A 46,620-nucleotide genomic window follows, 5' to 3' on the forward strand; every position below is an offset into this window, starting at 1 on the left:
CCGGCTTGCCGAAAAGATGGGCCTCGTCGTCGCCAAGAAGGCCGACAGCCAGGACATCTGCTTTGTGCCGCAGGGCAAATATTCCGATATCATCACCAAGCTGAAGCCGAATGCGGCGCTTGCCGGCGAGATCGTCCATCTCGACGGCCGCGTTTTGGGAACGCACGAAGGCATACTGCACTTCACCATCGGCCAGCGCCGCGGCATCGGCATCGCCACCGGCGAGCCGCTCTACGTCGTCTATCTCGATGCCCGCTCGCGCCGCGTCATCGTTGGGCCGAAGGAGGCGCTGGAAACACACCGCGTCTATCTGCGCGACGTCAACTGGCTGGGCGACGAGACGCTTGCGGAAGCAGCGTCCGGCGAAGGCTTCGCCTGTTACGCCAAGGTCCGCTCGACCAGGGCGCCGGCACCGTCCGTGCTGCATGTCGATTCCACCGGCACCTATGTCGATCTAACGGTCGGCGAGGCTGGTATCGCACCCGGCCAGGCCTGCGCGCTCTATTCCGCGCCCGGCGACGACGCCCGCGTCTTCGGCGGCGGCTTCATCGAGCGCTCCGAGCGCGAACCCTCGGCCGAGGCCTCGCTCAAGGCGCTGCTTGCCAGCCCCGTCGCGGCTTGAAACCCTCAGGAAACGACCGCCAACAAAGCCGGGCGTTTTTCTCCATCATGCGCTTGACACAAAGCCGAAGCGCACCTTATAAGCCGCTCATCCCACGAGCCCGCAGCGCTTCGCGAGCAGGTATCGGTTGACCAGTGGCGGAGTAGCTCAGTAGGTCAGAGCAGAGGAATCATAATCCTTGTGTCGGGGGTTCAAATCCCTCCTCCGCTACCATCTCTTCCTTGCAGAATTTGCGATTCTGGCGGCTCGATTTGAGCCGGTTCCGACGGCCGCGGTAGTGCGTCCCTCCGCGGAAAGACGCGGCGACAGGACCATAATCGCTGACGCCGAGGCCAGCACTATCTGTAGAGCATAAAATGCAATATCGGCATTTTCATCGCCCAAAGATAGGATGCCGCAGCGATAATAATTGCCCATAAGGCCAGCGAGAACATGACCGCGACTAACCTGATTCCCATTGACTGCATTATTTCCTCCATCCCAGAATAACCGTCCCTCCTCGGACGATCTATTGCTAGCAGGGCGCAGGTCGGTCAGCTATCGCAAGAAATTGCTACTGGATCGTCGCTGCTGCGCACGCTCGGAAAGAGGCAATGTTTGGCGATGCGCGCCCTTTTCCACTTCTCTCAAACGACAAAGTGGAAGTTGTCGTACTGCGCGCCATAATAGTCGGGGCCGCTCGTTTCGGTGATGACGGGCTCGGTGTCGAGCACGAGGTAGTCGATCTGGCCATAGGCGCTGAGATCAATCACTTGCGGGTCATGAATGCTGTCGGCGGTCACGTCGACCGTAACCAGGAACACGGTATCGCCGTTCAGCCTACCTTCGATCGTCAGAACGTTGTCATAGTCTGATGTGCCATTTGCCACGCTGAATTGCTCGATCTGAAAGCGGCCCCCATCGGCGGCCTGGATGGGTGTCCAGAAGGCGCCGCCTGACAGAAAATGGTTGCCGTCGGCTTCCTTTTGTATCGCTGCATCGTCACCATCGTACCAGGCGCCCCAATCGAAGCCCTTGTAGCCTGTAGGGAAATCATATTTGCCGACATCCTCGAAATTGACGAAGATGTCGCCACGCTCCGGCAGATCGACAGCGATATTGAGCAAGCCGAAGTCGGTAGCGCCTTTGCCGTCCGAGATCTTGAAATTGAACTGATCGAGGAGTTGATCTCCCGGGCCGAGCGCCAATACCACCGGATTGGAGTGATCGAGTTCATAGGTGTAGTAGCCGTCGGAATAGACGGTCAGCGTGCCGTATTTTCCCTCGATCGTCGTCGTCGTGGCCGGTCCGTCCGGATTGGCCGGTTGCGGAATTCGCTGCCCGTTCACGAAGTTGAGACGCAGAAGATCTCCGTCGGCATCCGTGGAACCGTCCAGGATGTTGCCGTCAACCGGCTTGTCGATGTCGAAAATGGGCTGGTATACGTCCGCTGCGACCGGCTTGTGGTTTGCCATTTCTACCTCCCGTCTGAAATTCTGTTTAAACATGCAACCCTATCGGGTGCTTGGCAACGAAATTTTGCCGAGCGTCAGATCAATTCAGCCTGTCATATCCGGCCGGCACAATTTGTCTGTAGCTCAAGGATCCAAGTAAAGGGACTGACGCCGGCGTCTATTCCCTTAGAAATGAATATTTATGACCTGTCTTACGCTGATGTCGCTTTGGAGAATGCGGCATTTTCTGCCAGCAGAAGTATTTCCGGCCAGTATTAATGCCAGTCAAATGATGATGTCATCATGACGATATACGGCATTGATTGCTTCAATGCAGGCCGCCCACTCCGAGCAGGCTCTCGACGGCTTCGTGGTCCTTGGATAGGTCTGCCGGCGTTCCCATCCAGGCCAGCCGCCCTCGTTCGAGAATGACGACCTGGTCGGCGAAATCGAGCGCGCTCTGAATCCGTTGCTCGACAAGAAGGATGGTCATGTCGCCTGACTGTGCGAGATCGGCGAAGGCTGCCATCAGTTCCTCGCAGATAACGGGGGCGAGCCCCTCCAGCGGTTCGTCGAGCAGCAGCACGGACGGGCGGCCGAGAATGGTTCGGGCGGTCGAAAGCATTTGCTGCTCGCCGCCGGAGAGCTGGTTGCCGAGGTTGCGGCGGCGCTCCTTCATGCGCGGGAACAGTGCATAGGCTTCCTCCAGCGCCGTTTTCGGCCGCGCCTTCAAGCCGACGAAAAGGTTCTCTTCGACGGTCAACGTCGGAAACACGCAACGTGTCTGCGGCACATAGCCGAGACCCTTATGCGCGCGTGTTGCGCTTGGTGCTGTTGTGACGTCCGTATCGCCAAGTTTGATGCGGCCCTCGTAGCGTCGGGTCTGGCCGGCGAGCGTCGCCAGCAGCGTCGTCTTGCCCATGCCGTTGCGGCCGAGCACGGCAAGCCTTGCGCCTGCCGGCACGGACAAGGAAATGCCTTCCAACACCCGCGTCGGCCCGTATCCGGCCGACAGATTTTCGACCTCAAGCGACAGGGCTGGCATTAGCATAACTCCCGAGATAGGCCTCGCGCACACGCGCATCCCTGGTGACATCTTCAGGCCGGCCGTCAAAGATGATCGCGCCGGCGGCCAGCACGATGACGCGTTTGGCAAAACGAAAAACAAGATCCATGTCGTGTTCGATCATCAGCACGGCGAGATCGGCGGGCAGATCGGCCAGCGCTTGTTCGATGCGGCCGGTATCGCTCTGCGGCACGCCGGCTGCCGGTTCGTCGAGCAGCAGCACTTTCGGCTTCAGCGCCAGTGCGACGGCGAGCTCGAGAAGCCGCTGTTGCCCATAGGCAATCTCGCTGACCTTGCGATGCATCAGCGGCGTCAGTCCGAGTTTTCCCAGGAGGTCGTCGATCTCGGCCATGACATCGGGCATCGAGAGGAAGTTTCCGAACATGTTCCAAGTCTTTCCGTCCCGCTGAAGGACAGCGAGCCCGACATGTTCGGCGGGCGTCATGTCCTGGAAAAGCCGTGTCACCTGAAAGGAGCGGACGAGGCCGCGTTTGACCCTGCCGATCGCATTGACCGCCGTCACCGTTTCGCCGCCAAGGCGGACCTCGCCGGAATCGGGAGGGAGATTGCCGGTGACGAGGTTGACGAAGGTGGTCTTGCCGGCGCCGTTCGGACCGATCAGCGCGACGCGGTCGCCGGCGGCCATCGCCAGCGAAACGTCGTTGGTGACGGCAAGGCCACCGAAGGCTTTCCGGAGATTGGCGACTTCGAAGACATGGCTCATGAGCGCTGCTCCCTGCGGCGGTCAATGAAATTTGCGGCCGTTCCGTAAAGCCCTTTCGGCGCGAAGAGCACGACGGCGATCAAGAGCGCCCCGACCATGGTGAGCCAATGGAAGGGATTGGCGGCCGAGACATAGTCCTCGAAGAGCATGAAGATGATCGTGCCGGAGAGCGCCCCGAAGAGAGAGCCGGTGCCGCCGAGCACGAGCATGACGAGCGCCTCCGCCGACTGCGTGAAGGACAGGCTGTCCAGACCGACGACCTGCGTCGAGATCGCGTTCAAGGCGCCGCCAACCCCGGCAACCGCGCCCGAGATGGCGTACATCCTGATGAGCGCGCCCTTCGGCGAACCGCCCATGGCGCGGATACGCAACGGGTCCTGCTTGATGGCGCGGCAGAGCATGCCGAAGGGGGAGCGCACCAGCAATCTCAGCAGCACGAAGACAACAAGCAGCAGCGCCATTCCGAAAAAGAAGGCGGTGCGGCCATAAAGATCGAATTCAAAAAAGCCGAGGACCGGGTCGGGCGCGATGCCGGAAAGTCCATCACTGCCTCCTGTCCATGAGGAGGCCTTGTTGGCGAATTCGTGGAAGAGGTGGATGAGGGCAATCGACAGCACGAGCTGCGGCAGGCCATGCGCGCGCAGAATGATCGCGCCACTGAGCAGCCCGGAAGCTACGCCGCCGGCAATGCCGGCAAGCAGCATCAGCAGCGGATCATTGATGCCGTAATGCGCCGACAGGATGCCGGCGGCATAGGCGCCGGAGCCGAACAGGGCAGCATGGCCGAGCGTCGCAACGCCGCAATAACCGGTCACAAGATCGAGCGAGAGCACGAGCAGCGCGATGGTGATCATCCGCGTCAGAAGCGCGAGATTATCAGGGAAAGCGAAATAGCCGATGGCGGCAACGGCGACGATCACCATGATGCCGGCGAGATCGCGGCTGATAAAACCGCGCCGCTGCTGGAGACGTCCGTTTTCGTTGTTCATCACCAGCGCCATCTCACTTCGCCCTCCCGGCAAGGCCGCGCGGGAAAATGCAGATGATCGCGATCACGGCGAGATAGAAGAAGAATTCCCCGAACTCCGGCATCAGATAGCGGCCCGTCGTATCGATCGCGCCGAGCAGCAGGCAGGCGATCAGCGCGCCGGGAATGGAGCCGGCGCCGCCGACGGAGACGACGACCAGGAAGGTCACCATGTAGCGCAGCGCATAATAGGGCTCGACCGGCAAGAGTTCGGCGCCGACCACGCCGCCGAAGGCGGTAAGCCCGACGGCGATGGCAAAGCTCACCGCATAGATGATCTCGGTGCGCACGCCGAGGGCTGCCGCCATCGCTGCATCGTCCACGGAGGCGCGCAGCTTGACGCCAAAGCTGGTCCTTTCGATCGCGAACCAGAGCGCCAGCGCCACGGCGAGGCCGCACAGGATGGCGAAAAGCCGGTGAACGGGGATGGTGCGAAAGCCGAGATCGGCCGAACCCTGCAGCGCCGCGGCAAGCGGTATGGTCTTCAGCGTTGGTCCCATCAGGTAATTGGCGATGCCGATGATGCAGAAAGTGATGCCGATCGTCATCAGCACCTGGGTCAGTTCCGGCGCGCCGTAGATCCGGCGATAGAGGAAGCGCTCGAGAGGGATTGCAATGATGATCGTAGCGACCACGGCAGCGATGACTGCCATGGCATAACCGAGGCCGAGGTCACGTGCGGCATAGGAGGCGATGTAGCCTCCGATCATGGCGAAGGCGCCGTGCGCGAGGTTGACGACGCGCATCAGCCCCATGGTGACGGAAAGGCCGATCGAGATCACGAAGAGCACCATGCCATAGGCTAGCGCGTCGACGGCTATGCTGAAGACTGTCTGCATGGAACTACCTGTTTCGATCCGACGGACCTGGGATTCCAAGTCCGCCGCATGTTCTGACGCCGGATGTTACTTGGCCGCTGCCAAGCCCGGATCGCCCTGCTTCTCGAAGGTCTGGACCTCCTTGTTGATGTAGGTCCCGTCGTCGGCCTTGGCGACTTCGCGCAGATAGATGTTCTGCGTGATGTGGCGGCTTTCTGGATCGATCGAAACCGGGCCACGCGGGCTCACCCAGGCAAGGCCCTTCACCGCATCGACAGCCTTTTCAGCATCCTGTTTCCCGCCCGTCGCCTCGATCATCTTATAGATGACATACATGCCGTCATAGGCGCTGACTGCGGGGAAGGAGAGTTCGGCCTTGTTGCCGATCGCCTTGGTGGCCGCCTCGACGAAAGCCTTGTTCTCGGGAGAATCGTGCGACACGGCATAGTGGAAGGTGGTCTGGATGCCGAGTGCGGCGTCACCCAGCGCCGGCAGGTCGGATTCCTGCGTCAGGTCGCCCGGTGCGAAGAACTTGATGCCGGCGGCCTTCAAACCGTTTTCGTTGTAAGCCTTGACGAAGCCGAGCGTCGTCGGTCCCGACGGCAGGAAGGCGAAGACGCCCTCAGCGCCGGAATCCTTGATACGCTGCATGATCGGGCTGAAGTCGTTGGTCGCAAGCGGCATGCGGATCGCCTCGACCACCTGGCCGCCGGCCTTTTCAAAGCCGGTCTTGAAGGCATTTTCGGCATCGACGCCCGGGCCGTAATCGCTGACGACCGAGATCACCTTCTTGACGCCGGCGTCGAAGGCGACTTTTGCGATCGGCGTCGAGGTCTGCCAGGTGGTAAACGAGGTGCGCACGACGAGCGGGCTCTTGGTGACGATCGCCGAGGTCGCGGCATTCATGACGACCATCGGCACATTGCCCTGCTTGAGGATCGGCGTCACCGCCATGGCATCTGGCGTGAAATAAAAGCCGGCAAGATACTGGACCTTTTCCTTGACGATCAGTTCCTGGGCAAGCGCCTTGGATTGGGCAGGATCGGCCTGCGGCACGTCGCGATAAACGATCTCGACGGTGTCGTTGCCGACCTTGCTGCCATTGGCCGCCATATAGGCGTCGATGCCGGCCTTGAAGTTTTTGCCCTGAAGCGCGAACGGACCGGAGAACGGGCCGATGACTCCGACCTTGATCGTGTCGGCATAGGCGCTCGTGCCTATGACGATGGCCGCAGCGGCGGCCAGAAACAGCTTCCTCATTTTTCTCTCTCCCTTTTCGGCGTACTCCGGCGCCGTATTGAATTTCAGGTTAGCTTGTCATGCGAAATGGTGATGTAAAATGAAATAAATCCCCAAACACTTGATCTGCTGGTTATGGTTCTGCTTCTCGAACACCCGGTTCACTGCGAGTGAGCGCGGCCTTCATCCGCAATCCTTCAGTATGGCAAACCCACATAATTTTCGGCAAGGACCGTCGAGGCGGCGCGGGAATGCGTGAGATAGTCGAGCTCGGCCTCCTGAATTCTCTGATCGAAATCACCGGTATCGGGGAAACGATGCATCATCGTCGTCATCCACCACGAAAACCGCACCGCCTTCCACACACGGGCAAGTGCAATCCGCGAATAGGCGTCGATGCCATGATCCGAGCCTTCGCGGTAATGCTCGATCAGCCCGGAGAAGAGGTAATGGACGTCGCTGGCGGCAAGGTTCAGCCCCTTGGCACCGGTCGGCGGCACGATATGGGCGGCGTCGCCGACCAAGAAAAGCCGGCCGAAACGCATCGGCTCGGCGACGAAGGAGCGTAAAGGCGCGATCGATTTCTCGAAGGACGGCGCGGTTTTCAGCGCCTCGGCGTGGTGCGCCGGCAGACGCCGTCTCAGCTCGTCCCAGAAGCGGTCGTCGCTCCAGTCCTCGACCTTCTCGTCGACCCCGCATTGGAGATAATAGCGGCTGCGTGTCGCCGAACGCATCGAACAGAGCGCAAAGCCCCTCGGATGGTTGGCGTAGATCAGTTCGTGGCTGACCGGCGCCACCTCGGCAAGCAGGCCCAGCCAACCGAACGGATAGACCTTCTCGAAATTTTTGATCGCCCCTTCGGGGACGGCCCTGCGGCTTGCGCCATGAAAGCCGTCGCAGCCGGCGATGAAATCGCAATCGATGCGCCTGGCAGCGCCGTCCTTTGTATAGGTAACGAAAGGAGAGCGGCCGTCGAAATCATGCGGTGCGACATCGGCGGCATCGTAAATTGACAGGGCGCCGCTTGCTTCGCGCCGCTCCATCAGGTCGCGCGTCACCTCGGTCTGGCCGTAGACGGTGACGCGCCTGCCGCCGGTGAGTTCATGCAGATCGATGCGATGGTCGCGTCCGTCGAAGGCGAGCGAGAAACCGTCATGCGGCAGGCCTTCGGCATGTAACCTGGCGCCTGCTTTGGCCTGATCCAGCAGACCGACGGTGCCTTCCTCCAGAACGCCGGCGCGCACCCGGCCGAGGATGTAATCCTTGTTGACGCGATCGAGAATGACATTGTCGATGCCGGCTTCGGTCAGAAGCTGACCGAGCAGCAAGCCGGATGGTCCCGAACCGATGATGGCGACCTGGGTTCGCAAATGCTTCCTCCCTCGCATTTCTTGCGTTTTGTCAGATTCTGCCGCGCCGACCGGATCGCCACAATGGACATTCCAGCCTAAAAATTGCACTAATCGAACATTGGCACGGGAGGAAGCCGATGAGCAGACATATACCAACCTACGAGCTCTACGGCGAAAACGTCGGACGATCGCCGGAGTTTTGGTTGCATTGCGAAACAATTCGCTCCCGGAGCAGCCTGCATCAATGGGAAATCCGACTGCACCGCCACGAAAGCTTCTTTCAGATATTGTACATCGAAGCCGGTTCGGGCGATTCGATCTTCGGCGACAGGAGCCATGCTATCCGGCCGCCGGCGGTCATTACGGTTCCCCCGGGGTTCAATCATGGCTTTCGCTTCTCACGCGATATCGACGGTCTTGTCATCACCATATTGCGGTCCCATCTCAGCCATCCGCCCGGCGAGCGGAGCCATCTCGGCGAATGGCTAGCGACCCCGCATCTGACGCCGCTCGATCCGCGTGATGCCAACGGCGTTCATGTCATGCAGACCTTGCGGCGACTCGGCGACGAATTTGAAAACCGCCGCAGCGGCCGCAACGAGGTCTTGGCCGCCTACGTCGCCTTGGCGCTGCGGCTGACGGCGCGGATCTCTGACGGGAATTCGCAGGAGCTTGCGTCAAACGAAAACGAGCGACGGATGGAGATGCTGGGCGAGCTCATTCAGCAGCATTTTCGATCTCACAAGCCGGCATCCTTCTATGCCAGGGAACTCGGGGTCTCGCCGACGCACCTCACCCGGATCGTCCGGTCGATGACTGGCAGCACGCCGCACGAGTTGATCGCAGCCAAACTCGTCGAGGAGGCGAAGCGTCAGCTTGTCTTCACGCTCGGCAGCGTTCAGGAGATCGGATTCCGCCTCGGTTTTGCCGACCCCGCCTATTTCTCGCGCTTCTTCCTGAAATATGCCGGCCAAACGCCGCGAGTCTGGCGAATGACGGAAAAGGCCCGACTCGACCGCGCATAGCGTTATGCATCCGGTGACGGCGCATTCGCAGGCGTCAGTCACCGATGTTTCATGTCGCAGGCCATGTCCAGTTCCGCACCTCCGGCAGGTCCTCGCCATGTTCGCGCACATAGTCGTGGTGTTCCGAAAGCTTGCTGCGGAAGGCGGCGAGTGCTTCACCCGCTTTTTCCTTGAGACCCGGGACCCGCTCGATCGCTTCGATGGCGAGGTGGTAGCGGTCGAGTTCATTGAGGACGGTCATGTCGAAGGGCGTCGTAGTCGTGCCCTCTTCGATAAAGCCGCGGACGTGAATGTTTTCGTGGTTGGTGCGCTTATAGGTCAGGCGGTGAATAAGATAGGGATAGCCATGATAAGCGAAAATTACCGGCTTGTCTGACGTGAAGATCGCGTCAAAGGCCTCGTCGGTCAGGCCGTGCGGGTGCTGGCCTCTGGATTGCAGCGCCAGCAGATCGACGACGTTGACGGTACGGATTTTCAGCGCCGGCACCGCCTTGCGCAACAGGTCGACGGCGGCAAGCGTCTCCATCGTCGGCACGTCGCCGGCGCAGGCCATGACGAGGTCGGGGGCGAGGGCATCTTCCTCGTTGCTTGCCCAGTGCCAGACGCCGATGCCGGCCTCGCAATGTTTCACCGCTTCGTCCATCGAAAGCCATTGTGGCTCCGGCTGCTTGCCGGCGACGATGACGTTGACGCGATCATAGGTGCGCAGGCAATGATCGCCGACCCAGAGAAGAGTATTGGCATCCGGCGGCAGGTAGATGCGGACGATATCGGCCTTCTTGTTGGCGACGAGATCGACGAAGCCCGGGTCCTGGTGGCTGAAGCCGTTGTGATCCTGGCGCCAGACATGTGAGGTCAGCAGATAGTTCAGCGACGAGATCGGCTTTCGCCACTCCAGTTCGCGCGTCACCTTCAACCATTTGGCGTGCTGGTTGAACATCGAATCGACGATGTGGATGAAGGCCTCATAGCAGGAGAATAGGCCGTGGCGGCCGGTCAGGAGGTAACCTTCCAGCCAGCCCTGGCAGAGATGTTCGGAGAGCACCTCCATGACGCGTCCATCGCGGGAGAGGTGGATATCATAGGGCTCGATATCCTCCATCCAGACTCGGTCGGTGGCCTCGAAGACGCGGCCGAGGCGGTTCGATTCCGTTTCGTCGGGGCCGAAGATACGGAAATTCGCCGCCGCCTCGTTGCGCTTCATCGTGTCGCGCAGGTAACGGCCGAGGATCTCCGTCGACTGGGCCGCGACGCTGCCGCGCTTGCCGATCTCGACTGCATAGCCGATTATATCGGGGGTATCGAGTTCCCGGCGCAGCAAACCGCCATTGGCATGCGGATTGGCACCCATGCGGCGTTTGCCGGTAGGCGCCAGCGCCCGCAGCTCGGGTTTCAGCCGGCCATCGGCGCCGAACAGGTCCTCCGGACCGTAGCTGCGCATCCAGTCCTCGAGAATTTTGCGATGGCCGTCATTCTCACGGCAGTTGGAGACCGGCACTTGGTGGGCTCGCCAGAAGCCCTCGACCTTCTTGCCGTCAACTTCTTTGGGACCGGTCCAGCCCTTCGGGCTGCGCAGCACGATCATCGGCCAGCGCGGGCAGCCGTCCGGAGCCTTGCCGTCACGGGCCTGGCTCTGGATCTCACGAATGCGGTCGAAGATCCGGTCCAGCGTCGCGGCCATCTGCTGATGCATGTCGCGCGGCTCATGGCCGTCGACGAAGAAAGGTTCGTAACCGTAGCCTTCGAAGAGGTGACGGAGATCATCGTCTCCGGCCCGGCCGAGAACGGTCGGGTTGGCGATTTTGTAGCCGTTCAGGTGCAGGATCGGCAGCACAGCGCCGTCGCGGGCGGGATTGAGGAACTTGTTGGAATGCCAGCTCGCGGCCAGCGGCCCAGTCTCGGCCTCGCCGTCGCCGACGACGCAGGCGACGATCAGGTCGGGATTGTCGAAGGCGGCGCCATAGGCATGGACGAGAGCGTAACCGAGTTCGCCGCCCTCATGGATGGAGCCCGGCGTATCCGGTGCAGCGTGGCTCGGGATGCCGCCGGGGAAGGAGAATTGCCGGAAGAGCTTGCGCATACCTTCGGCATCCTCGGAAATATTGGGATAGATCTCGCTGTAGGTGCCTTCGAGATAGGTGTTGGCAACCATGCCCGGCCCGCCGTGGCCGGGGCCGCATATATAGATGATGTCGAGATCGCGGGCGCGGATCAGGCGGTTGAGATGGGCATAGATGAAGTTGAGGCCGGGTGTCGTGCCCCAGTGGCCGAGCAGGCGGGGTTTGATGTGTTCCGGTTTCAGCGGCTCGAGCAGCAGCGGATTTTCAAGCAGGTAGATCTGGCCGACCGAGAGATAGTTGGCGGCCCGCCAATAGCGGTCGATCTGGATGAGTTCGGCGTCGGTCAAGGCGGCGGCGGTCGAGACATGCTTTTCCATTGGCTTCTCCCGTTCGAAAACGCGTTCAACGTCAATTCTAGCCGCTGGCGCCGGCGCGCCATTGATCTGGATCAGCGGGCGACAAGCAGGGACAGCGCCTCGTCGGCGATCACCTGTTCCTCGTCCGTGGCAATGACATGGGCGGTCATGCGGCTTTGCCCGGTGCTGATCGTGAAGTCATTGGCGGCATTGGCCTTTGCGTCGATGGAAAGGCCGAGCCAAGCGAGGCGTTTCGCCACGCCGGCGCGGATCTCCGGCTGATTTTCGCCGATGCCGGCAGTGAAGACAACGGCATCGAGGCCGCCGAGCGTTGCCGCCATGCGGCCGATCTCGCCGGCAATGCGCAGCGTCAAGAGTTCGATCGCCTGGCGCGCCTCCGGCCGGCCGTCCTTCAACAGATCGCGGGTATCGGCGCTGATGCCGGAAACGCCCAGCAGGCCCGAGCGGCGATAAAGCAGATCCTCGATTTCTCCCAGGGATTGCTTTCGCTCTCCGGCCAGATACAGGATGATGCCGGGATCGAGCCAGCCTGGGCGCGTCGCCATCGGGATGCCGTCGAGGGTCGAAAAGCCCATGCTGCAATCGCGGCTGATGCCCCCTTCCAGCGCACAGAGGCTGGCGCCGCTGCCGAGATGGGCGACCACAGCCTTGGCGGCCTGCGGCGCCTTGCGGGTAAGTTCACCGGCGATGAATTTATAGGAAAGCCCGTGGAAGCCGTAACGCTTGATGCCCTCGTCATGCAGCGAGCGCGGTATGGCGAGACGGCGAACGAGATCGTCCTGCGTGACATGGAAGGCGGTGTCGAAGGAGGCCGTCTGGATAAGATGCGGCTTCAGATGCGCCAGCGCGCGGATGAAACGCAGCGCCTGCGGCTGATGCAGGGGCGCAAGCGGCGTCAGTGCATCAATGGCGCCGATCGCCGCGGCGTCGAGGGCGATCGCTTTCGTGAAGCGGTCGCCGCCATGGACGACGCGGTGGCCGGCAGCGCGGCTGGCGGCCATGTCGAAATGATCGGCGAGACGCGCGAAGGTTTCATCGATGACATCGTGGAGGTCTTCCGTCACCTCAGCCTTCAACGGCATGTCGAATGTCTGCGGCCCTCGGCTCAGTCCGAGTGAAACCTGTTCGGCGCGGAAATCGATCACGCCCTTGCCGATGCGCCGCGCCTTGGTGCCTTCCATGGCAAAGATGCCGATCTTGACCGTCGAGGAGCCGGCATTGAAGGTCAGAAGCAGATCGTTCGAGGGCATGTCTTTGTAGACTCCGTGCGGTCGTGATGTGGGTCGAACTTAGCGCCGGCGCAGCCGGCGGAAAGGCATCCATTCGTCCGTCGGTTATTTTGCCCCGGTGCAGCCTATTCGGGCTTCTTCAAAGTCCGCGGCGTGCTGACCTCGGGCGGCGTGGTCGCTTTCGGCATTCTGGCGCGGCTGTCGGTGGAACTGATTTTGCAGGTCGGTTTGATCCGCGCCAAATCTTTTAAGGCATAGTGTCAGGCCGTTGAGGCCAGGCTGGCATTGCGATCGCTGATGAAGATGCCCGCCTCGGCGGCGGGCATCGCCTTGCCGAAAAGATAGCCCTGGCCGATGTCGCAGCCGAGCTGCAGCAGGAAGGCGAGCTGGCCATGCTCCTCGACGCCTTCCGCAGTCGTCTTGATATTGAGGCTTCTGCCGAGGCCAAGCATGGCGCGGACGATCTTTTCCTGGCGTTCGTCGTCGCGATAGGTGGCGATGAAGCTTTTGTCGATCTTGATCTTGTCGAAGCGATAGCGGGCGAGCTGGGCGAGGCTCGAATAGCCTGTGCCGAAATCATCGAGGGCGATCTGGATGCCGGCAGCATGCAGTTCTTCGAGAATGACGGCGGCGATAGCGGGATCCTGAATCAGCGCGTTCTCGGTGATCTCCACTTCCAGGCGTTGCGGCGGCAGCCGGGTTGCCGACAGCACCTTGAGGATGCGGGATGTCAAGAGCTTGTCTTCCATCTGCACCGGCGAGACGTTGAAGGACAACATGACATGCGCCGGCCAGGTGAGCGCGTCGCTGCAGGCCTGGGCGAGGAGATCCTCGAACAAGGCGGTGATCATGCCGGTTTCCTCGGCAATGTCGATAAAGACCGGTGGCGGAATGCGGATACCATCCTCACCCGTCCAGCGCGCGAGCGCTTCGAAACCGCAGAGCTGGCCGGTCTTCAGGTCGATCAGCGGCTGATAGAAGGGCTTGATGTCCTTATTGGCGATGGCGGCGCGCAGCCTGGTTTCCAAGGCGGCGCGCTCTGTTACCTTGTCCTGCATCGAGGTTTCGAAGACGAGAAAATGGTTGGGGCCGCGTGATTTGGCCTCGTACATGGCGAGGTCGGCACGATGGGCGGCGTCTTCCAGCAGTTCGGCTCCGTCAGCCCAGCGATCGTAACCGACGCTGGCGCCGACTTCGACGGCAAAGCCATCGATATGGATCGGCCGGGTCACGGCCTGGATCAGCAGCCTGGCGAAACGCTCCTCCCGCTGCGTCGTCAGGGCAAAGGCGACGATGATGAATTCGTCGCCGCCGAAGCGGTAGACGCAATCGGCATTGCCGAGCGCGCAGATGCGTCTGGCGACTTCGATCAACAACACGTCACCCCCCTTGTGGCCGACGAGATCGTTGACTTTCTTGAAGCCGTCGAGATCGACGGAAAAGATGGTGACGTTGTCGTCCCATTCCTCGATTTCGGCCTCGTCGTTCTTGATCGGCCGTGCGAGAGCCTTGCGCTCGAAGGCGTAGCGGTTCGGCAGCTTGGTCAGATGATCATGAGTTGCCGTCCAATCGGCCTTCGCCTGAGCGGCGACGCGCAATTCCATTTCCTTGCGCAGATCGGCAATGCGCAGCACCGAATAGACGAAGCTCATGGCGCCGGCGATGCCGAGGCCGAGAACGAGCTTGTCGGCACCGTAAGCGCCGAAATCGGTCATGAATGAAGCGAGGCTGTCATCGAACCGGAGCAGCGTCCCGAGGAGCCAGAGGGTTATCCCCAAACCGACGATCGACATGCATTGCCTTCCGGCTCTGCTCTGGAAAAACACAGGCATTATGCCTTCTCCATCTCCACCCGCGTCGCGATATCACAAAAGTCTGAAAGGTTCGTTGAAACCAGAAGGCGAATTATCAGCAGGCTGCTGCGCTGTCGGGAGCCTGGATACGCTTGCGATGCAACCAGGATTGGCATTCGGCTGTTTTACTGATTTCGACCAGAAGGAGAATATTTGCTGCAGGTGGTCGGCACTGCAACGATCAGGAAGAAGAACGAAGACGAGCGTGCTGTCGCATGCTCGCCCTTTCTCGTGCTTCAGGCGGTGACGATCAGCAGCGGAACGCTGACGATGAGACCGGCCAGAACCGCGAACGTGGCGACGCGCATGAAACGCAGGCGCCGCGTCCGTTCTCCACTCCAATCATAAGTCATTCTTCCATCTCCTTGGGACAAGGAAGTAGTCCCCGCAAACTCGGGTTCAACAGGGATGACGCGATTTGCTTGTGTAAGGCTGGATAAAATGAGGAATCTCTAATGCTGGAAGCGCAGAGACCAGCGGCTGCCGTTGCTGGTCATGCGAAGGATGGCGAGCGGCTCGACGTCGCTCAGCCAGAAGGAGGAGGGCGGCGCCTGAAGCACATGCGCGACCGCCGCCCGGATGACAGCCGCATGGCTGACGGCGATGACGTGACCGCCGAGGGCCGATTGGATCTCCATCCAGCCGGCGACGCGCTTTCGCAGATCAACAAGGCTCTCGCCGCCGTGCGGTGCTGCCGCCGGCTCGGTCATCCAGGCCATGAGGCTTTCCGGTTCGTCCGCCTCGACCGCCGCGACCGGCCTGCCGGCCCAGCGGCCGTGGTCGCAATCACGAAGCGCCGGATCTGCCAGGGCTTCGAGGCGTAGCGCCTCGGCGGTCTGGCGGGCGCGCAAGGCGGGGCTCGTGACGATACGATCCGCGCGGGGCAGGGCGGCGATCTTGCCGGCTTCCACTTCCGCTTTGGCCTCAAGCGGTTCGTCGAGCGGGAAAAGGGCCCTGCGGCTCGCCGCCGTCGCGCCGTGGCAGATCCAGGTGAGGCGCGTATTCACGATCGTGCTGACCTTTCGATACGACTGCAGCGCCGCGCGTCTGTTCCGGCGCCGAAGGACGCTTTGCCGGCTTGCGAAGTTTCGTTGACAGTCTCTTCAGCGTGCAGCTATAACCGGGCTGTTGCGGGTTTGGAAGCCGGTGGAAATCCGGCGCGGTCGCGCCACTGTGACCAGCGTGTCGAAAGCTCTTCGCGCTGGAAGTCAGACCCTGCCGCACAAGCACTCTTTCGACTGAACGCGTCATTCCGGAGGAATACATGTCTGACACCACTTTCACGCCCGTCGCGGCACCGGCGCCGATCCCCGTCGGCGAAATTCTTCCCTGGGCGATCTTCGGCGGCTTGCTGATGCTCATCGCCATCTATTTCGTCGGCACCGAGGAAGGCGCGACGGCGCTGTTCAACGGCATGTACGTGCATGAATTCGTGCATGACGGCCGTCATCTCCTCGGCTTTCCCTGCCACTAAGGGAGTTCCCGACATGGTTGGAAATCTTTTGCTTCGCGGCATGTTCGCGGGCGTGATTGCTGGCATTCTCGTTTTCGCTTTCGCCCATATCTTCGGCGAACCGCTGGTCGATGCGGCGATCGCTTTCGAAGAGGCGAGCGCGCAGGCGGCCGGGCAAGCGGCCGAACCTGAAGTCGTCAGCCGCGCCACGCAGGCCGGTCTCGGCCTCTTCACAGGCGTTATGGCCTACAGCGTTGCCGTCGGCGGGCTTTTTGCCCTCGCTTTTGCTTTCGTGCATGGCCGCTTCAGCGCTCTTTCGGCGCGTGGCAGCTCGGCCGCCATCGCCATTGCCGCCTTCGTCGCCATCGTTCTCGTCCCCGGCATCAAATATCCGGCCAACCCGCCGGCGGTCGGCAATCCCGATACGATCGGCGTCAGGACCGAGCTGTTCTTCCTGATGATCGTAGTTTCGGTCGGGGCGCTGATTGCTGCCGTGGCGCTGTCGCGCCGCCTTTCCGAGCGTTTCGGCCTTTGGAACGGCGCGATCGTCGCCGCTCTCGCCTATCTCGTCTTTATCGGCGTGGTGCTTTATCTGCTGCCGCCGATCAACGAAGTGCCGGAGAATTTCTCGGCGATGGTGCTCTGGCGGTTCCGCACGACCTCACTCGGCATGCACGCGATTCTCTGGGCAACGCTCGGCCTTGCTTTCGGAGCGCTGGCGGAAAGACGGCTTGCCCTCAAGGGTGGGCTGCGGCCCGCCTTCCGGTGATCCGGCGCATCGGCAGGCTTGCGGCTCTCGCTCTGATCGCAAGCCTGTTCCCATTGCTTGCGGGAAAAACGTTAGCCCATGAGCGCAGCGCCGGCGGCAGCCATGCCGGCCTCGAGATCCCCGCCATTTCCCACGGCGAGATGGCGGTCATTGCCGATTACCGCAGCGGGATTCTCGCGCTGGCGTCGCGGGCGGTCGATACGAACGAACCGTTCCGCCGCGTCCTGAACTACGCCGAGATCCAGTATTCCTATTGCGCCTGGGGCCGAATGCCGGGCAGCGTCACGGATGAGGAAAGCCCTTTCAACGAATGCGCTCATGCCTATCTCGCGGCGACGAAAACCGTATTGATGGCGATGCGGGAGATGCCGCGGGAGGCGATTGCGGCGGGCGAATTCATCTCAGCCATTGACATCGACATGGCGCGGCGCGGGCTTGCGCTCATCACCTGCAAGTTCAGCGGCGCGGCCTTCAACACCGCCGACATCGTCAAGCCGAATTGGAGCAGGGTGCCGCTTCATCCTGCCAGCATGGCCTCGTTGGCGGGATTGGCTGCCCTGTTCGTTCTTGCTGTCATTGCACTTGGACGCGTCTTGCGGCCGAGGGCTCAGTCGTCGGAATAGCGTTGCTCGCGCCACGGATCGCCATAAATGTGGTAGCCGTTTTTTTCCCAGAACCCGGCCTCGTCGGCGGGCATCAGCTCGATCCGGCGCAGCCATTTGGCGCTTTTCCAGAAGTAGAGATGCGGCACGACGAGGCGCATCGGGCCGCCATGATCCGGCGTCAGCGGCAGGCCCTCCCATGCGGTCGCCAGGATCGCGTCCTCGGCGGCGAAATCGGCAAACGGCAGGTTGGTGGTGTAGCCGTCATAACTCGTCAGCAGGACGTAGGCCGCTTCCGGCTTCGGCATGGCGAGATCAAGCAGATCCCGCGTCGAGACGCCCTTCCAGTTGTTGTCGTAGCGCGACCAAGTGGTGACGCAGTGGATATCGCTGACCCTGGTGCTCTGCTCGATCGCCTGGAAGGCGGCCCAGTTGAGGGTGAGCGGCGTTTCGACCAGGCCGCGGACCTCGAGCCGCCAGCTGTCGGTGGAGACGACCGGCTGCTGGCCGAGATCGAGCACCGGCCAGTTCTTGACGAGGTGCTGGCCGGGCGGCAGGCGTTCGGCTTCCGGACGGCTGACGCGGCCGGTCAAGAATTTGCCCTCCGCCGCCCAGCGGCGCTTGGAACTGGTCAGCTTGCTGTCGGCGGGTGTCTGGTCGTCGCTCATGAGCGGGTCTCCTTGCGTTGCCGCAATAGGACATTCGGCCGACGGGGTGTCAAGTTTCGGCAGACCCTTGGAAATCCCCGTCCGTATCATTAGACTTGAAGCCCGTCGGGCATGCCTTGCTGGGGAGTGGAGGCAGAAAGGGAGGAGCCGGATCTGTCTTCGAGATATCGTGCGATAGCGGCGCTGCTAGTGGTGCCGATCGTCATTTTCGCCTTCTTCACCTATGGAAGCGCGATTGCGACTCGCGCCTATATGGAGGAGGCCTCGGCGCAGGCGGGAACGGCGCTGCGTCTCGCGGTTTCGGCGCTCAGCGGCCATCTCAACCGCTACGAGGCGCTGCCGGCACTGATTGCCGATCATGACGACATCAAGGAACTGGTCAGCGCGCCTGACGACATGGCGCTGCGTGATGCTGCCAACCTCTACCTCAAAGAGATCAACGGGCTTTTGAAATCCTCCGACATCTATGTGGTGAAGCCGGACGGGGAGACGATCGCAGCGAGCAATTATGATGGACCGGGAAGCTTCGTCGGGCAGAATTTCAACTATCGGCCCTATTTCCAGGAGGCGATCGAAGGCCGGCAGGCGCGGTTTTATGCGCTCGGCACGACCTCGCTGAAACGCGGCTATTATTTCTCGGCGCCGATCAGGGTCGAGGCGGACATTCGCGGCGTCATCGTCTTCAAGGTCGATATCGATATGATCGAATCCTCCTGGAGCGGCGGGGAGTACAAGATTTTCGTCTCCGATCCGGAGGGCATCATCTTCATGTCGGGCAGCCCGGAATGGCTCTACGGGGCGATCCTGCCGCTGACGGCCGACCGCATCGCTCGCACGGAAGCCTCGCGGCGTTATGCCAATGCCAGGCTGACTGCGCTGCCGGTGACGCGTCACCGCTTCGAACAGCACGAGCTGATGACGCTGGCAAGCGACCGGGGTGCGAGCGAATATCTGGTGCTGTCGCATTACATGCCGGCCGAGGACTGGACGGTAAACGTGCTGATGGAGACGAGCTCCATCCGGGCTCAGGCGCGCACCGCACTGGTCGCCGTCTTCCTCATTCTCTGCATCGCCGCGCTTGCTGTCGCCGTGCTTCGCCAGCGGCGGGCGCGGCTTGCCGAGCGCATGCAGATGCAGGCCGAGGCGCGCGGCGAGCTGGAGCGGCGGGTAGAGGAGCGCACCGCTGATCTTGCCCGGGTCAACAGCCGCATCGAGGAGGAGATTTCGGAGCGGCGGCTGACCGAACAGCAGCTACGTCAGACCCAGGCCGATCTGATCCAGGCCGGCAAGCTTGCCGGGCTCGGACAAATGTCGGCGGCTCTTTCGCATGAGTTCAATCAGCCGCTGGCCGCCGCCAAGACCTATACGGACAGCGCCACGGTGCTGATCGACCGCGGCCGAATGGAGGAGGCGCGCGACAATATAAGGCGCATCGGCGGGCTGATCGACCGGATGGCCTCGATCAGCCGGCACCTGCGCAATTTCGCCCGCAAGCCGAACGAGAAGCTCGGCCCGGTCCCTCTTGACGAAGCGATGCGTGATACGCTGGAAATCGTCGCATGGCGGCTGAAAGCGGCGGACGCCGAGCTTCGACTCGACCTCGGGACACGGCCGCCTGTCGTGCGTGCCGGTTCGGTGCGTCTGCAGCAGGTGCTGGTGAATGTGATCTCCAATGCCGCCGACGCGGTGGAAGGGCTGAATGACAGGCGCATCGAGGTTTCGGCTTTCGAGGAGGCCGGCAAGGTGGTGCTGACGGTGCGCGACCACGGGCCGGGCGTGCCGGCGGCGATCGCCGAACGCATCTTCGATCCGTTCTTCACGACGAAGGGCGTCGGCAAGGGGCTCGGGCTGGGACTTTCGATCTCCTACAACATCGTCAAGGATTTCGGTGGCAGCCTGGCCGCCGCCAATCATCCCGAAGGGGGCGCGGTGTTCCGCATCGAGCTGCAGTCGGCGGCAGGATTGATGCCGGAGGCGGCGGAATGAATGAAGCGAAGATTCTGCTTGTTGACGACGAGGAGGAGCTGCGCCGCTCGACGGCGCAGGCGCTGGAGCTCTCCGGCTTCAGCGTCGAGACCTTTTCGAACGGCGATCATGTATTGGAACTGATCGGCTACAGCTTTCCCGGCGTCGTCGTCAGCGATATCCGCATGCCCGGTATCGACGGTATGACGCTGATGCAGAAGATCCGCGAGGTCGATCCGGAGGTGCCGGTCATTCTCGTCACCGGCCATGGCGATGTGCAGCTCGCTGTGAAGGCGATGCGGGAGGGCGCCTATGATTTCATCGAGAAGCCGTTCACGGCGGAGATGCTTGCCGGCGTCATTCGCCGGGCGATGGAGCGACGCGGCCTCGTACTCGAAAACCGGCTGCTGAAGGCGGTCGCCGGCAAACGCGACGATATCGAGGCGCGGTTGCCGGGACGCACGCAGGTGATGGTGGATCTGCGCTACCGCATCCGTGCGATTGGGGCGAGCGATGCCGATACGCTCATTGTCGGCGAAACCGGGGCCGGCAAGGAAGTGGTGGCCCGCGCGCTTCACGACATCAGTGCCCGGGCAAGTCGGCCGTTCATTGCGATCAATTGCGCCGCGCTGCCGGCAAACCTTATCGAGAGCGAGCTTTTCGGTCACGAGCCCGGCGCCTTTCCGGGAGCGGTCAGGCCACGTTACGGAAAATTCGAGCACGGGCGCGGCGGCACCATCCTGCTCGACGAGATCGGCTCCATGCCCTTCGACCTGCAGGCGAAGTTCCTGCGGGTGCTGCAGGAACGGGTGATTTCCAGGCTCGGATCGAACGAGATCGTGCCGCTCGACGTCCGCTTCATCGCGACGAGCAAGGTCGATCTCGAGGCGGAGGTGGCAGCCGGCCGCTTTCGCGCCGATCTGCTCTATCGACTGAACGTCGCGACGCTGCACGTGCCGTCGCTGTCGCAGCGGCGGGCGGACGTTCCGCTGCTTTTCCTGCAGCTGGTGCGGGAGGCCGCCGCCCGCTACGGCCGCGACGAGCTCACCGTGCCGCCGGAGGTGATCTCCGACATTGCCCAGCGCGACTGGCCCGGCAATGTCCGCGAATTGAGGAACGCCGCCGACCGTCTGGTCCTCGGTCTCGACAATGGCGGGAGGCAGGCCGAGGAGGCGACCGGTCTTGCAGAACGCGTCGCCGAATTCGAGCGGGGCGTCATCGCCAGCGCACTGGTCGCGCATGGCGGCAGCCTCCGGCCCGTCTATGAATCGCTCGGCATTTCCCGCAAGACCCTCTACGAAAAGATGCAAAAATACGGCCTCGACAAGCGGATGCTGTTTACCGACGGCTGATCCTGCAGCATGCGATGGGTGGATTTCCACCCATCGCAACAGCCGTTTGTTTCCGAATCGACCCATGCTGCACCGCACAGTCTCAGAATCATCTTGTTGAGGCGGTGGCGGTGATTGCGGCTCGATTTTTCCGGGCGGCAAATAGGACATCGCCGGCGCGGAGGATGTGCCGGCGGCTTTGCTTGTTTCATCAGGGAGGAAACGATGAAAATCCTGAAGGCCATGCTCGGCCTGACCGCGGCTGCCGCTGTCTCTCTTCTCGCCGGCGCCGCTTCGGCGCAGACCTATCCCGAGCGCACCATCACCATGGTCGTCCCCTTCGCGGCCGGTGGCCCGACCGATACCGTCGCACGCCTCGTCGCCGAATCCATGTCGAAGGATCTCGGCCAGCAGATCGTCGTGGAGAACGTCGGCGGCGCCGGCGGCACGCTCGGCGCCGGCCGGGTGGCGAACGCAGATCCCGATGGATACACCATCCTCCTGCACCATATCGGCATGGCGACCAGCGCCACGCTCTACCGCAAGCTCGCCTATGACACGCTCGGCGCCTTCGAGTATGTCGGCCTCGTCACCGAGGTGCCGATGACGATCGTCGCCCGCAAGGACTTCGAGCCGGCCGACCTCAAGGGCTTGATCGACTACGTCAAGGCCAACAAGGACAAGGTGACGGTCGCCAATGCCGGCATCGGCGCCGCTTCGCATCTCTGCGGCATGATGTTCATGAGCGCCATCCAGACCCAGCTGACGACTGTTCCCTATAAGGGCACCGGTCCTGCGATGACCGATCTTCTCGGCGGCCAGGTGGATATCATGTGCGACCAGACGACCAACACGACGAAGCAAATAACGGGCGGCACAATCAAAGCCTATGCCGTGACCTCGCCGAAGCGCCTCGACGTGATGAAGGACATTCCGACGGCGGTCGAAGCCGGCCTGTCGGGCTTCGAAGTCGGTATCTGGCACGGCATTTACACCCCGAAGGGCACACCGGCCGAGATCAACGAACGGCTGTCGAAGTCGCTGCAGGTCGCGCTGAAGGATCCGAATGTCGGCGCCCGCTTCGCCGAACTGGGCACGACGCCGTCCTCCGATGCCGATGCGACGCCGGCAGCGTTGAAGGCCAAGCTCGAAGGCGAGATCGCCCGCTGGAAGCCGGTGATCGAAGCTGCTGGCGAATATGCCGACTGAGGATTATCCTCGTCCGGACATGCGCGCGAGCCCCTCATCCTAACCCTCTCCCCGCTTGCGGGGAGAGGGGGCATGCCATGCGAAACGTGGCGGGAACGGAGAGGTTGCGGTGTGTTCCCTTCTCCCCGTTTACGGGGAGAAGCTGCCGGCAGGCGGAGGAGGGTCTAACTCCTTTGTGGCGCATCACGTGAACCATCTCCAACACCAGGAGACACCATGAAATCCATCAGTTTCGACACCACCAATGCGATCTGCGGCGCGCTTTTCGTCGCCACCGGCGCCTTCTTCGCCTTCCAGTCGCTTTCGCTCGACATCGGCACGGCATTGCGCATGGGGCCGGGTTATTTTCCGCTGGTGCTGGCCACCGTGCTCGTGCTGCTCGGCGCGATCATCTTCATTCAGGCGCTGCGTGTCGAAGGTGAGCCGGTCGACGTCTTCGCCTGGCGCGGCATGCTGTTCATCCTGCCCGCTCCCGTCTTCTTCGGGCTGACCGTGCGCGGGCTCGGATTTGCGCCGGCGCTGTTCTTCACCGCCTTCATCGCCTGCTTCGCGTCGCGCAAGATGAACGTGGTGTCTGCGATCATTCTGTCGCTGCTGCTGACGATCTTTTCGGTCGCCGTCTTCAGCTATGGGCTCGGGCTGCCGTTCGAGCGTTTCGGCCCCTGGGTCCGGTTCTAGGAGGCGACGGTGGATCTCTTCAGCAATCTCGCACTTGGCTTTGCCACCGCGGCAACCCTCGACAATCTTCTCTTCTGCCTGATCGGCGTGCTGCTCGGCACGCTGATCGGCGTACTGCCCGGCATCGGCGCCACGGCGACGATCGCCATGCTTCTGCCGATCACCTTTCAGCTCGAGCCGGTCTCTTCGCTCATCATGCTCGCCGGCATCTATTACGGCGCGCAATATGGCGGCTCGACGACGGCGATCCTCATCAATATGCCGGGCGAATCCTCTTCTGCCGTCACCGCAATCGACGGCTACCAGATGGCTCGCAAGGGCAGGGCGGGGGCGGCATTGGCGATCGCCGCGCTCGGCTCGTTCTTCGCGGGCACGGTCTCGACCTTTCTCGTTGCGATCTTCGCACCGCCGCTGACCGACATCGCACTGCAATTCGGTGCGGCGGAATATTTCTCGCTGATGATCGTCGGCCTCGTCTCCTCGATCGCGCTGGCGCACGGCTCGGTCGTCAAGGCGCTGGCGATGGTCGCGCTCGGGCTGCTGCTCGGCCTCGTCGGAACCGATATCTATACCGGCACGCCGCGCTTCACGCTCGGCATCCGCGAATATGCCGACGGGCTGAACTTCGTGGCGCTTGCGGTCGGCGTCTTCGGCGTGGCGGAAATCCTGCGCAACCTCGAAGGCGAGTCGACCCGCACGGTGCTGGTGGCCAAGGTTTCGGGTCTCTTACCCTCGCGCCAGGAATTCAAGGAAATGATCGCGCCGGTCATTCGCGGCACGGCGATCGGCTCGGCGCTCGGCATCCTGCCGGGTGGCGGCGCGATCCTTGCCTCCTTCGCCTCCTATACGGTGGAAAAACGCCTATCGAAGACGCCGCAGGAATTCGGCAAGGGCGCGGTCGCCGGCGTGGCGGGTCCGGAATCGGCCAACAATGCCGGGGCGCAGACGTCGTTCATTCCGCTGCTGACGCTCGGCATTCCGGCCAATCCCGTCATGGCGCTGATGATCGGCGCGATGATCATCCAGGGCATCGTGCCGGGACCGAATGTCGCCACTGAGCAGCCGGCGCTATTCTGGGGTATCATCGCCTCGATGTGGATCGGCAATCTGATGCTCGTTATCCTCAACCTGCCGCTGATCGGGCTCTGGGTGAAGCTATTGACCGTGCCCTATTATGTGCTCTTCCCCGTCATCATGGCCTTCTGCTCGATCGGGGTCTACAGCGTCAATACGAACGTCTACGACCTCTATGCCGTCGCCTTCTTCGGCTTCATCGGCTATGTGCTGGCAAAGCTTCGCTGCGAACCGGCGCCGCTCCTGCTCGGCTTCGTGCTTGGGCCGCTTCTGGAAGAGAACCTCAGGCGCGCCATGATCCTGTCGCGCGGCGATCCGACCACCTTCGTCACCCGGCCGATCAGCGCCACGCTTCTGGCGATCGCGGTCGCCGTTCTGATCGTCGTCTTCCTGCCGAGCGTCAAGAAGAAGCGCGAGGAGGTGTTCGTCGAGGAGGCCTGAGGGATTGAACTTGCGATCCGTTTGATAGACAAGAAATGATCTGACGCGGGCGCCGGCTGGGCGCCCGTTCGCTTGACAGGATATCCAGGCCATGAGCATCCCCGCCCGGATCAAGGACGATCTGCCGTTCCTCACAGCCCTGCGACGTGACCTGCATGCCCATCCCGAGCTCGGCTTCGAGGAGGAGCGCACCGCCGGCATCGTCGCGAGGTTGCTGGAGGAAGCCGGTATTGCCGTGCATCGCGGCCTTGGCGGCACCGGCGTGGTCGGCACGCTGCAGGTCGGCAACGGCACCCGCCGCATCGGGCTCAGGGCTGACATGGATGCGCTCGCCATGCCCGAGGCGGCGGAGCGGCCTTATAAATCGACGGTGCCCGGCAGGATGCATGCCTGCGGTCATGACGGCCATACGGCGATGCTTCTCGGCGCCGCACGGCATCTTGCGGCGACCCGGGGTTTTTGCGGGACGGTGCATTTCATCTTCCAGCCGGCCGAAGAAGGGCGCGGCGGCGCCAAGCGCATGGTGGACGAAGGGCTCTTCAGGCTTTTCCCTTGCGACGCTGTTTATGGGCTGCACAATATGCCTGGGCTTGCGGTCGATGAGATCGCCGTGGTCGAGGGGCCGCAGCTTGCCTCTTCCGACAGCTGGCGCGTCACCTTTCGCGGAGTCGGCACGCATGGCGCCAAGCCGCATCTCGGCCGCGATCCGATCACGGCGGCCGGCACCTTCCTGTCATCGCTGCAGACGATTGTCGGACGCGTCGTCGATCCGCTGCAGCCGGCCGTCGTCAGCGCCTGCTTCCTGCAGGCGGGTGACCCCAAGGCGCTGAACGTCATTCCCGACGTGGTCGAGATCGGCGGCACGGCACGCGCCTATTCGCCTGAGGTGCGTGACCAGCTGGCGACAGAGATCGGCCGGCTGGCCAGCGGAACGGCTGCCATGTATGGCATTTCAGCCGACTACCGTTTCGAGCGGCGCATTCCGCCTGTCGTCAATGACCGGGACGCGACCGCCCGGGCGCTTGCTGCTGCCAGCACGGTATTTGGTGAAAAAGTGCGAACAAGCTTTCCGCCGTCGACGGCGGGCGATGACTTCGCCTTTTTCGCGCAGAAGGCGCCGGGCTGTTACGCCTGGCTCGGAAACGGGCCGGCGGTGGACGGAGCGCTGCATCACAATACGGCCTATGATTTCAATGATGAGGCGCTTGGCTATGGCGCGGCTTATTGGGTGGCGTTGGTGGAGCGGGAGCTGAAGGGTTAGCTGGCGTTTGCGGCCCCTCATCCGCCCTATGGGCACCTTCTCCCCGAGGGGAGAAGAGACTTGCGGCAACGTCTCGCTTCCCTCTTTTCCCCAGCCGGGAGAAGGTGCCCGTTAGGGCGGATGAGGGGGCTATCGGGCACGCCGATCATTGTCTGGTTTATGCTCCGAGTCCCACAAAACCTCCAGCACCGGGCCTTCCATCACTCTCCCCGTCACCACATCCGCAATCCCCCTGTCCGTCTGGTGCGGGCCGGCATTGCAGGCCAGCGTTGCGCCGAAGCAGGCCTTGAAGACGCGGTAGGGCGGTTTCCAGTCGACGATCTTGTCCATTGCCTTGCGGATGCCGGCGAAGGCCGAAGCGGTATCCTGCAGCGAGGCGTCGGTCACCAGGCCGGAGAGCGGCAGTGACAGGATCGCTTCGATCTTGCCGCCTCCGGCGACCGCCATGCCGCCGCCGGCTGATATGACGGCGTTGGCGGCGAGCGCCATGTCGCGGGCGTTGCCGCCGAAGACGGTGAGGTTGTGGCTGTCATGCGAGACGGTGGTGCAGAAGGCGCCGCGCCATTCGCCCCAGCCGGTGAGGAAGCCGACGCGCGTGATACCGTCGGCCTTGCCGTGGCGGTGGGCGACGGCGATCATGGCGCTGCCGGCAGGCGGCACGACGAAGCCGTCCCGGACCTCCGTTTCGGCCTCGCCCCATTCAGTGAAGCGCGGGCGGTCGATGGTGGCGACGCGGACGCGATTACCCTTTGCCGGGATGCGGAAATCGTTCTCGGTCAGCGTCGGCAGCTTGACGGAATTGGTGAGAGGCGCCGTATCGAGCGGCTCAACGACCGCTTCCATGCTGCCGTTGCGGGCGACGATGCGGCCACCTGAGATGACCAGCCGCGCCCGGAATTCCGCGAGATCCTCGAAAAACACGAGATCGGCGCGGCGGCCGGCGGCAACAAGACCGAGGTCGGAGCGCTTCAGCCGCTGTGCGGCGTTGAAGGTTGCGGCTTGGATCGCCCATTCCGGCTTCATGCCGTAGCGCACCAGCCGGCGGGCGACGTCGTCGAGGCCGCCGCTCTCATAGAGTTCATCGGGGAAAACGTCGTCGGTGCAAAGGGTGACGGTGGGCGGCAGGTGGCCGAGACCGTTCAGCACCTCGACGAACTCCTGCAGCAGATGATCGTGCGAGCCGCGCAGTTCGATCGTCAGACCGGCGGCAAGCTTGGTGGCGAGATCGGCGCCGGAGGTGAGTTCGTGGTCGGAGGTGACACCAGCCGCCATGAAGGCGTTAAGATCGGCGCCCTCAAGACCGCGGGCATGGCCGCAGACGAGCTTGCCGGAGGCGAGGCCGGCATTCACGATCGCGCTCATCCGGGGATCGCCATCGATGACGCCGCGCATGTTCATGACCTCTGCAACGCCGCCGACGGCCGAAGAGCGCAGCATCTCGGCAATGACAGCGGCATCGAAATCAGCGCCGGCAATTTCCAGGCCCGGTGCAGACGGCACGCAGGAGGGGGCAAGCAGGATCATACGCAGCGGCAGCGCGCGTGCGGCCTCGATCGCCCAGCGCACACCGTCGAGGCCATGGACGTTGCCGAATTCGTGCGGATCCCAGACGACCGTGGTGACGCCGCGCGGCAGCACGGCGCTCGCATATTCGGCCGGTGTGACCATCGAGCTTTCCACATGCATGTGCGTGTCGATCAGGCCGGGCGTCAGGATGCTGCCCGCCGCATCGATGACCTCGGCCGCATCCGCGCGGCTTGCCGAGGCATGAACGCTTGCGATCAGCGCGCCGACGAGACCGATATCGGCGTCCCGGATCAGGCCGGTCACCGCATCGAGCAACCGGCCGCCGGTGATCAGCATATCGAAGGGAGCATCGCCGCGCGCAGCCGCAACGGCGCGGGCGCGCAAAGCGGGATCGTTAAGATCGGCGGGCTCCGGGCGAGGGATGGTGTTCATTTGCGGGCCTCGTTGACCAGGGCGGCGAGAATGATGGCGCGCGCCTTATCGGCATCGATGTCGGTGGCGAATTGGGCGTTGTAGGTCGCATGCGTGGCACGAGTCTCGACGACAGTGCGGCCACGGGTGAGAGCGCCCTGAAGTTCGACGTCGATGCGCGCGGGGCGGAATGTAACGATGTCAGGGGCGATGAAGGCGACGGCGGCGGATGGATCGTAGATAGCCATTCCAGGGCGGCCGCGGCTGGTGCCGATGCCGATATAACCGGAAAACATATCTGCGATCAGTTCGGCATTGGCGCCACCGGCATGGCGCACCAGTTCGGCATCCTCCGGCCTTGCCAATACCTTGCGGCAGAGGTCGAGATCGACCATGCGCAGCGGCAGGCCATGGGCAATGACGATCGCAAGCGCCTCGGGATCGGCAAGCGCGTTGAATTCGGCAGACGCCGTGTGATTACCTGATGTGACGCCGCCGCCCATCCAGACGAGGTCGTCGATGCGGGTGGCGAGATCGGGACGGGCGAGCGCCACCGCAGCGATATTGGTGAGCGGCCCGAGCGCCAGGATGCGGTGCCGGCCCTGACCTTCCAGCCAGCGGCAGAGCGCGGCGAAGGCATCGCGTTCGGCGAGGGTAGGCGCCTGCGGCAGGCCTTTGCCTGATGTCGGGATGCCGAATTTTCCGAGAATCGCCTGAGCGGTTTCGAGCGTGCCGAGAACCGGCATGGCGCGGCCGGTATGAATGGGGAATGGCCAGCCGAAGGCACTGGCGGCGCCGGCGGCATTCATTCTGACTTGCGGCAGTGGCGCATTGCCGAAGACCAGCGAGACGCCGTCGATCTCATATTCCGACTGTCTCACCACCAGAATCGCGGCGATGTCGTCGAAGCCCATGTCCGTGTCGATCCAGACGCCCATGATTTCACCCGAACCGTTTGAGGTTGGCCGCGCCGGCGACCGGCAGGTCGAAGGCGAGTGCACTGCCGATCTCGTGCGGCGGCAGGCCCGCATCGATTTCGGCCTTGATGGACCCGAGCGGCGTATCGAGCAGATATTCGCGGGTATTGCCGGCGAAAGATGTGCCGCGCACGGTGCCGTGAAATTGACCGGAGCCGAGGATCACCGCGCGTGGACGCCAGGCGAGGCCTGCCGCAGAATCCGGCGTCGCGCCGGAAAGTGCGACCGGCCCGTTCGGCGTCGCAAGCTTTCCGTCCTTCAGCGCGAAGACATTTTCGAAGCCGACGAAATCGGCGACGAAGGCGGAGGCTGGGTTGTTGTAGATCTCCTCCGGCGTGCCGATCTGCTCGATGCCGCCGTTCAGCATGACGACGATGCGGTCGGCGAGCGCCAGGGCCTCCACCTGGTCATGGGTGACGAAGATCATGGTGACGCCGGTCTCCTTCTGCACGCGCTGCAATTCGGCGCGCATTTCGAGGCGAAGGCGGGCGTCGAGATTGGAAAGCGGCTCGTCGAGCAACAACACTTTCGGCTCCATGACCATCGAGCGGGCGAGCGCCACGCGCTGCTGCTGGCCCCCCGAGAGTTCGGCGGGCTTGCGGCCGGCGAAGGCGGTCAGACCGACGGATTTCAGGCCGGCGCCGACGCGGGCATCGAGATCGGTGCCCGAGATTCCCTTGAGCCGCAGGCCGAAAGCGACGTTCTCATAGACGGTCAGATGCGGAAACAGCGCGTAGGATTGGAAGACGAGGCCGACGGCGCGCTTGTTGGCGGAGACGCGGGTAATATCGGCGCCGTCGAGACCGATGCGGCCGGAGGCGGGCATCAGCAGGCCGGCAATCGCGCGCATCGTCGTCGTCTTGCCACAGCCGGAGGGGCCAAGGAGTGCGACGAGTTCGCCTTTGCCGATCGCGAGATCGAGATCCCTCACCGCGACCGTATCGCCATAGGCGAGCGTCAGCTTGTCGAGTTGAAGATAGGCATCAGACATAACGCGAAAATCCCAGGAAGCGTTCGGCGAGGAAGACGATGCCGATCGAGAGGAAGGCGAGAAGGGCGGAGAGTGCCGCGATGGACGGGTCATAAGTGGTTTCCATGTAACCCAGCATGTCGATCGGCAGTGTGCGCACACCGGGGCCGGAGAGGAAGAGCGACACCGGCACCTGATTGAAGCTGGTGACGAAGCCGAGGATGAAGGCGGCCAGAATGCCGCCGCGGATATTCGGCATCACCACGCGGAAGAAGGCGCCGAGCCTGGAGGAACCAAGCAGGACGGCCGCTTCCTCGATATCCGAACGCAGATTGTCGAGGCTCGCGGAGACGACACGCACGGCATAGGGCAGCACCAGCGCCGCGTGGGCGAAGAAGAGGGCGAGCGTGATGTTGAAGCCAAAGGGCACGACGAGATAACGCAGCAATGCCAGGCCGACGATAATGCCGGGAACGATGATCGGCAGCGAAACGACGGTGCGGACTGTTTCTGCCGCCGGCAGCCGGTAACGCGACAGGGCGTAGGCGGCCGGGATGCCGAGGACGAGGGCCGCAAGCGTTCCGAAGACGGCGAGGAACATCGACATGGCGAAGCTGTCGCGGAAGCTTTCAACGGTGAAGACCTTCGTGACCCAGCGCAGCGACAGGCCCTGTGGCGGGAAGGCCAGCGTATCGCCTGCCGAGAGGGAGGCGGCGATGATGATCAGGAACGGGCCGATCAGGAAGACCAGCAGCAGGAAAAGCACGATAGGCGAAAACAGGCGGAGGGTCATCGGCGGTTCCTCGCCGTCGCGAGGCGTTTCAGCAGGATATTGGCGGCAAAGCTCATGACGATCAGGATGAAGGCGATGACGCTTGCCGAGACGAAATCATTGGCGACGGAAACCTGCTGGTACATCAGCGTTTCGAGCATCAGCACCTTGGAACCGCCAAGCACGGCGGGGGTGATATAGGCGGTCAATGAGCCTGTGAAGACAAGTGTGCCGCCGATGACGAGCCCTTCGCGGGTTAACGGCAGGACGACCTTCCAGAAGACCTGGAACCAGTTGGCGCCAAGCACACGGGCGGCGGGAATCGCATCCCTCGGCATGTTTTCGAGGGCGCTGATCAGCGACAGGATCATCAGCGGCAGGAAGAGCTGCAGCAGACCGATGAAGACGGCGGTTTCGGTGAACAGCAGGCGCAGCGGTTCGGCACTGAAACCGAGGCCTGTGATCGCCTGGTTGACAATGCCGGTGCGCCCGAGAATGACAATCCAGGCATAGGTGCGCGCCACCGGCGAGATCATCAGCGGCAGGGTGACGAGGCCGATCAGCCGCCCTTTGCCCTTCGCCGGCAGGTTGACGATGGCGAAGGCCGCGGCATAACCGATGACGGCCGAGACGGCGGTGACTTCGAGGCCAAGCCGGAAGGAGCGCAGGAAAACAGTGCGGTTCAGCGTCCCGGAAAAGAAATCGGTATAGGCTGACAGCGTCCAGCCGCCACCGGTGCGGAAGCCCTCCGACAGCAGGATTGCGACGGGCAGCAGAAAGACCAGTGTTGCAAAGACGGCTGCCGGCAGGGCAAGCGCCAGGGCTTCTGCGCGGTTTTGGAACATAAGGCGCCTTTCGATCGATGGGATCGCGGTCCCGGCAGGTGCGCCGGGACTTGTCTTCACCCGGGGAGCTTACTGGCCGACCTTTTCGTTCCAGCTCTTCAGCCAGCCGGCGCGGTTGTCGAGGGCGATGGCGGACGGAATGAGCTTGAGGCTCTTGGCCGTTTGTTCGCCATAGGTGAGGTTATTGACCGCCGCTTCGGAAAGCTTGACCTCGCTGTTGGCGGGGCTGTCGATCAGCTTCTCGGCGAGTTTGGTCTGGATTTCGGTCGAGAGCCAGAAATCCATGAACTGCAGGGCGAGATCCTGATTCTTCGAACCCTTGGTCAGCACCAGCACGTTCATGCCGCCGGTCTGACCCTCTTTTGGGGTTGCCCAGTCAACGGGTACGTCGAGCTTGGTGAAACCAGCCCAGGAGAACCGGCCGATGGGAGCCGCCCAGATCTCCTCCTGCTGCATCAGCTGCACGAGCTGGGAGGATTTTTCGTAGAAGGTGACAATGTCGTCCTTCTTCTCGCCCAGTGCCTCAATCGGCCCCTTCAGATCCGGCGTGTCCTTGCCGAGCGCCAGGCCCAGCATATAGAGCGCCGGCGGGCCTTGGTTGGTGGTGACATTGGGGAAGGCGACATGGCCGACATATTCCGGCTTCAGGAGATCGGCCCAGGAGTCGATCTTCATCTTGTCGGAGCGGAAGGCGATCGAGGTGGCGTAGAAGGTGTAGCCGACACTCATGCCGTCGCCGTTCGGGTCCTTGGCGATGTCGTACAGCTTGGCGAAATTGGAAAGTTTTGCAGAATCGACCTTGTCAATCAGGCCGGCGCGCGCGGCGGCCAGCGCATCGGCCATCGAAACCGCGGCGAGATCGACGACGGGACTGGCCTTGTTGGCTTCCATCTTTGCCAGACGCTCGACGCTGTTACCGGTCTCGACCACCAGCTTGCAGCCGCATTGGGCTTCGAACGGTTCGTAGACCAGCGCCTTGTAATCATCCTGGGCGAAGGCATAGACGGAAATGGTCAGCGTCCGTTCGGCGGCAGCCGCACTCAACGGCGATAGCGCCGCAAGTGCTACTGAAGCAATGAGAGCTTTTTTCATCTTACGTGTTCTCCATCTCTGGGGTTTTTAATGCCGGGTTCACAAGGCCCGGATGATTGGCGGACGATCAACTGCATGGCGACACGTTCGATCTCCGCGGTAACGAGCATGCCCTCCCGGGCGCGACTTTTGCTTATCGTATCGGCCAGGGCGGACACGGCAATCCCGGCAATCCTGTCCATGTCCATCCTGACCGTCGTCAGGGACGGCCTGACAACAGGCGACCAGATAAGGTCGTCGAAGCCGGTCACGCTGACATCGGCGGGAACGCTAATGCCGGCCTGCTGCAGTTCCGTCAGCGCGCGCAGCGCCTGCAGATCGGAGAGGGCCGCGAAAGCGGTGAAACCCTGTCTCACCCTTTCGGCGAGGCCGAGCGGACAGCCGCTGCCACCATCCCGCTCCAGCTTGTCGACCCACAGGGTTTCCGCCTGCATGCCCGGGCGCAGACCGGCGCGGATACCGCCGGCGCGGTCGTTCTGGACGCTGGATTCCTGGTTGTTGCCGATAATGAGGATGCGCTGGTGACCGAGATCGGCGAGATGGACGGCGATTTCACGCCCGCCCTGCCAATGATCGGCGGAAACCGTGTTGTCCGGCGTCGAAGGGGTGTCGATGACGGCGACCGGACAGGCGAAAGACGAAATGCGGGTGGCGCGGCGGGGAATGACGACCATGCCATCGACGCCGCGTTCGACCAAGCGGTTGATCGCCTCGTCCTGCGTGGCGGCATCGCCGCGGGAATCCGCGATCAGCACGCCATAACCCGCGGCGGAGGCAGCGAATTCGATCGCCTGCGCGATCTTCGGAAACAGAGGATTGGCGATGTCGGGCAGCACGAGGCCGATAACACCGCTGCGGCCGGTCCGCAGCGCCCGGCCGGCCTGGCTCGGGACATAACCGAGCTCGGCGGCATGCTCGCGAATTCTTTCGACCAACTGGTCGGAGACCCGGCCTTTGCCGGAAAGCGCATTGGAGACCGTGGCAATGGAGACGCCGAGCGAGGTCGCTATCCTGCTGAGGTTCGGTCCCGGGCGCGATGAAGCCATGATTCAGGCTGCCTGATTAATCGTTTAATCAGTCCTATATCAGCGGCCGCCGCTTGTCGAATCCAAATTCCCTTGTCGCGCAATTATCCAATGCAGAGCCGGCATGAAAAAAGCCCCGCGAGACGATCGCGGGGCTCCGTATTTCCAGAAAGGCGGCGAGCCGATCAGCTCTTGGCCTTCGCCAGCTCAGGCTTCACCGGCACGGTGGTCTTACCGCCGGGCGCGTAGCCGCCGCCGACGGCGATGTTCAGCGAAACATAGTCCTTGGCCATCTGCTGGACGGCCTGGGCAAGGCTTGCCTGGGCGAGCGAAACCTGGCGCTGCGCGTCGAGAACGTCGAGGAGCGAGGAGGCGCCGTCCTTATAGGATGCTGTGGAAAGTTCGAGCGTTTCCTGCGTCGTCTTTACCTGGGCCTGAAGCGCGGCGACCGTGCGGGCGTCGCGGCGAACGGCGGCCAGCGCATTCTCGACCTGCTCGACGGCGGTCAGCACCGTCGATTTCCAGTTAAGGTAAGCGGTCGCAGCCTCGGATTGGGCCGACTTGACGTTGGCGCGGAGGCGGCCGCCATCGAGGATCGGCAGGTTCAGCGTCGGGCCAAAAGACCAAGGCGTCAAAGCGCCATGCACACCCCTCTGGTTGATGTAGGAGGGCGAGATCGAACCGCTGAGCGAGATGCTCGGATAAAGCTGCGCCTCGGCAACGCCGATATTGGCCGTTGCGGCAGCGAGATCACGCTCCGCGACGCGAATGTCGGGACGGTTGCGGATCAGGTCTGCCGGGATGCCGGAGTTGATGCCGCCGCGGTATACCGGCTGACCACCGCCCCTCAGCAATTCGTTGACAAGAGCCGAGGCCGGCAGGCCAAGCAGCGTGGCGATGTGATGGGCCGATACGCGGATGTTGGTCTCAAGGCCGGGAATTTCGGCGAGCGTCGACTGTACCAGACCCTCGGCCTGGACGACGTCGAGCCGCGAGGCGGCGCCGGCTTCAAGCTGGAATTTGGTCAGTTCGTAGGTTTCCTGACGAGATTTCAGGTTGGCCTTCGAAAGCGCCAGGCGCTGTTGATAAAAGCGAACATCGATGTAGCTCGAGACGAGATCCTGCACGAGGGTCAGCTTGGCGACATCGGCGGATGCGTAGGCCGAATCGAGCGAAGCGACCGCGCTCTCGGTGCTTCGCTTATAGAGGCCGAAGAGATCGAGCAGCCAGCTCAGCTGGACTTCGCCGGCACTGGTGTTGCGCGTGTCGAACTGCGTGCGCAGTTCGCCCTTCTGGCCGCTGATCGTGTGCGAGGCGCCGACGTTGAGGTTCGGCAGAGCGCCCGCGCCGGCGACGGTGACGTTGGCGGAAGCTGCATTGATGCGCTCGATCGCCTGCTGGACGGTCAGGTTCTGCTCAAGGCCGGCCTGGACATAGCCGTTCAGCTTGGGGTCCTTGAAAGCTGTCCACCAGGCTGCGGTGGCAACATCGCCGACACTCTTCGTTCCGCCTTCTCCGAATTTGGCGGGCAGCGGCATTTCAGGAGGAGCATGATCCGGGCCTACGACGCAGCCCGACAATAATAATAACAATGCCGGTGTGGCAAAACGAAGAGATACCATTCATTTCTTCCTGTACTCGAGCAAGTCAATTCTTGTCCGAAGCTTCATGCTTCACTCTCGGCGCGCCGCGCCTTTTGTCCCACTTGAAAACACACACCGAAGCAGTCGGGCGCAATGTAGCAATCGGAACAGCATTATCACAGTGCATTTATATCACACAGCTGCCGCATTTTTGCCGCGTGTGGCAAAGATGCGTCGGATGACGACGAAAAAGGACGGCACGAAGAAAATTCCGAGCATCGTCGCCGCCAGCATGCCGCCGAGGACGCCGATGCCGATGGCATTCTGGGCCGCCGAGCCCGCGCCTGTGGCAATTGCCAGCGGCACGACGCCGAGAATGAAGGCGAGCGAGGTCATGATGATCGGCCGCAGCCGCAATCTCGCTGCTTCCAGCGTCGCCTCGTAGAGGCCCATGCCGCTCTCCATCCGATCCTTGGCGAATTCGACGATCAGGATCGCATTCTTCGCCGCAAGCCCGATGGTTGTGAGCAAACCGACCTTGAAATAGACGTCGTTCGCCTGGCCGAAAAGCGTGGCCGCCGTTAGCGCGCCGAGAATGCCGACGGGCACGGCCATGATCACCGAGAAGGGGATCGACCAGCTTTCGTAAAGCGCTGCCAGGCAGAGGAAGACGACGAGAACGGAAATCGCATAGAGCATCGGCGCTTGCGAGCCGGAAAGGCGTTCCTGATAGGAGATGCCCTGCCACGCGACGGTGTAGCCGCCGCCGAGCTGTTCGGTCAGCGCCTCCATTTGGTTCATCGCATCGCCGGAGGACACGCCGGGAGCCGAGGCGCCATCGAGCGGGATGGCGCTGACGGCGTTGAAACGGGCAAGCGAAGGTGCACCCTTCACCCATTCGGTTTTGGTGAAGGCGGAAAAGGGCACCATTTCACCGGAATTGTTGCGCGCATACCAGTGGTTGAGATCGTCCGGCTGCATGCGGAAGGGCGCGTCGCCCTGGACATAGACCGGCTTTATTTCGCCGTTCAGCGTGAAGTCGTTGACGTCGCGGCCGGTGAAGATGATCGACAGCATCGAATTGACCGAGGCGATGTCGACGCCCATGGCGCCGATCTTTTCCTGATCGAGCACAATGCGCATCTGCGGCTCGACCTCCTTGTTACTGCTGCGCAGCGCCACGACCTTGCCTGATGAGTTGCCCGCCTGGATCAGCCGTTTGGAGGCCGCTGTCAGAGCTTCATTGCCATGGCCGCCAGTATCGACGAGATACATGGAAAAGCCGCTCGACACGCCGAGGCCCTGGATTGCCGGCGGCAGAAGCGCGAAGACCTGCGCTTCGCGCATCGCAAAGAAGCTGCGCAAGGCACGGCTGACGACCGATTGGGCGCTCAGATTGGGATCGGTGCGCTGCGAGAAATCCTTGAGCTTGGTGAAGACGATGGCGCTGTTCTGGCCGGAGCCGCTGAAGCCGAAGCCCAGCGCGCCGAAGACGGACTCGACGGCATCCTTCTCGTTTTCGCGATAGTAGTTTTCGACCTTCTCGACGACCGCCTGGGTCTGCTGAGTGGTCGAGCCCGGGGGCGTGGTGACGATGGTCAGCAGCACGCCCTGGTCTTCCTGCGGCAGGAACGAGCTCGGCAGGCGGCTGAAGAGATAGGCACAGCCGGCGCCGATGAGAAGGAAGACCAGCATGACGCGGATCGGCCGCTTCAGGAGATAGCCGATGGTCCTGACATAGCCCTTGGTCGAGCGCGTGAAGTTGCGGTTGAACCAGTCGCCGACGCGGTGCTTTCTGTGCTCGCTGACCGGCTTCAGCATCGTGGCGCAGAGCGCCGGCGTCAGAACGATGGCGACGAGCGCCGACAGCAGCATGGCCGAGACGATGGTGATCGAAAACTGGCGATAGATGATGCCGGTCGAACCGCCGAAGAAGGCCATCGGAATGAAGACCGCGGTCAGCACGAGCGCGATGCCGACGATCGCGCCGGTGATCTCGCCCATCGATTTTTCCGTCGCCTCGAGCGGCGAAAGCTTCTCTTCGGACATGATGCGCTCGACGTTTTCGACGACGACGATCGCGTCGTCGACGAGAAGGCCGATCGCCAGAACCATGGCGAACATCGTCAGGGTATTGATGGAATAACCGGTCGCCGCCAGCACTCCGAAAGTGCCGAGCAGCACCACGGGAACGGCAATCGTCGGGATCAGCGTCGCCCGCAGATTCTGTAGGAAGACGAGCAGCACCACGAAGACGAGGACGATCGCCTCGATCAGCGTATGCACGACCTTTTCGATCGACAGTTCCACGAAGGGCGTCGTATCGTAGGGATAGGTGATCTTCACCCCTTCCGGCAGGGTGCGACCGATGACATCGAGGGCGGAGCGCACGCGGGCGGCGGTATCGATGGCGTTGGCGCCGATCGCGAGATTGACCGCAAAACCGCTCGAGGGCAGGCCGTTGTAGCGTGAGCTGCCGCCGTAGCTTTCCTGACCGATCTCGATGCGCGAGACATCGCTGAGGCGCACCGTCGCGCCGTCCTTTTCGACCTTCAGAATGATGTGTTCGAAATCGGCGACGGTGGTCAGCTGGCTTTGCGCGGTGATGGTGACGTTGAGCTGCTGGCCGGGGATCGTCGGCTGGGCGCCGAGCGAGCCGACCGAGACCTGGGTGTTCTGCGCCTGGATCGCTGCTGTGACGTCGCTTGGCGTCAGCTGATATTTCAACAGCTTGAAGGGATCGAGCCAGATGCGCATGGCGTATCCCGAACCGAAGACGTTGATGCTTCCGACGCCTTCCAGGCGCTGGATCTGATCCTCGATGGAGGTCGACATGATGTTGCCGAGATCGACCGAATTGCGCTTGCCATCGGTCGAAACGAGGGAGCCGACGAGAAGGATGCTTGAGGTCGAGCGCGTAACGCTTATGCCGGCATCGATGACATCACCAGGAAGCTGCGATTGAACGAGCTGCAGCTTGTTCTGCACCTGTACCTGGGCGATATCGGGATCGATGCTGGTCCCGAAGGTGAGCTGGACGCTGGCCGAGCCGGTCGACGAGGTCGAGGTCATGTAAGTGAGGTCGTCGAGGCCGGTCATGCCGTCCTCGATGATCGTCGTCACCGATTTCTCCACGGTCTCGGCGCTGGCGCCGCGATAGGTGGCGTTGATGCGGACCGTCGTCGGGGCGATATCGGGGTATTGTGAAATCGACAGGGTGAAGATCGCCAGCAGACCGGCGAGCATGATGGTGATCGCGATGACCCAGGCGAAAATCGGACGTCGGATGAAAAACTTGGCCATCGGTTGTTCCTGTGCGGCTGTGACGGTGACGCTGCGGGCTCGAAGCGATTATTTCGCTGCGGGCTTCTCAGCATCACCGGCCGCGGGCTGCTCGGCAGGCACCACCACGCCGTTGTCATTGATCTTCATCGGGACCGGCGTTACCGGCATGCCTGCCGTGACCGACTGCAGGCCGGTGACGATCAACTGATCGCCGTCCTTAATGCCTTCGGTCACCAGCCAGGAATTGTTGGACGGCGAGCGGTTCTCGAAGGCCCGGGTTTCGACCTTGCCGTCGGCGGAAACGAATTGCGCCGTCAGCCGGCCGTTGGCGTCACGGCTTGTCGCCAGCTGCGGCAGCGCATAACCGGTCTCGGCGCCGAGCTCGACGGTTGCGCGGACATACATGCCGGGCAGGACGACACGATCGGGATTGGGGAAGAGCACGCGGATGATGAAGGTGCCGGTCGTCTCGCTGACGACCTGCTTCGACATGTCGAGCTTGCCCTGCTGGTTGTATTCCTTGCCGTTTTCGAGAATCAGATGGAAGGCGACGTTCTCCGCGCCCTTGATATTGCCGGCCGCCATGGCATCGCGCAGCCGCAGGAGGTTGGTGCTCGATTCCGTTAGCGAGATATAGATCGGGTCGAGCTGGCGGATCGTCGTCAGCGCCGTCGTCTGGTTGGCAGAGACGACGTTGCCGACATTGTAGGCCGTCTGGTCAATGATGCCGTCGAAGGGCGCGACGATCTTGGTGTGATCGAGGTCGATCTGCGCGGCTGAAAGGGCTGCCTTTGCGGACTCGACTTCGGCCTTTGCCTGGAGAAGCGTCGTCCTGGCTGTCTCGTATTCGATCTGCGTGGCGCCGCTGCCGACGAGGCGCTGGTAGCGTTCGAGATTGCTTTCGGCACTCGGCACGCTCGCCTCGGCCTTGGAGATTGCCGCCTTGGCCTGCTCGACGGCGGCGATATAGGGCGCATCCTCGATCTGATAGAGAAGGTCGCCCTTCTTGATCTCGCCGCCTTCCCTGAAGGCGATCTCGCGGATAATGCCGCTCACCTGCGGCCGGATATCGGCCGTCTGGAAGGCTTCGGCCCGGCCGGGAAGGATCGTGGTAACAGGAAAACCAGCCTTCTTCAGCGCGACCACGCCGACGGGCGTTGCCTGCTGCGCCGCGCCTGCGCCGGCATTGCCGGCAGGCTTGCCGGCGTTGTCGCTGCAGGCGCCAAGCAATGCGCCGGCTACCAGGGCCGAGGAGATAAGCAGGGCACGCCGTATCATTCTGAATTTCCTCATGCGGTCGCAATTGCCATCTATCCATGCACTCGGCCGAGCCAGCTCAGGCTTATACAAGCGACAGGATCGGTCTGGATTGTGGTGCCACTATCCCCGAGTCTAAGAAAAGCTTTACGAAGTGACGTAAGTCAGCAATCGTCACTTAGCAAGCGCTATTTTGCAGTGCGGCATCGACGAAGCTGACGATTTCGCCCGCACGCTGCACCAGTGTTTCCTTGTCGTCGCGGACGATGAGGACGGGATGCAGCACGCAGGCAAGCATATCGGCGACAACATGCGCCGCCCGTTCGGGGTTGCCGCAACGATAACGGCCTTCTGCGACACCTTTGCGGATGATCTCGCCGAGATTTTCCTCGATGCGGGCGCGATAGCGAATGCCGGCTTCGAGTTTGGCCTCGATGGTCGAAAGCACCATTTCAAATATGTAGGGGCTTTTCTGTATATCCTGCAGATGGCCATCCAGCAGGCGCAGGACGAAGCGGTGGAGTTGCTCTTTCGCGGGCATATCCTGGTCGAGGGGAGCGAAGCGCTCGGCAGCATGGTCGAGATGTCGTCCGGCAATGGCATCCACCAGCGCGACCTTGGAGTGAAAATGCTTGAAGATGTTGGCGGGCGACATGTTGAGCGCGCCGGCGATATCGGCGATCGACACCGCGACGTAGCCGCGCTCGCGAAACAACATCTCCGCCATGCAGAGAATGTCCTGTCGCGTTTCCTCGGCCTTGCGTCTCGGCCTCCTCGCCATTTGTCCCCCGCCGGGCCGTGCCCGGGTTTCTTTTTGCTGATGCTAGCGCGATTGCGCGAAAGCTGCCAAGTCGATGCTCGGCCCGGCGGCTTCGTGTGCCGCCTTTTTAAGGGAAATAGCGGGAGAGGTTGTTTCGGACACGGGCAAGCGGCGTCTCACCACTGTCGTCGGGAACAAAGCGTTCGCCGGTGATCGACTCGTAGGCCTTGATGTAGACGGCCGAGGTCTGCTCGATCAGCTCGACCGGAATTTCGGGGATTTCGTCCTTATAGGGATCGCAACGTTCCGCCACCCAGGCGCGGACGAAATCCTTGTCGAAACTTTCCGGCCGTTTTCCGGCCGCGAAGCTCGCCGGATAGCTTTCTGCGAGCCAGTAACGGCTGCTGTCAGGTGTGTGAATCTCATCGGCGAGGATGATGTTGCCGTCGCCGTCGGTGCCGAATTCATATTTGGTGTCGACGAGGATCAGGCCGCGTTCGGCGGCCATTGCCTGGCCGCGGGCAAAGAGTGCAAGCGCATATCCGGAGAGCGTCTCCCACTGCTCCTTGGTCAGAAGGCCGCGGCTGACGATTTCGGCAGGCGTCAGCGGCTCGTCATGACCGCCGTCGAATTCCTTGCTGGTCGGGGTGATGACGGGTTCGGGCAGAATCTGGTTATCGCGCATGCCGTCCGGCAGGCGCATGCCGTACATTTCCCGCTCACCCTTCTTGTAAAGCGTCAGGATCGAGGTGCCAGTGGTGCCGGCAAGGTATCCGCGCACGACGATCTCGACCGGCAGGATGTCGAGCCGTTTGCCGATGACGACATTCGGATCGGGATAGTCGATGACGTGGTTCGGGCAGATGTCCTTCGTCGCTTCGAACCAATAGCGCGCGGTCTCAGTCAGCACCTGGCCCTTATAGGGGATGCAGGTGAGGATTCGATCGAAAGCGCTCAGCCGGTCGGTGCTGATGATGATGCGGCGTCCGTCCGGTAGATCGTAATTCTCGCGCACCTTGCCGCGATAGTAATTCGGCAATTCCGGGAAATGGGCTTCGGAGAGGATTCGCACGGCGCTCGACTGTCCTTGTGTTTCGGTGAAGGCTTCCTGCTCTACTGCATAATTCCTCAAATCGGAATCGGTTTAAGGACAAAATATCGCATCACAGCCAGAACAGAGCCAGGAGAAGCAGAGCAAGGCCGTAACTTGCGACGGCGAGCGGCCAGCCGGCGCGCAGGAAATCGCTGAAACGGTAGCCACCGATTCCCATTGCAAGCGTATTGTTGTGATGGCCGAAGGGCGTCAGGAAATCGAGAGAGGCGCCGACGGCTACCGCGATCAGATAGGCGTCGGGCGCATGTCGCCCGGTCCTTGCAAATTCGAGCGCGATCGGCGTCAGCACGATTGCGACCGTCGCATTGTTGACGAAGGGCGTCAGCGCCATGGCCAGGAAGAGGATGAGGGCGATGCCGGAGAGTGGATGGCTGATCGGTACGACGAGGCTCAGCCAGCCGGTGATCGCTTCGGCTGTCCCTGTGCTTGCCACCGCCTGACCGATTGGGATCATCGCCGCGAGCATAATGATGATCGGCCAGTTGAGGTCGGCCATCGCCTGGCGGATGTTGAGATGGTTGAGCAGGGCGAGGCTGAGCACCACGCCGGCAAAAGCGACCTCGGGATGCAAGCCGATCGCCGACGCAGCGACGCCGCAGGCAAACAGCGCGAAGGGCCGCCAGGAGAGCAGGGCCGGTTCGGCTGCAGTCGTCGGGGCGAGCGGCAGGCACTCGCTTTCCTCCAATGCTTCGGCAATGGCCATGCGCGGCCCTTCCAGCGTCAAAATATCGCCGATCGACAGCTGCAAGTCGAGGAAGCGGCCTTCGATGCGCGGGGTACGCATGGAAAGGGCAGCGACTGCGATGCCGCGATGGTGAAAGACCTCGAGCGAGCGGATGCGCGAACCGACCAGCGTGCTTTCCGGCATCACGACGGTTTCGACTCGGGTAAAATCCGGCGGCAGACCATCCGGGTGGATATCGGCGATTAGCGCTTGTGCGGCTGCAAGCTCGGCGAAGACGCCATCGGCGCCTTCGGCCAGCAGGACGTCGCCGGCGTTTATGACCGACTGGTCGAGCGGGCCAAAAACGAAATTGTCGCCACGGATCAGCGCATGCGGCTTGATGGCGTAGCGGGTTGAACACTCGGAAAGCCGGGTGCCGATCAGCGGAGAAGCTTCCGGGACGCGACGTTCGACGATGATGCGGCGCGTACCCGGGGAGATCGTTGCCGGCACTGCGTCGGGTTCCGGAAACAGGCGCCGGACGCGAAAGGTTATGAGTAGAATGCCGGCAATTGCGACCGGCAGGCCGACATAGGCGAAATCGAAGAAGCGAAAGCCTGCTCCGGTTGCCTTGGCGAGCGCGTCGCTGACGAGCAGGTTGGCCGGCGTGCCGATCAGCGAGACCAGACCGCCGAGCAGGGCGGCAAACGAGACCGGCATGACGAGCTGACGGCGAGGGATCGACAGCACCACGCCGAGCCGCAGCGCCACTGGCAGCGTGATCGCAAAGGCGCCGATATTGTTCATGAAGATGGAAACGAAGCCGGCGAGCGAGGACGTACCTGATATGACCTTGAAGGGCGACGGTCTTGCGGCCGCCCAACGCGCGGCGAAATCGTCGAAGAGCTTGGCGCGCGCCAGCACCTGAACAATCAGCAGGATTTCGATGACGGTGATGACGACAGGGGTGGCGAAGCCCGCGAAAATCTGGTCGGCCGGATAAAGGCCGAGAGCATAACCGGCGAGCAGGCCGGCAATCGCAACCACCTCGATGCGGATGCGCTCGAAGGAGAACAGAACGAGCATCGCCAGCAGAAGGATCAGCAGGGATGCTTGCTCGAACGACATGGGCAGATCCGGTGTTTCATCGGTTGAAATATGTCGCTATCCGGAAACCGCTGCACGCTTCCGGGTGACACGCGTCGAGCGGACTGTAATCGTTCCTCACCCGCTGTACAGAGGCGCCGGGTGGCAAAGATCGAACAATCCTCACGTCTACGGTCGTACAGGTGCCCGCCACTGGCCGGCGGCGTTGCGCTTCAGAATGGGCGTTGCGAAAACGCTGACGATGCGCGTGATCCATTGCGACCCGGCGGCTGCGAGGCTTTCGCGCCAGCGCTCGGATTGCAGCATGGCCGCACCGATGACGACGGGTTCGATGCCGCAGGCTGTCAGCAGATTAATACCCGAGACGATCGATGCGCCGCTGGAAATGACGTCATCAATCAGGCCGACACGCCGTCCGCTCAGCAGCGGCAGCATGCGCGGATCGATATAAAGACGCTTTCCCTGTGTCGGCGTCGTGATCGAGGACAGGGCTACGGAGAGTTCGTCGCGGTACCAGAATTTGCGCGAAGTGCCGAGCGGGACGTAGCGGGCGTGGCCGAGCTTCTGCGCGACGGCCGCGGCAAGTGTCAGGCCGAGCGTCGGCAGGCCGGCGACGATATCGATGCGCATGGGCCTGATCTTTTCGGCGAGGTCTTCGGCCAACGCATCGAGCACGGCGAAGCTTGCCTGGTTGACGATCAGCGAGGCGAGGGCATGTTCGCCATCAGCCAGCACGCGGATCGGCAGGCAAAGCTGGCGCCCGTCTTCCAGTGCGGCGACATAAAAGGAGGTGAACTCCCGATCGTCGGGAAAGGTGCCGGGCGGATGGATTACCTGCCAGAAGTCGTGCGGCGCCATCTCCGTCATATAGGTCAACGTCTTGCCCTTTCCATGCCGGCGCTCCGGCGCAGCGCCTGCAATTCCGCCTCGGTCAGCGCGCGCACGGCACCTTTCGGCAGTTCGCCGAGTTCGAGCCCGCCGATTGCGACCCGCACGAGGCGCAGACATTCGGCCCCGAGCGCCTCCAACATGCGGCGGATCTGGCGGTTGCGGCCTTCATCCAGCTCGACCTCGATCCATGAGTTCCTGTCACCCTGGCGAAGGCGTCGCGTCGCGGTCGCCGTCAGCAACTCACCATCGTGGCGGATGCCCGACGTCATCGCGGCGATTTCCTCGTCGTCCAAAAGCCGACCGATCTGGACATGATAGGTCTTGGTCAAATGGGTGGCCGGATCGAGCAGGATCTGGGCGAATTCCGTGTCGTTGGTGAAAAGCAACAGGCCTTCGCTCGCCTTGTCGAGCCGGCCGACCGGCGAGAGGTGCCGAATGTCGAAATCTGTCAAGCAATCATAGACCGTCGGCCTGCCTTCGGGATCGTGGCGGGTGGTGACGAGCCCGCGCGGCTTGTTGAGCATCAGATAGATTTTTGCCTCGGCGGCGATGGGGAGGCCGTCAACGCTGATCCTGGCCGTCGCAAGATCGACCCATGCAGCGGCATCGCTGATCGTGCGGCCGTCGACGGCGACGCGACTTTCGGCAATCAGCCGTTCGGCTTGGGTGCGGGAGCAGTAGCCGAGTTTGGAAAGGGCGCGGGGAAGGGTGACCCGCTTGCCTGCGCCGGCGGCAGGCTTTGGCCGCTCGCGCGTTTTATGCGATGGGCGCCGGTCCCTCATCTGCTCTCCCTGTGCTGCTTCGATGCCGTTTCTTGGCATGAACGGCACAAGGTTTCCAGCTTGGCGAACTATATCTAGGGAACGATGGGGCTGCAGACTGCCGTCAGCGCTTCTGACGAAGCACCGTCAGGGCATGAAGGGTTACGCTGTCTCAGCGGCAGGCCATGAAACCAGCCAGCTCCTTGCGGCTGACGACGATGCCGGCAGCGGCTTTCACGGGGTCGGGATGCGTATAAGATAGGCTTGGCATTTCCGGCAGTTCGAGTGCCTGACGCATATTCATGATGCCGACCGCGTAACGGCCGTTGACGCCATCGACGCTGACTTCAATGATGCAATTGGCCCTCTTGTTTTCCATGCTATCCTCCCTTTCGCTTTTTTATGGTCCCTTGCTTGCATTAAAAATTGGTTTTTCTAAGACATAAGCATTTACGCACCCTGCCGAAAAACGGATCGGCGGGTGCGTAAAAATATGATTTTTAAGCGGATTGCGGCAGGCCCTAGCGCCACCAATGGCGATGCTGCGGCTGTGGGCTGCCGGAAAGCAGATATCCGGCGAGGAAACCAAGTGCGCCGGCAAGCACCAGCGCCGTCGTCGTGGCTGCTGGATGCTCGCGGGCAGCACCAGCAGCAGCGGCTCCTTCGGCCCTGATCTGGGCGACGGCATTCTTGGCGCGCGGCAGGGCCTCATCATAGACCTTGCCGGCGCGGCCGCGCACTTCGTAATAGGCCTCGGCGCCCTGAGCGGAAATCATCTTCTGCAGGCGGGATACTTCCTGCTGGAGCGCAGCAATGTCCTTGCTGACAGATGCTCTGATATCGTCGGTGTTGGCAGGCATGTCGGTCTCCTTTCCTCGATGGGAAAGACAACACTCCAGACGGCGTTAGGTTCCGAAATGCCGGTCGTTGATTTGTGACGGAAATTTAAATCCTGGGACCGGAAGCGTTTTAATTCTCCGTTAACCATAAATTCGCTCAAGCAGCTGTTTTCCTGCCATCTTTCGCTGGTTGAAAGCGGGTTTCCGAGGATTTTTTATCGACTGGTAAAAGAATTCTCGGAAATCTGCTCCGAAAACGCCGGCTGTGGATAAAGGACCCCGGAAAAATACATGCCAAATCAGCCTGTTACAAAAATGTCAAAAAACTTTTGGTATGGCTGTTGACTTGGAAAAGGGGTTGGTTCTATAAGCCCACTCACTGAACGAGGGCGGCGGCGCTGCTGGCGACGAAGTCTCTCGCTCTAAAGAAACTCAAGCGGATTGGCTGATGCTGGTTTGTGTTC

At 62.3% G+C, this 46,620-nt stretch carries 40 protein-coding genes, 1 tRNA gene and 1 pseudogene (1 of these 42 only partly in view); 12 read left to right on the forward strand and 30 right to left on the reverse strand.

Annotation, left to right across the window (positions count from 1 at the left end):
* Together mnmA and A7X77_RS13295 are read left to right on the forward strand one after the other, a co-directional pair.
* Positions 1–622, forward strand: partial view of a tRNA 2-thiouridine(34) synthase MnmA gene (gene mnmA, locus A7X77_RS13290; protein ID WP_064683362.1) — the 3' portion only. It extends 578 nt beyond the left edge of the window; only the last 622 of its 1,200 coding nucleotides appear in the window; its start codon lies off the left edge, out of view; it ends in the stop codon at positions 620–622.
* Between the two features lie 136 nt (positions 623–758).
* A tRNA-Met gene (locus A7X77_RS13295) sits at positions 759–835 on the forward strand.
* 413 nt (positions 836–1,248) lie between these two features.
* On the opposite strand, the gene A7X77_RS13300 is transcribed toward A7X77_RS13295, so the two are convergent.
* The 7 genes from A7X77_RS13300 to pobA form a co-directional block, all read right to left on the reverse strand.
* A complete protein-coding gene (locus A7X77_RS13300) occupies positions 1,249–2,076 on the reverse strand; it encodes a VCBS domain-containing protein (protein ID WP_064683363.1) in 828 nt (275 codons plus the stop codon).
* Between the two features lie 307 nt (positions 2,077–2,383).
* Positions 2,384–3,100 carry an ABC transporter ATP-binding protein gene (locus A7X77_RS13305; RefSeq protein ID WP_064683364.1) on the reverse strand — a complete coding sequence of 239 codons (717 nt, stop codon included), beginning with the start codon at positions 3,098–3,100 and terminating at the stop codon, positions 2,384–2,386.
* Entirely contained in the window at positions 3,081–3,845 is a 765-nt protein-coding gene (locus A7X77_RS13310; protein WP_064683365.1) for an ABC transporter ATP-binding protein, read from the reverse strand. Before A7X77_RS13310 ends, A7X77_RS13305 begins: the two co-directional genes overlap by 20 nt.
* Positions 3,842–4,846, reverse strand: a complete 1,005-nt coding sequence (locus A7X77_RS13315) for a branched-chain amino acid ABC transporter permease (RefSeq protein WP_064683366.1) — start codon at positions 4,844–4,846, stop codon at positions 3,842–3,844. The genes A7X77_RS13310 and A7X77_RS13315 overlap by 4 nt, the downstream gene beginning before the upstream one ends.
* A gap of 1 nt (position 4,847) precedes the next feature.
* Positions 4,848–5,711 carry a branched-chain amino acid ABC transporter permease gene (locus A7X77_RS13320; protein ID WP_064683367.1) on the reverse strand — a complete coding sequence of 288 codons (864 nt, stop codon included), beginning with the start codon at positions 5,709–5,711 and terminating at the stop codon, positions 4,848–4,850.
* Between the two features lie 66 nt (positions 5,712–5,777).
* Complete coding sequence (locus A7X77_RS13325) at positions 5,778–6,950, reverse strand: ABC transporter substrate-binding protein (protein WP_064683368.1); 1,173 nt, start codon at positions 6,948–6,950, stop codon at positions 5,778–5,780.
* A 176-nt stretch (positions 6,951–7,126) separates the two neighbouring features.
* The gene (gene pobA, locus A7X77_RS13330; RefSeq protein WP_064683369.1) at positions 7,127–8,299 is read right to left on the reverse strand and encodes a 4-hydroxybenzoate 3-monooxygenase; all 1,173 of its coding nucleotides are present in this window, start codon (positions 8,297–8,299) and stop codon (positions 7,127–7,129) included.
* Between the two features lie 119 nt (positions 8,300–8,418).
* Between pobA and A7X77_RS13335 the strand changes: the two genes are divergently transcribed.
* Entirely contained in the window at positions 8,419–9,306 is an 888-nt protein-coding gene (locus A7X77_RS13335) for a helix-turn-helix domain-containing protein (protein ID WP_064683370.1), read from the forward strand.
* 49 nt (positions 9,307–9,355) lie between these two features.
* On the opposite strand, the gene A7X77_RS13340 is transcribed toward A7X77_RS13335, so the two are convergent.
* From A7X77_RS13340 to A7X77_RS13355, 4 genes are all read right to left on the reverse strand, one after another.
* Positions 9,356–11,743 (reverse strand): phosphoketolase family protein, encoded by a 2,388-nt coding sequence (locus A7X77_RS13340; RefSeq protein ID WP_064683371.1) that lies wholly within the window; start codon positions 11,741–11,743, stop codon positions 9,356–9,358.
* Positions 11,744–11,814: 71 nt separating this feature from the next.
* Complete coding sequence (locus tag A7X77_RS13345; protein WP_064683372.1) at positions 11,815–12,993, reverse strand: acetate/propionate family kinase; 1,179 nt, start codon at positions 12,991–12,993, stop codon at positions 11,815–11,817.
* Between the two features lie 239 nt (positions 12,994–13,232).
* The gene (locus A7X77_RS13350; protein WP_064683373.1) at positions 13,233–14,804 is read right to left on the reverse strand and encodes a putative bifunctional diguanylate cyclase/phosphodiesterase; all 1,572 of its coding nucleotides are present in this window, start codon (positions 14,802–14,804) and stop codon (positions 13,233–13,235) included.
* Between the two features lie 473 nt (positions 14,805–15,277).
* Positions 15,278–15,832: a histidine phosphatase family protein gene (locus tag A7X77_RS13355; RefSeq protein ID WP_064683374.1), complete on the reverse strand. Its 555-nt coding sequence runs from the start codon at positions 15,830–15,832 to the stop codon at positions 15,278–15,280.
* A 257-nt stretch (positions 15,833–16,089) separates the two neighbouring features.
* On the opposite strand from A7X77_RS13355, the gene A7X77_RS13360 reads away from it, so the two are divergent.
* From A7X77_RS13360 to A7X77_RS13370, 3 genes are read left to right on the forward strand one after another with little or no spacing between them, the layout of a single operon-like run.
* Positions 16,090–16,299 carry a CbtB domain-containing protein gene (locus A7X77_RS13360; RefSeq protein ID WP_064683375.1) on the forward strand — a complete coding sequence of 70 codons (210 nt, stop codon included), beginning with the start codon at positions 16,090–16,092 and terminating at the stop codon, positions 16,297–16,299.
* A gap of 13 nt (positions 16,300–16,312) precedes the next feature.
* Positions 16,313–17,047, forward strand: a complete 735-nt coding sequence (locus A7X77_RS13365; protein ID WP_064683376.1) for a CbtA family protein — start codon at positions 16,313–16,315, stop codon at positions 17,045–17,047.
* Entirely contained in the window at positions 17,047–17,670 is a 624-nt protein-coding gene (locus A7X77_RS13370; RefSeq protein WP_432431339.1) for a hypothetical protein, read from the forward strand. Before A7X77_RS13365 ends, A7X77_RS13370 begins: the two co-directional genes overlap by 1 nt.
* On the opposite strand, the gene A7X77_RS13375 is transcribed toward A7X77_RS13370, so the two are convergent.
* Positions 17,655–18,317, reverse strand: a complete 663-nt coding sequence (locus A7X77_RS13375; protein WP_064683378.1) for a sulfite oxidase-like oxidoreductase — start codon at positions 18,315–18,317, stop codon at positions 17,655–17,657. The genes A7X77_RS13370 and A7X77_RS13375 overlap by 16 nt on opposite strands.
* A gap of 111 nt (positions 18,318–18,428) precedes the next feature.
* Here A7X77_RS13375 and A7X77_RS13380 point away from each other — a divergent pair, with 111 nt between their 5' ends.
* The 6 genes from A7X77_RS13380 to A7X77_RS13405 all read left to right on the forward strand — a co-directional run bounded on the left by A7X77_RS13380 (position 18,429) and on the right by A7X77_RS13405 (position 26,276).
* Complete coding sequence (locus A7X77_RS13380) at positions 18,429–20,303, forward strand: sensor histidine kinase (protein ID WP_280950333.1); 1,875 nt, start codon at positions 18,429–18,431, stop codon at positions 20,301–20,303.
* A complete protein-coding gene (locus tag A7X77_RS13385; protein WP_064683379.1) occupies positions 20,300–21,634 on the forward strand; it encodes a sigma-54-dependent transcriptional regulator in 1,335 nt (444 codons plus the stop codon). The genes A7X77_RS13380 and A7X77_RS13385 overlap by 4 nt, the downstream gene beginning before the upstream one ends.
* 204 nt (positions 21,635–21,838) lie before the next feature.
* Positions 21,839–22,822 carry a tripartite tricarboxylate transporter substrate-binding protein gene (locus A7X77_RS13390; protein WP_064683380.1) on the forward strand — a complete coding sequence of 328 codons (984 nt, stop codon included), beginning with the start codon at positions 21,839–21,841 and terminating at the stop codon, positions 22,820–22,822.
* A 216-nt stretch (positions 22,823–23,038) separates the two neighbouring features.
* On the forward strand, positions 23,039–23,500 hold the full coding sequence (locus A7X77_RS13395; protein WP_064683381.1) for a tripartite tricarboxylate transporter TctB family protein: 462 nt from the start codon (positions 23,039–23,041) through the stop codon (positions 23,498–23,500).
* A gap of 9 nt (positions 23,501–23,509) precedes the next feature.
* Positions 23,510–25,015: a tripartite tricarboxylate transporter permease gene (locus tag A7X77_RS13400; RefSeq protein ID WP_064683382.1), complete on the forward strand. Its 1,506-nt coding sequence runs from the start codon at positions 23,510–23,512 to the stop codon at positions 25,013–25,015.
* Positions 25,016–25,106: 91 nt separating this feature from the next.
* Complete coding sequence (locus A7X77_RS13405) at positions 25,107–26,276, forward strand: M20 aminoacylase family protein (protein WP_064683383.1); 1,170 nt, start codon at positions 25,107–25,109, stop codon at positions 26,274–26,276.
* Positions 26,277–26,289: 13 nt separating this feature from the next.
* On the opposite strand, the pseudogene A7X77_RS34405 reads toward A7X77_RS13405, so the two are convergent.
* The 18 genes and pseudogenes from A7X77_RS34405 to A7X77_RS13490 all read right to left on the reverse strand — a co-directional run.
* Positions 26,290–26,425 (reverse strand): annotated as a pseudogene (locus tag A7X77_RS34405) (endonuclease domain-containing protein); the annotation flags it as partial.
* A complete protein-coding gene (locus A7X77_RS13410) occupies positions 26,406–28,235 on the reverse strand; it encodes an adenine deaminase (RefSeq protein WP_064683384.1) in 1,830 nt (609 codons plus the stop codon). The gene A7X77_RS13410 and the pseudogene A7X77_RS34405, both read right to left, overlap by 20 nt.
* Positions 28,232–29,152, reverse strand: a complete 921-nt coding sequence (locus A7X77_RS13415) for a nucleoside hydrolase (protein WP_064683385.1) — start codon at positions 29,150–29,152, stop codon at positions 28,232–28,234. The genes A7X77_RS13410 and A7X77_RS13415 overlap by 4 nt, the downstream gene beginning before the upstream one ends.
* 4 nt (positions 29,153–29,156) lie before the next feature.
* Positions 29,157–30,182, reverse strand: coding sequence for an ABC transporter ATP-binding protein (locus tag A7X77_RS13420; protein ID WP_064683386.1), 1,026 nt, complete (start codon positions 30,180–30,182; stop codon positions 29,157–29,159).
* The gene (locus tag A7X77_RS13425) at positions 30,175–30,954 is read right to left on the reverse strand and encodes an ABC transporter permease (protein ID WP_064683387.1); all 780 of its coding nucleotides are present in this window, start codon (positions 30,952–30,954) and stop codon (positions 30,175–30,177) included. The genes A7X77_RS13420 and A7X77_RS13425 overlap by 8 nt, the downstream gene beginning before the upstream one ends.
* Positions 30,951–31,778 (reverse strand): ABC transporter permease, encoded by an 828-nt coding sequence (locus A7X77_RS13430; RefSeq protein WP_064683388.1) that lies wholly within the window; start codon positions 31,776–31,778, stop codon positions 30,951–30,953. The genes A7X77_RS13425 and A7X77_RS13430 overlap by 4 nt, the downstream gene beginning before the upstream one ends.
* A gap of 69 nt (positions 31,779–31,847) precedes the next feature.
* Entirely contained in the window at positions 31,848–32,870 is a 1,023-nt protein-coding gene (locus A7X77_RS13435; RefSeq protein ID WP_064683389.1) for an ABC transporter substrate-binding protein, read from the reverse strand.
* Complete coding sequence (locus A7X77_RS13440) at positions 32,867–33,916, reverse strand: LacI family DNA-binding transcriptional regulator (protein WP_064683390.1); 1,050 nt, start codon at positions 33,914–33,916, stop codon at positions 32,867–32,869. Before A7X77_RS13440 ends, A7X77_RS13435 begins: the two co-directional genes overlap by 4 nt.
* 164 nt (positions 33,917–34,080) lie before the next feature.
* On the reverse strand, positions 34,081–35,517 hold the full coding sequence (locus tag A7X77_RS13445; RefSeq protein WP_064683391.1) for an efflux transporter outer membrane subunit: 1,437 nt from the start codon (positions 35,515–35,517) through the stop codon (positions 34,081–34,083).
* Positions 35,518–35,670: 153 nt separating this feature from the next.
* Positions 35,671–38,781: an efflux RND transporter permease subunit gene (locus tag A7X77_RS13450; protein ID WP_064683392.1), complete on the reverse strand. Its 3,111-nt coding sequence runs from the start codon at positions 38,779–38,781 to the stop codon at positions 35,671–35,673.
* A 48-nt stretch (positions 38,782–38,829) separates the two neighbouring features.
* The gene (locus A7X77_RS13455; RefSeq protein WP_064683393.1) at positions 38,830–40,041 is read right to left on the reverse strand and encodes an efflux RND transporter periplasmic adaptor subunit; all 1,212 of its coding nucleotides are present in this window, start codon (positions 40,039–40,041) and stop codon (positions 38,830–38,832) included.
* Positions 40,042–40,198: 157 nt separating this feature from the next.
* Complete coding sequence (locus tag A7X77_RS13460) at positions 40,199–40,801, reverse strand: TetR family transcriptional regulator (RefSeq protein ID WP_064683394.1); 603 nt, start codon at positions 40,799–40,801, stop codon at positions 40,199–40,201.
* 106 nt (positions 40,802–40,907) lie between these two features.
* Complete coding sequence (locus tag A7X77_RS13465) at positions 40,908–41,852, reverse strand: phosphoribosylaminoimidazolesuccinocarboxamide synthase (protein ID WP_064683395.1); 945 nt, start codon at positions 41,850–41,852, stop codon at positions 40,908–40,910.
* 91 nt (positions 41,853–41,943) lie between these two features.
* Complete coding sequence (locus tag A7X77_RS13470) at positions 41,944–43,686, reverse strand: SLC13 family permease (protein ID WP_064683396.1); 1,743 nt, start codon at positions 43,684–43,686, stop codon at positions 41,944–41,946.
* 147 nt (positions 43,687–43,833) lie between these two features.
* Positions 43,834–44,523, reverse strand: coding sequence for a phosphoribosyltransferase (locus tag A7X77_RS13475; RefSeq protein ID WP_064683419.1), 690 nt, complete (start codon positions 44,521–44,523; stop codon positions 43,834–43,836).
* Positions 44,524–44,537: 14 nt separating this feature from the next.
* Complete coding sequence (locus tag A7X77_RS13480) at positions 44,538–45,338, reverse strand: pseudouridine synthase (RefSeq protein ID WP_064683397.1); 801 nt, start codon at positions 45,336–45,338, stop codon at positions 44,538–44,540.
* Positions 45,339–45,489: 151 nt separating this feature from the next.
* The gene (locus A7X77_RS13485; RefSeq protein WP_009987986.1) at positions 45,490–45,696 is read right to left on the reverse strand and encodes a hypothetical protein; all 207 of its coding nucleotides are present in this window, start codon (positions 45,694–45,696) and stop codon (positions 45,490–45,492) included.
* Positions 45,697–45,838: 142 nt separating this feature from the next.
* Positions 45,839–46,177: a hypothetical protein gene (locus A7X77_RS13490; protein WP_064683398.1), complete on the reverse strand. Its 339-nt coding sequence runs from the start codon at positions 46,175–46,177 to the stop codon at positions 45,839–45,841.
* Positions 46,178–46,620: the final 443 nt, after the last annotated feature.

The organism is Rhizobium bangladeshense (genome assembly GCF_001662075.1).
Classification (GTDB): Bacteria; Pseudomonadota; Alphaproteobacteria; order Rhizobiales; family Rhizobiaceae; genus Rhizobium; species Rhizobium bangladeshense_B.

Coding starts and splice junctions, on each gene's coding strand:
- A7X77_RS13375 (WP_064683378.1), bottom strand. CDS start 18,317: ATGAGCGACGACCAGACACCCGCCGACAGCAAGCTGACCAGTTCCAAG.
- A7X77_RS13410 (WP_064683384.1), bottom strand. CDS start 28,235: ATGAACACCATCCCTCGCCCGGAGCCCGCCGATCTTAACGATCCCGCT.
- A7X77_RS13485 (WP_009987986.1), bottom strand. CDS start 45,696: ATGGAAAACAAGAGGGCCAATTGCATCATTGAAGTCAGCGTCGATGGC.
- A7X77_RS13415 (WP_064683385.1), bottom strand. CDS start 29,152: ATGGGCGTCTGGATCGACACGGACATGGGCTTCGACGACATCGCCGCG.
- A7X77_RS13340 (WP_064683371.1), bottom strand. CDS start 11,743: ATGGAAAAGCATGTCTCGACCGCCGCCGCCTTGACCGACGCCGAACTC.
- A7X77_RS13315 (WP_064683366.1), bottom strand. CDS start 4,846: ATGGCGCTGGTGATGAACAACGAAAACGGACGTCTCCAGCAGCGGCGC.
- A7X77_RS13480 (WP_064683397.1), bottom strand. CDS start 45,338: ATGAGGGACCGGCGCCCATCGCATAAAACGCGCGAGCGGCCAAAGCCT.
- A7X77_RS13420 (WP_064683386.1), bottom strand. CDS start 30,182: ATGTCTGATGCCTATCTTCAACTCGACAAGCTGACGCTCGCCTATGGC.
- A7X77_RS13430 (WP_064683388.1), bottom strand. CDS start 31,778: ATGTTCCAAAACCGCGCAGAAGCCCTGGCGCTTGCCCTGCCGGCAGCC.
- A7X77_RS13350 (WP_064683373.1), bottom strand. CDS start 14,804: ATGCCTGTGTTTTTCCAGAGCAGAGCCGGAAGGCAATGCATGTCGATC.
- A7X77_RS13470 (WP_064683396.1), bottom strand. CDS start 43,686: ATGTCGTTCGAGCAAGCATCCCTGCTGATCCTTCTGCTGGCGATGCTC.
- A7X77_RS13360 (WP_064683375.1), top strand. CDS start 16,090: ATGTCTGACACCACTTTCACGCCCGTCGCGGCACCGGCGCCGATCCCC.
- A7X77_RS13460 (WP_064683394.1), bottom strand. CDS start 40,801: ATGGCGAGGAGGCCGAGACGCAAGGCCGAGGAAACGCGACAGGACATT.
- A7X77_RS13325 (WP_064683368.1), bottom strand. CDS start 6,950: ATGAGGAAGCTGTTTCTGGCCGCCGCTGCGGCCATCGTCATAGGCACG.
- A7X77_RS13435 (WP_064683389.1), bottom strand. CDS start 32,870: ATGAAAAAAGCTCTCATTGCTTCAGTAGCACTTGCGGCGCTATCGCCG.
- A7X77_RS13425 (WP_064683387.1), bottom strand. CDS start 30,954: ATGACCCTCCGCCTGTTTTCGCCTATCGTGCTTTTCCTGCTGCTGGTC.
- A7X77_RS13390 (WP_064683380.1), top strand. CDS start 21,839: ATGAAAATCCTGAAGGCCATGCTCGGCCTGACCGCGGCTGCCGCTGTC.
- A7X77_RS13405 (WP_064683383.1), top strand. CDS start 25,107: ATGAGCATCCCCGCCCGGATCAAGGACGATCTGCCGTTCCTCACAGCC.
- A7X77_RS13305 (WP_064683364.1), bottom strand. CDS start 3,100: ATGCCAGCCCTGTCGCTTGAGGTCGAAAATCTGTCGGCCGGATACGGG.
- A7X77_RS13455 (WP_064683393.1), bottom strand. CDS start 40,041: ATGATACGGCGTGCCCTGCTTATCTCCTCGGCCCTGGTAGCCGGCGCA.
- A7X77_RS13345 (WP_064683372.1), bottom strand. CDS start 12,993: ATGCCCTCGAACGATCTGCTTCTGACCTTCAATGCCGGCTCCTCGACG.
- A7X77_RS13300 (WP_064683363.1), bottom strand. CDS start 2,076: ATGGCAAACCACAAGCCGGTCGCAGCGGACGTATACCAGCCCATTTTC.
- A7X77_RS13475 (WP_064683419.1), bottom strand. CDS start 44,523: ATGGCGCCGCACGACTTCTGGCAGGTAATCCATCCGCCCGGCACCTTT.
- A7X77_RS13335 (WP_064683370.1), top strand. CDS start 8,419: ATGAGCAGACATATACCAACCTACGAGCTCTACGGCGAAAACGTCGGA.
- A7X77_RS13380 (WP_280950333.1), top strand. CDS start 18,429: ATGCCTTGCTGGGGAGTGGAGGCAGAAAGGGAGGAGCCGGATCTGTCT.
- A7X77_RS13450 (WP_064683392.1), bottom strand. CDS start 38,781: ATGGCCAAGTTTTTCATCCGACGTCCGATTTTCGCCTGGGTCATCGCG.
- A7X77_RS13310 (WP_064683365.1), bottom strand. CDS start 3,845: ATGAGCCATGTCTTCGAAGTCGCCAATCTCCGGAAAGCCTTCGGTGGC.
- A7X77_RS13440 (WP_064683390.1), bottom strand. CDS start 33,916: ATGGCTTCATCGCGCCCGGGACCGAACCTCAGCAGGATAGCGACCTCG.
- A7X77_RS13320 (WP_064683367.1), bottom strand. CDS start 5,711: ATGCAGACAGTCTTCAGCATAGCCGTCGACGCGCTAGCCTATGGCATG.
- A7X77_RS13385 (WP_064683379.1), top strand. CDS start 20,300: ATGAATGAAGCGAAGATTCTGCTTGTTGACGACGAGGAGGAGCTGCGC.
- A7X77_RS13365 (WP_064683376.1), top strand. CDS start 16,313: ATGGTTGGAAATCTTTTGCTTCGCGGCATGTTCGCGGGCGTGATTGCT.
- A7X77_RS13395 (WP_064683381.1), top strand. CDS start 23,039: ATGAAATCCATCAGTTTCGACACCACCAATGCGATCTGCGGCGCGCTT.
- A7X77_RS13445 (WP_064683391.1), bottom strand. CDS start 35,517: ATGGTATCTCTTCGTTTTGCCACACCGGCATTGTTATTATTATTGTCG.
- A7X77_RS13490 (WP_064683398.1), bottom strand. CDS start 46,177: ATGCCTGCCAACACCGACGATATCAGAGCATCTGTCAGCAAGGACATT.